Origin of the sequence: Pseudomonas sp. JBR1 (assembly GCF_028198185.1) — a bacterium.
Taxonomy (GTDB): domain Bacteria; phylum Pseudomonadota; class Gammaproteobacteria; order Pseudomonadales; family Pseudomonadaceae; genus Chryseomonas; species Chryseomonas oryzihabitans_E.
Window position 1 is genome coordinate 1,408,434 of record NZ_CP116340.1, and the last position, 57,671, is coordinate 1,466,104.

A 57,671-nucleotide genomic window follows, 5' to 3' on the forward strand; every position below is an offset into this window, starting at 1 on the left:
GGTCGACCGGTGGAGCCCGAGGTGTAGATCAGATAGGCCAGTTGCTCGGGATGGACCTGGAGTTCGGGCGCGGTGGCCGGTTCGGCAGACAGGTCCAGCCGCTCCAGGTCCAGCACATCCAGCCCGATATCACTGGGCAGCACGGCCAAGGCCGGGCCATGGCTCAGTAACAGACTGGCCCCGCAATCCTCCAGCATGAAGGCCAGGCGTTCGGCCGGATAATCCGGGTCCAGCGGCACATAGGCCGCGCCGGCCTTGAGCGCTCCGTAGAGGGCGATCACCATCTCCACCGAGCGCTGCATGGCGACCCCGACCCGGCTTTCGCGCCCGATACCACGGCGGCGCAGGTGATGGGCCAGGCGATTGGCGGCCTGCTCCAGCTCCAGGTAGCTCAGTCGGCGCTCGTCCAGGCACAGGGCCTCGCGCGCGGGATGCCTGGCGACCTGTTCGAGGAAGCCACCCAGCACCCCGGCGGGCGGCAGCGGTGCATAGGTTTCCGCAGTGGCATTCCAGCCGGCCAGCCGCGCGGGTTCGTCGGGCAACAGTAGCGGCGCCTCGGCCAGCGGCTGTTGCGGGGCATCGAGCAGGCTCTGCAGCAGCACCAGGAAGCGTGCATGCAACCGCTCGATGCGCGCCGGTTCGAAGAGGTCGAGGGCGAAGGTCCAGCTACCGCCGAGCTGGCCGTCCGGGTCTTCCCAAGTGGCCAGGGCCAGGTCGAACTGGGCCTGGGTGGTCGGCGTTTCAAGGATGACCGCCTGCAGGCCCGGCAAGCCGGCCAGGGCGCGGTGATCGCGCACCTGATGGTCATAGCTGACCTGGAACAGCGGATGCTGGCTGAGGCTCCGCTCCGGGTGCAGGTGCTCAACCAGGTGCTCGAAGGGCAGGTCCTGGTGGGCCTGGGCTTCGAGCAGGGTTTCTCGGACCTGCTGCACCAGGTGCGCGAAATCCACTGGGGTAGCGAGGTCCAGGCGCAGTACCTGGGTGTTGACGAAGCAGCCGATGAGGTCATGCACCTCGGCACGCGTCCGCCCCGCCACCGGTACACCTATGCGCAGGTCACGCTGACCGCTGAGACGACCCAGGAGCGCTCCATAGACCGACAGCAGCAGCATGAAGGGCGTGACACCCTGGGCACGAGCGGCCTGGCGCAGCGCCTCGGCCTGTTGAGCGCAAAGCCGGAAATCCAGGCGTTGCCCGGCACCGCTGCGCCGCGCAGGACGTGGCCGGTCAGCCGGCAGGTCCAGGGTAGGCGCCTCGCTGCCCAGCTGCGCGCGCCAATACGCCAGTTGCCGTTCTCCTTTTCCCGCGCTCAGTTGTTCGCGCTGCCAGCGCGCATAGTCGGGGTACTGCACCGGTAGCCCCGGCAGGTCAGGTACCGCGCCGCTGAGCGCGGCCCGATAGAGTTCGGCAAAGTCACGCAGCAGCACGCCAACCGACCAGCCGTCCGAGATGGCATGGTGCAGGCACAGCAGCAGACGGTGCCGCCGTTCCTCCAGGCTTACCAGGGCCAGCCGCCAGGGCGGACTGCTGGCGAGCGCGAAGGGACGAGCGATAAAGGCCTGCAACAGGCGAGTGAAGGCCGCTTCCTGATTGGTACCTGTGTCGAGTACCAAGCGCTCCACTGCCACGGGTGCCGGTGGCAAGATGCGCTGGCGGGGTGGATCACCCGGCAGCAACAGGCTGCGCAGACTGGCATGCCGCGCCGCCAGGGCGGTAAAGGCCGCCCCCAGGGCCTGCTCATCCAGGGCGCCCTGTAACTCCACGACACCCGGCAGGTGATAGGCCGCACTCTCGGGCTCGAACTGCGCCAGGAACCACAGCCGTTGCTGGGCATAGGATTGCGGCGCCTCGTCCCGCGCCAGGGCCTGGAGTTCCGGCTCCGGGTGTTCGGGCGCCAGGGCGGCGATCCGCTCGGCCTGTTCGGCCAGCTGCGGCGCTTCGAACACCAGGCGCAGCGGCACCTCCCGGCCTTCCTCCTGGCGTAGACGGGAGATGAGCTGCGTCGCCAGCAGGGAATGGCCCCCTAGGGCGAAGAAGTTGTCCTGGCGACCGACCCGCTCGATTTGAAGCAGGGCTTGCCACAACTCGGCCAGGCGCTGCTCCAGGGCCGTGGCCGGTGCTTCATAGTTGTTGTCCGCCGTGACTTCCGGCGCGGGCAGCGCCCGGCGATCCAGCTTGCCGTTGGGCAACTGCGGCAGGCGTTCCAGCAACACCAGGTGCTGGGGCACCAAGTGGCCGGGCAGTTGCTGACGCAGCAGCTCCAGCAACGCCATCTCCTGCAAGGCGCCGCCACCGACATAGCCCACCAGCCGGTCGCCGGCCGGGGTCTCGCGCACCATGACCAGCGCCTCGCGCACGCCTGGGCACGCCTTCAGTGCTGCCTCGATCTCGCCAGTCTCGATACGGAAGCCGCGCAGCTTGATCTGCTGGTCGGCGCGGCCGAGGTATTCCAGCAATCCCTCGGCATTGAGCCGCACCCGATCACCCGTGCGATAGAGCCGTTCGCCAGCGCGGAAGGGATTGGGCACGAAGCGTTGCGCCGTCTCGGCGGGACGCTCCAGGTAGCCACGAGCCAGGGCACCGCCCAGGTACAGCTCGCCTTCCACTCCGACCGGCAGCAGGTTGAGGTCCTGGTCCAGCACATAGCCCTGGCGCTCGCCTACCAGGTCGCCGATGGGGGCGTAGGCGCTGGTGAAATCCGCGGTGGCTGCAGGGGCGCGCCACAGGGTCGGGGTGATGACGGTTTCGGTCGGCCCGTAGCCGTTGATGACCCAGTCGGGCTGGAGATGCTCCACCACCTCGCGCAGCAGGCCGCGGTCATAGGCCTCGCCTGCGAAGCAGTAGGTCTTCACCCCCGGGCCGCGGCCCCGCACCCGCCCCCAGTCGGCCAGCTGGCGCAGATAGCTCGGTGGGAAGGCGACGACGGTAATGCCCTGCTCTTCCAGCGCCTGCCAGGTCTCCTGCACGCTCCACAGCGCCTGGTCGCGGATCACGACACGGGCGCCCTGGCTCAGCGGCGTCAGCCAGCGCTCCTGGGCACCATCGAAGCTGATGGACAGGAAGTGCAGCTCACGGTCCCTGGCGGTGAGTTCGTAGCGTTGCGCGATGCCTTGGCAGTGAAGCGCCAAGGGCCCATGGGCCACGGCCACGCCCTTGGGCCGACCGGTCGACCCGGAGGTATAGATAACATAGGCCAGTTGCTCGGGATGCAGGACCACGTCTGGCGCGCTGTCGGGCAAATCCGTGAGATCCAGGCGGTCCAGAACAACTCGTTCGACGTCAGCGACCGGGGGCAACCGGTCGAGCAGTTCGTGCTGAGTCAGCACCAGCCTGGCGCCGCTGTCTTCCAGCATCAGCGCCAGGCGCTCGGCGGGATAGTCCGGATCCAGTGGCAGATAGGCACCACCAGCCTTGAGTACCGCCAACAGAGCGACGAACAGTTCGATGCCCCGTTCGCAGGCCACGCCCACGCGGGTTTCAGCGGAAACGCCCTGCCCGTGCAGCCAATGCGCCAGGCGATTGGAGCGTGCTTCCAGGGTGGCGAAGTCCAGCCGCAGCTGGCCGTGCACCAGGGCGATGGCCCGGGGCTGGCGGCGGGCCTGTTCGGCGATCAAGGCGGGCAGCAGCGGCCTATCCGCGCTGGCCTGCGCTGGCGGATTCCAGCGTTGCCAAGTGGCCAGGCCCTCGGCATCGAGCAGCGGCAGATCACCCAGGGGAGTGTCCGGCTGGCGAACCAAGCCATCGAGCAATTGCCCCAGGTGCGCGGCCATCCGCTGCACCTGAGCGGGCGTGAAACAGGCACGTAGATAATGCAGGTGCAGTTCCAGTCGGTCCCCAGCCATGACGGCGATACTCAGCGGATAGTGAGTTCGTTCGCTGACCGTGACCGCACCGATGGTCGGCGCCGCCGACGTGGCACCGCGCAGGGCTGCGTCCACCGGATAGTTTTCGAAGACCAATAGCGTATCGAACAGCGCCTGGCCCGGATGCCCCGCCAGGCGCTGCACCTCGAAGAGCGGTGTGTGTTCGTGTTCGCGCAAGGCCAGGTTGTGAGCCTGCAAGGCGGGCAGCCATTGGGCCGCGGTAAGCTCCGGTCCGGGCGCCTGGACCACCGGCAGGGTATTGATGAACAACCCCAGCAGGCGATCGCTACCGGCGACGTCGGCCGGTCGACCGGCGACGGTGGCGCCAAAGGCTATCCGGCGCTGGCCGGTATAGCGCTGCAGCAGCAGGGTCCAGGCTGCCTGCACCAAGGTATTGAGGGTGACCCGCAGCCGCCGCGCGGCGGCGTCGAGGGCGAGACGATCGAGCACCAGATGCTGCTCGCCACTGCGCGTGTCGTCGTTCGTCGCCGGACGTCCAAGGCTATCGACCAGTCGGGTCGGCGAGGCGAAATCAGCCAGTTGCGCCTGCCAGAAGACGCTGCTATGCGCAGCATCGCGGCTGGACAGCCAGTCTAGGTAGTCGCGGTACCGCCCAGGCGCTGGCAGTGCCGCGCCGCGGGTCACCTGGAGGATTTCCGCGAGCAGCGCGGCGCTGCTCCAGCCATCGAGCAGGATATGGTGCAACGTCCAGGTCAGCTGCCAGCGCTTATCGGTGAGCCGGATGAGCAGCAGGCGCATCAGCGGCGGCTTGGTCAGGTCGAAGGGACGCTCACGCTCCTCCCGCTGTGATTCGGCGAGGGCAGCGGGGGCAACCGACTGATCGCGCCAGTCCTGCTCACGGACGGCGAGCTCAACCTGACGCCAGATGGCCTGTACCGCCCGTCCCTCTCCGGCCAGGCGCAGGAAGGCTGCCCGCAGCCCGGCGTGCCGGCGAAGGGACTGTTGCCAGGCGTCGAGGAACGCCGCTCGCGGAAGGTCGTCGAGCTCGACGCTGACCTGGTTGACATAGAGGTCTCCAACGCCGCCCAGTTCGGTATGGAACAACAGGCCTTGCTGCATGGGCGTGAGAGGTTGCAGGTCCTCTATTTCGGCCAGCGGCAGCGCATCGAGTTGCGCCTGGGTCAACGTCAGGCGCGGAAAGTCAGCAGGCGTCGCACCACTGGCTTGGCGGCACAGCGTCAGGACATCATCGAGCGCCGTGGCGAAGGCGTCCAACAGCGCCTGGATACGCGCCGGAGCGTGGCGTTGGCCACTGTAGGTGCAGGTGAAATGCAGCTCGCCACCTTGTACAGCGCCTTCCAGCGCCAGCTCGGCCTCAAGGGGCGTACGAGGATCACGCGCGCGCCCGGTGGCCTCGTCCGCGAGGCGGAAGCCGCCCAGCTCGGTGTCGAGTTGACCCAGGTAGTTGAACAGCAGGGAGCCGGTGGTTTCCGGTAATGCCTGCTCCCCGCGAGCCAGTAGCAGGCCGTAACCGAGCCCGCCGCGCGGAATACGGCGCAGGCTTTCCTTGACCGTCTTGAGGCTGCTGGCCAGGTCCGCCTGATCGCTCAGCCGGACCGGATAGAGGCTGGTGAACCAGCCCAGGGTGCGGCTCAGGTCGAGACCGGGAAACAGGTCTTCGCGGCCATGGCCTTCCAGGAGCAGCCGCGCCTCGGCCTCCCCGCCCCAGGCATGGAGCGCTCGGACCAGGGCGGTGAGCAGCAGGTCGTTGACCTGGGTGCGAAAGGCCGCCGGCGCCTGGGTCAGCAGTTCGCGGGTGCGCGCGGCATCCAGCCGCAGGCTCAGGTGCTGGGCATCGGCTTCGCAGGCGCGGCCGGCTGGATGGTCGCACGGCAAGGCGGGCGCCTGCGGCAACTGTTGCCAGTAGGCACGCTCGCTGTCCAGTTCCAGGCCTTGCAGCGCCTGGACCCAGCTGGCGTAGGGAAGCACGGGGGGTAGCCCGAGGTCGGGGTCGGCATAGAGCCGGTCCAGATCGTCCAGCAGGATGCGCCAGGACACCCCATCCACCGCCAGGTGATGGATCACCAGCAGCAGACGCTGACCACCCTCGGCGAGGTCGGCGAGCACGGCGCGCAGCAGGGGGCCCGCGTCCAGGCTCAGACTGGCCTGGGCCTCGTCGGCCAGGGCTGGCAGCTCGGCGCGGGTCACGGACGAATGCCAAAGCAGGTCGGCGTTTTCGCGGGCGCGATAGCGCTGCTGCCAACGGCCTTCGGATCGGGTGAAGCTCAGGCGCAGGGCGCCGTGGGTGGCCACCAGTCGCCCCAGGGCTCGGCGCAGCTGTTCAGGCTCCAATCGCGTCTGCGGCTCCAGTAGCAGGGACTGGTTCCAGTGTTCAGGACGCGGCAGTTCCCGAGCGAAAAAGGCATGTTGAATGGGCGCCAGGGCAAAGGGTTCGGTCGGCTCCGCGGCGATCTCGGCGGGCGCCTCCAGGCGTTGCACCACAGGGGCCAGCTCGGCGAGGGTCTGACGTTCGAACAGATGCCGCGGACTGAAGACCAAGCCTAGGCGACGAGCCCGGGCGATGATCTGCAGGCTGAGGATGGAATCGCCTCCCAGGGCGAAAAAATTGTCGTCGCGACCGACCCGCTCCACCTGCAACAACTCGGCCCAGAGCGTGGCCAGCTCGGTTTCGATCCCCGGCTCCGGCGCACGGTAGGCCTGCTGAATGACGTCCGGTTCCGGCAGCGCCTGACGATCCAGTTTGCCGTTGGGCGTCAGCGGTAGCCGGTCGAGCGCCACCAGATGGCTGGGCACCATGAAGTCCGGCAGCCGGGCCAGCAGGGCCTGGCGCACCACCGCCTCGTCCAGATTCGGCGTCACCAGGTAGCCCACGAGTCGTGGACCGATGGCGCTCTGACGTAGCAGCACCACGGCCTCGCTGACGCCGGCCAGCTCGCGCAGTGCGGCTTCGATCTCGCCAAGTTCCAAGCGCAGGCCGCGCAGCTTGACCTGGTGGTCCAGCCGGCCCAGGTAGTCCAGCGCGCCGTCGTCGCGCCAACGTGCCAGATCGCCGCTGCGGTACAGCCGGCCACCCGGGGTGAAGGGATCGGGGACGAAGCGTTCAGCGGTCAGGCCCGGGCGGCCAAGGTAGCCGCGGGCCAGGCCGACGCCGCCGATGTACAGCTCGCCGGCCACGCCGATGGGTTGCGGATTGAGGCGCTCGTCGAGGATGTGGATCTGCAGGTTGGCGATGGGGCGCCCGATGGGTACCGCCAGGCTATCTGACTCTTGGCAGGTCCAATGGGTAACGTCGATGGCCGCCTCGGTGGGGCCATAGAGGTTGTAGAGCGCGACCTGGGGCAGGCGCTGGCGAACGGCCTGGGCCAGCTCCGCCGGCAGGGCCTCGCCGCTGCAGACGATGCGGGTCAGGCTCGCGCAGCCGAAGAGATCGTTCTGGGCCAGGAAGGCGGCCAGCATGGAGGGCACGAAGTGCAGCGTGGTGATGCCCTCGCGGGCGATCAGGGCGCTCAGCGCCGCCGGATCGCGATGCTCGCCCGGGCGGGCCAGCACCAGCCGGGCACCGGCCTGCAGCGGCCAGAAGAATTCCCAGACCGAGACATCGAAGCTGAAGGGCGTCTTCTGCAGGACATGGTCGCGCGCATCCAACCCATAGGCGGCCTGCATCCACTGCAGGCGGTTGTACAACGCCGCCTGGGTGTTGCCAGCACCCTTGGGTCGGCCGGTGGAACCCGAGGTGTAGATCAGATAGGCCAGTTGCTCGGGATGGACCTGGAGTTCGGGCGCGGTGGCCGGTTCGGCGGACAGGTCCAGCCGCTCCAGGTCCAGCACATCCAACGCAAGATCACTGGGCAGCAGGGCCAAGGCCGGGCCATGGCTCAGTAACAGACTGGCCCCGCAATCCTCCAGCATGAAGGCCAGGCGTTCGGCCGGATAATCCGGGTCCAGCGGCACATAGGCCGCGCCGGCCTTGAGCACTCCGTAGAGGGCGATCACCATCTCCACCGAGCGCAGCATGGCGACCCCGACCCGGCTTTCGCGCCCGATACCACGGCGGCGCAGGTGATGGGCCAGGCGATTGGCGGCCTGGTCCAGCTCCAGGTAGCTCAGGCGGCGCTCGTCCAGGCACAGGGCCTCGCGCGCGGGATGCCTGGCGACCTGTTCGAGGAAGCCACCCAGCACCCCGGCGGGCGGCAGCGGTGCATAGGTTTCCGCAGTGGCATTCCAGCCGGCCAGCCGCGCGGGTTCGTCGGGCAACAGTAGCGGCGCCTCGGCCAGCGGCTGGTGCGGGGCATCGAGCAAGCCCTGCAAGAGCACCAGGAAGCGTGCGTGCAACTGCTCGATGCGCGCCGGTTCGAAGAGGTCGCTGGAGTAATTCCAGTTGCCACCGAGGCTGCCGTCAGCCAGTTCCCAGGTATGCAGCGCCAGGTCGAACTGGGCGCTGCCGCTGTCCAGCGGCAGCAGCTCGGCGCGCAGATCAGGCCCCAATTGCAGGGCGTCGAGCTGACGCGGCTGGTGGTTGTAGAGCACCTGGAACAGGGGGTGATGGCTGAGGGTACGCGCTGGGGCCAGGGCATCGACCAGTTGCTCGAACGGCAGGTCTTGATGGGCCTGGGCCTCGCGCACCCGCTCCCGCGTCTGGGTCAACAGCGTCAGGAAATCCGCCTCGGCTCCCAACTCCAGACGCAGAACCTGGGTATTGACGAAACAGCCGATGACACCCTCGACCTCACTGCGCTGGCGGCCGGCAATGGGCACGCCAATGCGCAGGTCGCGCTGGCCGGACAATCGGCTCAGCAGGGTTGCATAGGCCGTCAGCAGCACCGTGAACAGCGTGGTGCGCTGGGCGCGCGCCAAGGCCCCGAGCCGGTGGGCCTGGGGCGCCGGAAGTTGGAAGGCCAACCGCCCTCCCCGGTGGCTGGGCGCCACCGGCCGCGGCCGATCACCGGGCAGTTCCAGCACGGGGTGCTCGGTACCCAGGCGCTCACGCCAGAACGCCAGCTGGCGTTCGCCCTCTCCGGCCTCGAGGCAGGCACGCTGCCAGCGCGCGTGGTCAGCGTAGCTGACATCCAGTACCGGAAGCGCTGCCTGGCGTCCTTCCAGGGCAGCGCGATAGAGGATGGCGAAATCATCCAACAGCACCTGGATCGACCAGCCATCGGCGATGGCATGGTGCAGGCAAAGCAGCAGATGGGCCGGCCCCCCGTCCACGCCCTGCGCCAGGGCGAGGCGCCACAGCGGGCCCCGCTCCAGATCGAAGGGGCGATTGGCGAAGGTGCGGGCCACGGCGGGCAAGGCCTCCGCAGCGATCTCGCCCAGGGCTTCCAACGGTACCTTGGAGGCCTCGCTCACCCGTTGCAAGGGCGTACGGGCTGGCCCGTCCTCCAGTGTGGTGCGCAGGCTGGGATGACGCGCCATCAGGGACGCGAATGCCTCACGCAGGGTAGTCTCGTCCAGCCGACCCTGCAGGCGCAGCGCCCCGGGCAGATGGTAAGCCGCATTGCCCGGCTGCAAACGCTCGAGAAACCAGAGCCGTTGCTGGGCATAGGAGGTCTCGGCGCATTCGCCAGCCGCGCCGCCGGGAATCGGCAGCGCGCCGGCATCCAGGCCCTGGTCGCGCAGTTTGGCGAGAAAGGTTCGGCGCTGGGTCGGTGGCAGCGCAAGGAAACGGTTGGCCAGGGCCAGGGCTTTGTCATGCAACATCAGGGGGTTTCCTCCAACTCGTCCAGTAGCGCGTTCAGCGCCTCGAGGCGATCATCGTCCAGCGTCTGCTCACGCAAGGTGTCTATGAGTTCGGCCTGGGCCGTTAGCGTCGTGGCGGTAAAGGCGGCAGCCAGTGGCACGCGCACGCCGAGCCGTTCGTGAACACGCGAGAGCAAGCGCGTGGCGAGCAGGGAGTGGCCACCCAAGGCGAAGAAGTCGGCTTCCCGGCCCACCTCCGGGACCTGCAGCAACTCCTGCCACAACTCGGCCAACTGTCGTTCGGTAGCGCCTTGGGGCGGTTGCTGGGACTCGGCGGGCAGCTCGGGTACGGGCAGAGCTCGGCGGTCGAGCTTGCCATTGGCATTGCGCGGCAGGCGCTCCAGCCACAGCGCCTGGGTCGGCACCATGAACAGCGGCAGCCGCTGCGTCAGGCACGCACGCAGTGCATCAAGATCAGGGCGTTCACTACCCTGGGGCTCCAGATAGGCCACCAGCTGAATGCCCTGGGGGGTGGGCTGAGCGGCAACCGCGGCGTCGCGGATACCGGGCTGGGTACGCAACAGGGTCTCGATTTCGCCCGGCTCCAGCCGCTGACCGCGCACCTTGATCTGGAAGTCGGTCCGGCCGACGTACTCCAGTTCACCTCGCGCACTCCAGCGCACCAGATCGCCGCTGCGGTAGAGCCGCTCACCGGCGGTGAAGGGACTGGGCACGAAGCGCTCGGCAGTCAGCCCCGGGCGGCCCAGGTAGCCGCGGCCGACCCCCGTGCCGCCGATGTACAGCTCGCCTGTCCCACCCTGGGGTACCAGGCGCAGGCGCTCGTCGAGCACGAACAAGCGGGTATTGTCGGTCGGCGTGCCGATGGGGATGTCACGCTGAGGCACCCGAAGTCGCTGCAAGGCGACGTCGTCGGCGCATTCGGCCGGGCCATAGGCGTTGACCAAGGGAATCTGGGGATAGCGTTGCAGCCAGCGCCCCGCCAGATCAGGCGCCAGCGCCTCGCCGGTGGGCAGCAGCCAGCGCAATGCCGGTAACGGTTGGTGCGGCAGGTCCAGCAACGCGGCGATCACTGCCGGCACGCACTCCAGCACGCTCACCCCGCCCCGCGTCACCCGCGCCAGCAGCTGTGCAGGATCCTGTACCTCCGCCTCGGCCACGATCTCCACCTGGCCGCCGAACAGCGGCGCGGTGAGGAATTGCCAGACCGAGACATCGAAGCCGGTCGCGGCGGTTTGGGCGATGACGTCCTCCTCTCCCAGCTGGAGATAGGGCAGCTTGCTCAGCTGATTGTTGAGCATGCCCTGCTGGGTGACCATGACGCCCTTGGGTTCGCCGGTGGAACCCGAGGTGAAGATGACATAGGCCAGCTGGTCGGGACGGGCGCGCACGCCAGGGCCACCCACGGGGTGCCGCGCCAGCAGTTCTTCGAGAATCAGCAGTCTGGGCCGGCGTTCGCACAGCGCCAGGACGGCCTCGGCGGTTGCCCGCTCCGCTCGGGGTACCACGAGCACCGGTGTGGCGCTGCTGTCCAGCAGCTGGGCACTGCGCGCCTGGGGATGACGCTCGTCCAGCGCGAGGTAGGCGGCGCCTGCCTTGAAGACACCCACCATGAGGGTCAGAAGCGCCACTCCTCGCGGCGCACAGAGCGCCACGATCTGGTCCGGCCCTATCCCCTCGGCCGCCAGGGCCCTGCCCAGGCGGCCGGCCCGCTCGTCCAGCTCGCCATAGGACAGGGTCTCCTCCCCACAGCGCGCCACGAGGCGTTGCAGATGATGGGCGGCGCGCGCTTCGAATCGTTCGATCCACGACAGCTGATACCAGTGCGGCTGCACCGCGCCCCGCCCCCAGGCCAGTAGCTGTTCGTACTCACTGGCGGCCAGGGGATCCAGTTCGTCCAGCGGACGTTCCGGCGCCTCGATCAAGGCACCCAGCAGCCGCTCGAACTGGCCCAGCAGAGTGCGCATGTCCGCGGCGGCGAACAGCCCGGTGTCGAAGGTGAGCTGCAGGCGTAATTCGCGGCCTGGCAACAGCACGACCGTCAGGGGGTAGTTGGTATGGGTGCGATTGGCGAGCGGGGTGATGCCGAACTCGGCAACGGCCTCCTCCACCGCGCCCCCCAGTGGCACGTTTTCGAACACGAACAGGGACTCGAACAGCGGTTCGCCGGGCGGTATCGCGGCCAGACGCTGCAGCTCGGCCAGCGGGAGATGCTCATGCTGGCGCAGTTCGACATTGCGCGTCTGCAGGCGGCGCAGCAGCTCCAGTGCGGTCACCTCGGCGGTCGGCCGGGCCACGCGCAGTGGCAGGGTATTGATGAACAGGCCGAGGGCTTCTTCGATCCCATCCAGCTCCGGCGGACGGCCGGCGACGGTCACGCCGAAGACCACCTCGTCGCAGCCGGCGTGGCGCATCAACACCAGCGCCCAGGCCGCCTGGACAAAGGTGTTGGCGGTCAACTGGTGACGTCGCGCCTGGGTGGCCAGGGCGTGAGTCGCCTCGGCAGACAGCGCCACCGCCTCGTCGCGCATCTCACCCGACGCGGTACCGGGCCGTCGATAGGGAAGCGGCGTGGCGGCCGTCACCCCAGCCAGCTCGGCCTGCCACCAGGCGCGACCCGCGGCGGCATCCTGGGCCTGGAGCCAGGCGAGAAAGTCGGCATAGGGTCGGGCGGGTGGCAGGGTCAGTGCGGTTCCAGCCAACGCAGCGCGATAGCGGGCGAAGAATTCCCCCAGCATCAGGCCGCGACACCAGGCGTCGATCAGCACATGGTGATGCGTCTGCACCAGCTGATGGTCATTCGGCCCAAAGGTCACCAGGCGCAAACGCAGCAGTGGCGGCCGCGCGAAGTCGAAGCCTTCGCGGCGCTCTTCGGCAAGCAGCGCCTCCAGCGCGGCCAGGCCCTCCTCCCGTGGCCGATCGCTGAAGTCCAGGAAACTGACCGGCGACGGCACCTGTCGGTGCACCACCTGCCGCCATTCACCATCCTGCTCTTGAAAGCCGGTGCGCAGCGCCGGATGGCGTGCCACCACCGCGTCCCAGGCCAGACGGAAGGCCTCGGCCGCCAGGGGTTGGCGCAGCGCGTAGCGATCCTGCATCAGGTAGATGCCGCTGCCCGGCTCCAGCAGGCTGTGCATCAGGATGCCTTCCTGCATGGGCGCCAGGGGTAGCACGGCTTCCAGAGCGGGCTCCGGGACGTTGCCGGTTTCGGTGGCGAGCAGCGCCTCCAGAGCCGTCGTGAAACCCTCATGCAGACGCGCGATGGCGCTGGCCTCGAAGCGCGCCGTGCTGTAGCGCCAGTCCAGCCGCAGCTGGCCGTCGTATACCCGGGCATCCAGTACCAGGGCGCTGGTCAGGGGGCCATCGGGGTCGCGACTGCTGCGTAGCTCCAGCTGGCGCAGCGGAAAACCGGCAACCGTCGGCCGCTCGAAGCGCCCAAGGTAGTTGAAGGTCAGGCCTTCCCGGATATCCGCCAGGCAGGTATCGGCCAGGTAGCGCAACAGTCCGTAACCCAGGCCACGCTCAGGCACCTCGGCGAGGGTCCGGCGCACCCGCGCCAGCGTGCCGGTCGGGGTCGCCTCCGCCCCCAGCACCAAGGGATAGAGACAGGTGAACCAGCCCAGGGTACGACTCAGGTCCAGTTGCCCATGGAGATCCTCGCGGCCGTGCCCTTCCAGGGCGATACGGGTCGCCGCGCGCCCCGTCCAGTGCCGCAGGGCGTCGGCCAAGGCTGCCAGCAACACGGCTTCGGTGCCGGATACCGCGAGGAGCCGGTCGGTGAGGTCCACCGAGAGTCGCTGCGCCAGGGTGCCGCTATCCCGTACCCGGCAGGTGCCCTGCGGATGGCTGCAGGGCAAGGTCTCGGGTACCGCCGTGACCGCTTCCCAGTAAGCGCGCTGGCGTTGCAGTCCAGCATCGGCGGCGCGCTGCGCCATCTGGTGAGCCCAGGCGCTCCAGTCGCTGCTCGCCTCGCCCAAGCCGGGGGGCGTACCGCCTGCCAATTGCTGATAGGCCAACGCCAACTCGTCCAGCAGGATGCGCCAGGAGACGCCGTCCACGGCCAGATGGTGGATGACCAGCAGCAGCCGGGGATGCCGCTCCGGCCCCTCGGCCAGCACCGCGCGCAGCAGCGGTCCACGGGCGAGGTCCAGGCTACGTTCCGCCTCCTCGAACAGAGGTGCCAACTCGGTTTCAGTGGCTACCTGGCAGGTCCAGAGCAGCCGCTGCGCGTCTTCCACGGGTCGCACCCGCTGACGCCAGCCGCCCTGCTCGGTTGGTTCGAAGGCCAGGCGCAGACTGCTGTGGCGAGCGACCAGCGCCGCCAACGCCTGGCGCAACACCTCGGCTTCGAGTGGGGCGGCCAGTTCCATGACCACGGACTGGTTCCAGTGCGCACGCTGGCGGACCGGCTCGCTGAAGAACCGCGCCTGGATGGGGGTCAAGGGCAGATCGCCCATCGGATCTTTTATCGCGGGGGGTGTTACCGGGGCGCCTGCGGGCGCCGCCACCTCGGCCAGGGCCGCGATGGTCTGATGCTCGAACAGCTGCTTGGGCGTGAGCTTGAGCCCCTGGCGACGGGCCCGGGCGATGATCTGCAGACTGAGGATGGAGTCGCCGCCCAGGGCGAAGAAGTTGTCATGCCGCCCGACGCGGTCCACCTTGAGTGCGTCGCTCCAGAGCGTCGCCAGCGCGGCCTCGACCTCTCCCTGGGGTTCGGCAAAGGCGGCCTGACGTGCTTCGGGCTGCGGCAACCGCGCGCGGTCGAGCTTGCCATTGGCGGTGAGTGGGAAGGCCGCGAGCACCAGGACCTGGGCAGGCACCAGCGCCTCGGGCAGCTGCCGGGCGAGGATTTCCCGCAGGCGTTCGCCCTTGGTATCGCCCGTCACATAGGCCACCAGTTGCCCTCGGCCATCCAGCTGGACGTGGGCCGCGGTGATGCCCGGTTGTGCCAGCAGGGCCGCGACGATCTCGCCAGGCGCCACACGATAGCCCCGCACCTTGAGCTGGTCATCGCTACGGCCCAGGAATTCCAGGCGGCCATCCGCCGCCAGGCGTACCCGGTCACCGGTGCGGTAGAGCCGTTCACCGGGCGCCCAGGGATCTGGCAGGAAAACCGCCGCGGTATCGCCGGGCCGCCCCTGATAGCCCCGCGCCAACCCCGGCCCGCCCAGGTACAGCTCGCCGGCCGCGCCGGCGGGTAGCGCGTTGAGATCGGCGTCCAGCACCCGAGCGCGCAGATTGGGCAGCGGCGTGCCCAGAGCGATGCCGGTAGCCGGATCATCAAGGGCTGCGGTCAGGGCGCCCACGGTGCTTTCCGTGGGCCCATAGTGATTGAACAGCCGGCAGCCCGGCTTGAGTTGACGGACCTGAGCAGCAAGCTGTGCCGGCAAGGCCTCTCCGCCCAGCACCAGGGCGGCGTGCGGCAGGAGCCGCGCCGGCTCGGCGGCTTGCAGCAAGGCGGCCAGCTGGGTAGGGACGATCTTGAGCACCGCCACCGGGTGGTTGGCGAAATACCCGGCGCAGCGATCGGCATCCCGCACCACCTCGTCATCCACCAGGTGCAGGGTGCCGCCTGTGGCCAGGGCGCCGAACAACACCGTGTGACCGAGATCGGCGGCCACCGTCGAGACCAGGGCGAAGCTGGCCTGCGGTGGCAGTGCCAGGCGCTGCAGCACGCCCTGCACGTAGTTGGCGATGGCGCCATGGGAGACCACTACCCCCTTCGGTCGGCCCGTGGTCCCGGAGGTGTAGATCAGGTAGGCCGCCTGGGCAGGCTGGACGACGACGTCCAGCGCATCCGCCGGCAGCCGTCGCCAGTCCGCGGCGGCATCCAGGGCGAGCGAGGGAGGGCCTTCGGGCTGGGGCGCGCCGAGCAGCAGCCGAGCACCACTGTCGGCCACGACCTGGGCCTGGCGCGCCTCGGGCCATTTGGGATCAAGAAAGACACAGGCCCCGCCAGCCTTGAGAATGCCCAGCAGACCCACGACGAAACTGGCCTGCCGCGGCTGACAGAGGGCGACCCGCACCTCGGCGCCCACCCCCTGGGCACGCAACGCCCGGGCCAGGCGATTGCTGTCGGCATCCAGTTGCGCATGACTCAGGCTGGCATCGGCCGCCATCACCGCGGCCCCTGGTCCGGCCTGGCGCAGGCCCGCACGCCATAGCGCCAGCAGATCCGCCGCTGGAAAGGCCTGGCGCTCACCTTCAAGCCCCACGGCCTCGGCGGCCAGGCGATAGCGCGCCAGCGGTTGCTCGGCATCGGCTACCACCTGTTGGGCCAGTTGGGCGAAGTCGGCTGCCAGCGCGGCGATGCGCGAGGCGTCGAAGAGATCGCAGGCGTAGGTAAAGACCGCTTCGATACCGGAGGGGACGTCGGTGATGTCCAGCCCCAGGTCGAAGTGCGCCGCGCCATCGTCGAGCTGCCGCGCCGACAGGGTCACACCACCCAGATCCAGGCCCTGGGGCAGCGGAAACTGCTGCGTGAACTTGACCTGGCACAGTGGATTCCAACCCAGGTGGCGTTCCGGCGCCAGGGCCTCCACCAGCAGATCGAAGGGCAGGTCCTGGTGCGCCTGGGCTTCCAGGGCGCGCGTCCTGACCTGGGCCAGCAGTGCCTTGAACGACTGGGTACCGTCGAGTTGGCAGCGCAGCACCTGGGTGTTGACAAAGAAGCCGATCAACCGCTCGGTTTCTCGCCGCGTGCGCCCGGCCACGGGTACGCCCACGCATAGGTCATGGCTGCCGCTATGACGCTGCAACAGCAGCTGAAACAGCGCCAGGCCGACCATGAACAGGGTTGCCCCCTGGCGCTGGGCCAGCTCGCGCAGGCCTTGGCTGGCCGTCTCGCTCAGGCTGAAGGCAAAGCGCGCACCGCGCCCGCTTTGCCGAGGTGGGCGGGGTCGGTCACAGGCCAAATCCAGCCGTGCCGGGGCATCGGCCAGTTGCGCACGCCAATACGCCAGTTGCCGCTCGCGCGCGGCACCGGTCAGTTGGTGGCGCTGCCAGCGGGCGAAGTCGGCATAGGTGATGGAGAGGGGCGCAAGCGCAGGTGCCTGGCCCTCCTCCGTCTGGTACAGGACGGCAAAGTCTTCCAACAGGACTTGGATCGACCAGCCGTCGGCAATGATGTGGTGCAGCACCAGCACCAGTCGATGATCGTCGGCCCCATGCCGGACCAGCGCCATGCGCCACAAGGGGCCTTCCCGCAGATCCAGCGGGCGACGCACCAGGCTACGGACCAGTTCGGCCTGGGTTGCGTCGCGATCCAGCGCCCGGCTCAGGTCATGATGCTCGACCGCGCCCTGGGCCAGCGCCTCGATGCGTTGCTCGGGAACCTCACCGTCGCCCGCGTCGAAGCGGGTACGCAGCGCGGCGTGACGCTGCACCAGCGTCTCCAGCGCCCGCTCCAGCCGCGCCACGTCCAGGGTGCCGGCAAGGTGGATTTCCCCGGCCAGATGATAGGTAGCCTTGCCTGGTTCCAACTGATCGAGAAACCACAGCCGTTGTTGGGCAAAGGACTGGGGCGCTCGCTCATCGCCTTGGGCGAGCGGTCCTTCCGGCTGGGCCTCGCGCGGCAGCGCGGCCACCTGCGCCGAAAAGGCCGCCAGCGTCGGATGCGCGAACAGCAGTGCGGGATCGACCGCCACACCCAGCGTGTCACGCAAACGGGCCTGCACCTGGACCACGGCCACCGAATCGCCACCCTGGGCGAAGAAGTGGACGTCCGCGGCCAGCTCGGCGCGGTTGAGTACCTCAGCCCAGGCCGTCCTCACCGCCGGCAGCACGGTTTGGGCCGCAGGCTCGGGTTGCTGCCGGGCCAGGCGGCCATCACGCCACTCGGCGAAGCTATCCAGGGTGCCGGCCAGCCAGCCCGCCCGGCAGGCTGAGCGTTGCAGCTTGCCGCTGGTGGTCCTGGGCAGTGTGCCCGGTTCGAGCAGGGCGATGGCGCTGGGAGCGACCTGGAAGGCCTGGGTCAGGGCTTCCACCAGGGCTGTGCAAATGCGTTCGGTCGGTACCAGCCGGCGCACGTTGCGACTGATCTCCAGCGCCAGCCCTATCCCCTCGCGCCCCGCCTCGCCCTCCAGCGCGAAAGCCGCCACCCGGCCCCGCCGCAGGTAATCGGCCACCTGCTCTTCCAGCAGCAGCTCCACGTCCTGCGGATAGAGATTCTGGCCGTTGAGGATGATGAGATCCTTCAGCCGCCCGGCGATATAGAGCCCTTGCTCGGCCGCGATGCCCAGGTCCCCGGTACGCAGCCAACGCCTGCCGTCGCGCTCCACGAACGCCGCGGCCGTGGCGGACGGATTGTTCCAGTAACCCTGGGCCAGGCTGGGCCCGGCGACCCAAACTTCCCCGGCACGGTTCTCGCCCAGCGGTTCCAGCGTCTGCGGGTCGACGATGCTCAGCGCGTGCTCCGCATCGCACCAGCCACAACCGGCCAGGCGACCCTGCTGCAGCGCGGCCTCCGCACCTGCGGCGCCAAGGGCCTCACCCGCGAAGCGACGGATGCGGAAATCATCCACGGGCTCATGGGCGCAGACATAGAGGGTCGCCTCGGCCAGGCCATAGGCTGGGGTCAGCGCCTGACGGCGGAAGCCCGCGGCGGCGAAGCGCTCGCAGAAGGCATCCAGGGTATCCACGCGGATGGGCTCGGAGCCGGAAAAGGCCATGCTCCAGCGACTCAGGTCGAGTTCCGCCAGGGCGCTATCGCTGACCCGCTCCACGCACAGGCGGTAGGCGAAGTCCGGCCCGCCGCTGATGGTGCCGCCGTATTGGCTGATGGCCTGCAGCCAGCGCGCCGGCCGGGTAAGAAAGTGGTTGGGCGACATCAGCGTCAGGGTGCCGCCGTGAAAGATCGGTAGCAGCAGCCCAAGCATCAGGCCCATGTCATGGTAGAGCGGCAGCCAGCTCACCCAGCCTTCGTCACGCCCGGTGAGAAACCCCCGCTGCATGGCCTTTTCGTTGGCGATCAGATTGGCGTGACTGACCATCACCCCCTTGGGCGCGGACGTCGAACCCGAGGTGTACTGCAGAAAGGCAAGCGCCGCGGGATCCACGATCTGGGGGCGATAAGCCAGCGCCCAGGTGGCATCGATGTCTTCGACCGCCAGGCACAGGGCACCTTCGGGCAGCGCCTGGCGCAGCGTCTCGGCGTGGGCGGCGAGGCAGGCTCGTTCGCCGAGCACTACCCGTGGCTTGGCATCGTCGAGCATGCCGCGCAGTCGCTCGATGTGCATCTGGCGATTGTTTTCCGGCGGGAAGGCCGGCACGGCGATGACGCCGGCATAGAGGCAGGCGAAGAACGCCGCCGCGTAGTCCGGTCCACTGGGCAGCAGCAGCACACAGCGCTCGCCGCGCGCCTCCCCCAGGCGTTCCTGCAGGCAGCCGGCGAGGCTCAGCGCCCGGTTGCGCAGCTGGGCATAGGACAGCAGCTGGGGCGTCTCGTCATTGGTCAGGTGGCGCAGCAATAGCTGGTCCGGCTGGCGCTCGGCGTAGAAATCAAGGACGTCGACGAAATGCTCGGCTTGATCCGCTCTGGAGGTCATGGCTTCACCTGCGAAAAAGAAAGTGCCGGACGCCGCCAGGCAGCGCCCCGAGAAGAGAGAGGTGGCTGGTGGTTCAGGCGGAACGCATGGCCATCGGTGTCGCGCTGGACAGGGCCATGGCCTTGACGAGCTCTTCGGAGCGAATCGCCAATACCGACAGCAAGGTGTCGGAGAGACCGTGGCTCACCTCGCAGCCACCTTGCAGGAACACCTGCACGGCGCCGCCCGCGGCCAGCGGCAGCCGGTAGTGACGGTCAGGATCGCCGTCCTCGAGGTGCTCGCGAAGGCCGGCCAGCAGATGCTGGTGATAGTCACGGCGATATCCCGTGGCCAGGATCACCACATCGAAGCTCAGGGTATGGCGCACGCCATCCACTCGCCCTTCCAGTTCCACCTCCACCCCCTGGTCGAGGGGCCGGCAGGCTTCCACGGAGCGCTCGCAAAGCAGACGGTGACGCTCATGGCCACGCAGCTTCTGCAGGTAGAACAACTGGTAGAGGTTCTCGATCAGTTCCAGGTCCACTACCGAATAGTTGGTATTGCGGTACTCGGCGGACAGCCGCTCACGCCGCTCCGGTGACTGCGCATAGATCCGGTCGGTAAAGGACGGGTTGAAGATCTCGTTGACGAAGGGACTGTCGTCGGATGGCTTGAGTGCCCCGCCCCGCAGGATCAACGATGCCTCGACCTGCGGAAACCGTTGCGTCAGGTCTTGAAAGATTTCGGCGGCGCTCTGGCCACCACCGATCACCGCCACTCGGCGTGGCTGCAGCGGATCGGCCAGCAGCGTCTCGATGCGACCGCGATAGGCCGAGGAATGCAGGACCCGCGGATCGTTCAGCGTGGTGAACGCCGCCGGTAGCTGCGGTGTGCCTCCGATGCCGAGGATCAGGTTGCGGCCCAGGCGGCGTTGCAGCCTGCCCTGCTGGTCACGGGACACCACCTGAACGGCGGCCAGGATACCTTCGCGATACCAGGGCTCCACCGCCACCACCTCCTCGCCATAGTGCACCTGCTCGGCAAAGGCCGCGGCTGCCCAGCCCAGGTAGTCGTTGTATTCCTCGCGGCTGGGAAAGAAGGTCTTGAGGTTGATGAAATCCTCCAGCCGGCCGCGCTCCTTCAGGTAGTTGACAAAGGTGAAGCGGCTGGCGGGATTGCGCAGGGTCGCCAGGTCTTTGAGAAAGGAAATCTGCATCGTGGCGCCGTCGAGGAGCATGCCTTCGTGCCAGCTGAACGCCGGCTTGCGCTCGATGAAGCACCCCTGGGGTTGGCGTCCGCACGCCTGCTCGTCCGCGGCGATGGCCAGTGCCAGGTTGGAGGGCCCGAAGCCGATGCCGATATAGTCGTGGACCTGTTCCATGCGAACCTCTCGTCGATAACCGGGTGGGATCGCCAACCGCCCAAAGCACGATTGACAATCATTCTCACCTCATCGACGAATGGCCTGCTCGCTTGTTCAGGCCTTTTTTGCCAATCGATCCCCGGATCGGTACCCGTTCACAACCGCTAGCCAGGGCGGCCGGCGATCTCGCGCAAGGCATCGCGACTGGCCCGCTCGCGCTGTACGCCCACCAGCTCCACCAGGCGACCGCTCTCCATCTTCAATAGGCGATCAGCCTGATCGAAATAGGCGTCGTCATGGGTGATGGCGAATACCGTCAGCCCCGCGGCCTTCATCTGCGGCAACAACTCTCGGTAGAACAGCTGGCGAAACAGCGGATCCTGGTCAGCGGCCCATTCATCCAGCAGGACGATGCTGCGCCCCTCCAGCATCGCCAGCAGCAGGGCCAGCCGCTTGCGCTGTCCCTGGGACAGGCGGGTATCCACCAGCCGCCCTTCCGCCACCCGGACCTTCCGCCCCAGGTGCAGGCGCCGGAGCCATGCCTCTACCTCGGTCCCAGCCGCCGTCGCCCCCGCAGGGCCCAGCAGGCGGTCGAACAGGTGAAAATCGGTGAAGACGGAGGCGAACATCTGCCGGTAGGCGGTCCAATCAGCGGCTTCCACGCTCTTGCCATCGACTGCCAGCGAACCCTGTTGCGGGCGGTACAGACCGGTCAGCAGGCGCGCCAGGGTCGACTTGCCACTGCCGTTGCCGCCCATGAGGAACACCGTTTCCCCCCGTCTGAGTGTGAGATCCAGCGGGCCCACGTCGAAGCCTTGTTCATCATCCTGGGGCGGATAGCGATACTCGACGCCCCGCAACTCCAGGTGCTCCCAGTCCGTGGCGAAGGGCTGCGTCGGCTCGACGGAGCCGGTCGCGACCGGGGCCAGGGTCAGGGCCTCCACCCGCTCCAGCGCCACCCGTCCGGCCATCAGCGGCGGTAGCGCGGCCACGGCCATCACCAGTGGCGTACGCAGAAAGAGGATGGTCAGAGCATAGGTGGCCGCTACCTCACTGCTGGCCCAGCCCAGCCCGTTGGCCAGGTAGAACGCCAGACCGATGGTACCCAGGACCATGGTGTTGGCCCAGTTGCTGGCCATGGCGTTGTACCGATCCGCCAGGGTGACGTGATCGCGGTAGGCACCGGCGTTGGCCTGGAAATCCTCTTCGAAGAAGCGCTGCGCGCGCGCGCGGTTCAACGCCAGTTCCTTGCGCCCCTCGATCAGCGCCTGGTAGTCCTCATAGAGGCGATTCTCGGCATCGCGCAGTAGGTGCAGGTGACGGTTGAGCCGGGACACGAGCAGCCAGCCCAGGCCCAGGGTCACCGTCATCCAGGCGAGCGTCACGAGAAACAGCGACCAGGACAGCCACGCCAGATAGAGGAAAGCCGCCAGGCTCAACACCGCGCCGTAGAGCAGCCCCGGCAGTTGCACGAAGGCCAGGGTCAGGTTGCGCAGGTCACTGGACAGACTGGCCAGGATGGCGGGCCCGCCGACCGTTTCAAGCCGCTCTATGTCGGTATCCAGCACCCGCTTCACCACCTGCCGCCGCAGATCGTAGACAAAGCTGTGGCCCAAGGCGGTAAGCGCCACCTGGGCACCGGCCGCCAGGATCAGCAACAGCAGGAGCAGCCCGAGAAACTGCAGCAGCGCCTCGGTCAAGGCGGCCTGGGGCGTGACCAGTCGCCAGTTGATGAAGGCGATCACCCCGACGCTGAGCAAGGCACCTCCCAGGCTGAGTAATAGCACCAAGATCGTCGCCAGGGGCCGATAGCGCAGGATGAGGCGAATGAGCGTCATGCACGACCTCGCGTGGGACAGTTGCGGGCAGCACAGCTGCCGGTCAGGGAATTGCGACAGTGCAGGGTGGCGTCCTGCAGAAGAAAATTGACCAGCGCGGGTGAGGCACCGATACGCCGGGCGACGTCCCTTTGGGTCAGGCCCTCGACCCGGCAGAGCGTGATCACGTCCTGGGTGCGCGCCGGCAGCTGGCGCAAGGCGCGCACCACCAGCCCGATTTCTTCCCGGGCCTGAACGACTCGCTCGGCGGAGTGATCGCTGGCCACGCCTTCATCCTGCTCGTCGGGGCTGACGAACCAGCGCTCCTCGAGCTTCTTGCGGCGGAGCTGGTCCACGGCCAGATTCTGGACAACCCGATACAGATAGCGTGACGGCTCCACGACAGCTTGGGAGTCTCGGCGCTCCCAGACCTTGAGAAAGGCCTCCTGCACCACGTCCTCGGCCCGCTTTCGACACCCGAGTAATCGCGTTGCCGTATTGAGGAGTCCGTAATGATGATGATCGAATAGCCGTCCCAGAGCTGAAGCACGATCAGCCGCCCTCTCCTCCGCCGGCTTCACCGGGGAGGCCAAGGCGGCCGACTGCGTGAGCGCGTCGAGAGAGGGCCGGGGCTGGCAGGAGGGCTGAGACGGCGCGAGAGGCGATAGCATTTCTGCATCCGGTAGCAAAGGAATGCCGACTCTAATTGATAAGCATTCTCACAACAACGGACAAACTTAACGTTTCTGGAAAGCGCGCAGCCTGGAGAATCGTGCGATGCGAGAATCCCCCAGCAGGTCCGTGCCAGGCAGGTTCAGGAGGCATCCGAGCAGCCCGCCTATGGCTAGGGCTGGTCGCCCAGGCGGCAATACCCGCTCGTCACGGGCCACGGCCAGGGAGCGAGTCACGTCATGATCCACCCGACCACAGCGCCCCCTCCCCGCTCCGCACTAGCCAAAATTGGCACCTTTGCCGCTAAACCCTGCCTTGAGGTACGAAACTTGTAGTCCCTCGCCTACCGGCCCTTTGCTACCCAAAAGGTTTCCTAAATGCACCAAGACGGCTCCGTTGCGTTACCGCCGCACGTCCGGCATCGGTATACCGGTGACATCGACGAGCATGCGCTCTGCGTCGAGGGCTGGCACATGCAATACGATCAGCTGTCGTCGGGTCGTTTTCAAGGCGAGCTCAGCGACCTCTGGCTGGACGACCTCAGCCTGCTGCGGGATCGCTCCAACCAGGCCATGCTCAAGAGCGGCGAGGCCCAGGGGGACACCCTGACCTTCAGCCTGCCCATGCGTGACGCGGGCGCCCTGCACTGCGGCGGCCATACCCTGCACGAGGCCCAGCTGCTGGTGGCGCGTGGCGACAATCTGCCGGAGCTGCGTACTCCGGCCAATCTCGATCTGCTCTGCATCAATCTGCAGGAAGCCGAGATGGCGCGCCTGCTGGCCTGCCAGCACAGCGCGCTCGACGTGCGCGACCTGTCCGGCTGCTATCGCCTCTCTACCGGCTGTGCCCATGGGGAGCTGGCCGCCCTGGCTCATGAACTCTTCGCCCCGGAAGCGGAGATCCAGACCTGGCTGGCCCACCCGCGTGCCCGCGCCGCCCTGCGCGACACCGTGCTGATGCACCTGCTCGATCTGCTCGACACCAGCGAACCCCACGAGCTGGCGCCCAGCGCGCGATTGCGCATGGTGCGGCGGGCGCGGGAATACGCCCTGGCCCATCCTGACCAGCCGCCCAGCATCCTGGAGCTGTGCAATCGCGTTGGTGCCAGCCGCCGCAAGCTGCAGTACTGCTTCCAGGAGACCCTGGGCATCAACCCGGTCGCCTACCTGCGCACCCTGCGCCTCAATGCGGCGCACCGCGCCCTGCGCCGGGGCGAAGGCGAATCGGTGCAGGACGTCGCCGCCCAGTGGGGCTTCTGCCACCTCAGCCGCTTCGCCCGCGACTACCAGGCGCTGTTCGGGCAACTGCCCTCCGCCACCCTCAAGGAAGCAGCCCAGCGCCTGCCGCGCAGAAATGCTGAATCTGGCTAACGGCGGGTAACGGCTTTCCCTCAGGCTCGACTGGCCAATAAGAAGAGGGAACTCCATGAACGTTACCCGTCCGTTTCACGTCCTCGCCGTCGGCCTCGCCGCCCTGGGGATGACCGCAGCAAGCCTTGCCACCGAGAACGGCTCCCCCACCACCGCCTTCGGTGTCTACAACTTCGGCGCCGGCTTCACCCCGCCGCCCACGCCCCACGGCACCCTTGGCCTGCGTGCCAACTACTACCGGGCTACGTCCATCCGCGACAGTCATGGCCGCGACAACGGCAACGACTTTTCCATCGATGTCCTGTCCCTGGGCCTGGCCTACCTGAAAATGACCGATACCCGGGTGCTCGGCGCCCGCTACGGCTTCGGCGGGGTGGCACCCTTCTTCAAGATGGACGCGGACCTCACCATCAAGGCCAACGGCGTCCCGGTGTTTTCCGACAGCGCCGACCTCTTCCGTCAGGCCGATTTCCAGGTGATTCCGCTGATCCTGCAGTGGGAGCCCTCGCGCAACCTGGGGGTGAACTTCTGGTTCCAGGTGCAGGCGCCCACCGGTGACTATGACAAGAATCGGCTGGTCAATCCGGGCACCAACCACTGGACCGTCTCGCCGATGCTCAACCTGAGCTACATCACCGATTCGGGCTTCGAGGTGTCGTCCAGCTTCCAGGCCGATTTCAACAGCCGCAACCACGCCACCGACTACCGCAGCGGCACGGAATACCGCCACGAATTCGCCGTGGGTCAGCACTTCGGCCCCTGGACCGCGGGCCTGGGCGGCTACTACTACCGCCAGCTCACCGACGACGACGCCCCTGGCCTCAGCCGCGGCAATCGTGCCCGGGTACTGGCGCTGGGCCCGGCGCTGAGCTTCTTCAAGCCTGGCCTGCCGCCGGTCTGGGTGCACCTCTACAAGGACATCGACGCCCGCAACCGCGCCGAGGGCTACACCCTCGCCGTGCGGCTCTCCCACAGCTTCTGAGGAATCGCGCATGACACTCACAGCCTCCTCCAGCCCCACGGCCGGCCGGCGCCAGGGCGCCGTGCTCCTGCTCGGCAGTAGCCTGACCATCATGGGTTCGGTGATGGTCGCCCCGATCATTCCCAAGCTGGGCGCCGAATTCGGCCCCATCGAACCCCGCGCCGATCTGCTGATCCCCCTGGCGATGACCGGTCCCGCCCTGGCCATCGCGCTTTTCGCACCCCTGGCCGGCTGGCTGGCCGACCGCCTGGGTCGCAAGCGCCTGCTGATCCTGGCGACGTTCTGCTACGCCCTGCTCGGCATGCTGCCGGCGCTGCTGCAGTCGCTACCGGCCATTACCCTCACCCGCCTGGTCTTCGGCCTGGCCGAGGCGGCGGTGATGACCTGTTGCGTGACCCTGATCGCCGACTACTGGCAGGGCAGCAAGCGCCTGGCCTACGTCAACGGCCAGGTCATTGCCATCAGCCTGGTGGGCTCGCTGTTCTATGTGGTCGGCGGCGCCCTGGGCGAGCACTCCTGGCGCACGCCCTTCTACCTCTATCTGCTGCCGCTGCTGCTGGTGCCCTTCATGCTGAGGCTGCTGTGGGAACCGGTCCGCGCCAAGGTCACCATCGGCGCCGACGAAGGCCCCCAGCACAGTGCGCCGCTGCCCCTGATCGTCAATTACCTGCTGGTCTTCGCCGGCATGGTGCTCAGCGTGGTGGTGCCTATCCAGAGTCCGCTGCTGCTGGTGCAGCTGGGCATCACCTCCAGCACCCTGATCGGCGCCTCGGCGGGCCTGGGGCTGCTGGCGACCCTGGGCGGGCCGTTGCTGTGGCCGCTGCTGCGTCGCTGGTGGGGCTTGGCCGGCTGCAACGCCGTGCTGCTGGCCAGCATGGGCATTGGCCTCTGGCTGCTGGTGAACGCCCGCAGCTATGAAGCCGTGCTGGTTGCGGTGACGGTGCATGGTCTCGGCGTCGGCATGCTGGTGCCCAACACCATGGCACCGGTGATGGGCGCCCTGAGCGCCCGGGCACGGGGTCGCGGCATGGGTGGCTACACCGGCTGCCTCTACCTGGGCCAGTTCGCCAGCCCCCTGGTGGTCGCCGTGATCCTGCCCTTTGCCGGCGATCTGCATCTGGCCATCCGCGCCCTGGCCAGCGCCGCCCTGGTCGCCGCACTCGCCTGGGCCGCCGTCGGCCTGCTGCGGCGCAAGGCCGCCCTGCCGACCCCGTCGCGCTCTTCCTGAATTCTGCTCGAGGATCTTCCATGCATAGCCTGCAACCCCTGCTGGACACCCAAGATGGCCACGGCCTGGCAACGCTGCTGCGACAAAAAGAAATCACTGCCAGCGAATTGCTCGAAGCCGTCATCGACCGCCTGGACACCGTGGAGCCCGGCCTCAATGCCGTGAGCGAACGGCTATACGACCAGGCCCGTGCGGCCGCCAAGGCACCGCTCGACCTGTCGGCACCCTTCGCCGGGGTACCGACCCTGGTCAAGGATCTTTTCACCCCGCTGGCCGGTGCCCGCATGACCAATGGCTCCCTGGCCCTGGGCGAGGCCCGACCGGATTTCGACTGCGAACTGGTGACCCGCCTGCGCCAGGCCGGTTGCCTGTTCGTCGGCACCACCACCTCACCGGAATTCGGCACCTCCTACAGCACCGAGTCCCGCCGCTTCGGCGCCACCGCCAATCCCTGGAATCGCGCCCACAGTGCCGGGGGATCGAGTGGCGGCACGGCAGCCCTGGTCGCCGCGCGGGTGGTGCCCTTCGCCCATGGCAACGACGGCGGTGGCTCGCTGCGGGTGCCGGCGTCCTGCTGCGGCATCTTCGGCCTCAAGCCCAGCCGTGGCCGGATGCCTTCCGGGCCCATGGTCGGTGAGGGCTGGGCCGGTATGGGCACACCCCATGCCATGAGCCTGTCGGTACGCGACAACGCCCTGCTGCTGGATGCCACCGCCGGTGCCGATCTCGGCGCGCCCTATGCCGCACCGGCCCACGACGTCCCCTTCGCCAACCTGCTGGAGCGCGATCCGCGCCCCCTGCGCATCGCCCTGGTCGAGCACCTGGCGCCCTGGCCAAGCGGACCCGACGCCCTGGCCGCGGTGCGCCACACCGCCCGGCTGTGCGAAAGCCTCGGCCACCACGTCGAGCCGGCGACCCTGCCGGTGGATCTGCCAGGCTTTCTCGACCAGGTCTTCGACATCATCGGCCCCAGCACCCGCCACTACCTGCAGGTCCTTGGCGCCCTGCGCGGCGCGCCGGTCAGCGACGAGGAGCTGGATGCCCGCACGCGGGTGATCCTGCGCGAGCGGGGCGACATTCCGGCCCATCGCTATGCCGCCGCGGTGGAGGGCCTGCATGCCCTGGGTCGGACCCTGGCGCGCTTTCTCACCGACTATGATCTGATTCTCACCCCTACCCTGACCCGCGAGCCGCCACGCCTGGGCGAGCTGGACGGCGGGCACGAGGAACGCCCGCTGGCCGAGGCCATCGCCGCCTTCCACAGCTATTCCCCCTTCACCGCCCTGTTCAACGCCAGCGGCCAGCCGGCCATGTCGGTGCCCCTGTGGTGGACCGCCAATGGCCTGCCCCTGGGCAGCCATTTCGCCGCGCGCTTTGGCGAGGAAGGTACCCTGCTGGCCCTGGCCGCCCAGCTGGAGCGCGCCCAGCCCTGGGCCGGACGGCGGCCGCCGCTGTGCGGGATCCTGCGACCGGCTTGAAGTCTGGGAGCGGCAGGACAGACGTACAGCGGAGTGCATAAGAAGCGGGCGATGGGCATCACATTGCAGTGATAATCCTATCGCCCGCTTCGCTTCGCGGGTCGTTATACTGGCCGGGCACGGCGCGCGACGGACGCTTCCAGTGCTCGGCCTGAAGGCGCCCGCCTGTCGCTCGCCATTTTCCCTGCTGTCTGGGCGGGGCAACGTACGAGTGGCCCGATGAGCTCCCTGACCTCGACCCCGATTCCTTCGTACGTCCTCGCCGACGACCTCGATCTCGTCGCCGAGATCGCCGCTGTACCCAGGATTCTGGCAGTGATATGCCAGCTGACCGGCATGGGCTTCTCGGCCGTCGCCCGGGTGACCGATGACCGCTGGATCGCCTGCAGCACCCTCGACCACATCAATTTCGGTCTCGCGCCTGGCGGGGAGCTGGTGGTCAAGTCGACGATCTGCGATGAGATCCGCGACCGCCGCCAGCCCGTGGTGATCGATGACGTACAGCAGGATGCGCTTTACCGCGACCACCACACGCCCCGGCAGTATGGTTTCCGCAGCTACATTTCCGTCCCCATCGTGCTGGACGACGGATCCTTCTTCGGCACCCTGTGCGCCATAGACCCCGAACCCGCCCGACCGAGTCGCCCCGAAGTCCTCACGAGCTTCGAGCTGTTCGCCAGCATGATCGCGCTGGAGATCGCGGCGCAGCGGCGCTTCGTCGCGGCGCGCAACGTGCTGCACAGCGAGGCCTTCTCCCGCAGTCTGCTCAAGGCCAGCCTGGACTGCGTGAAGGTGCTGTCCACCGATGGCCACATCGAATTCGTCAACGCCCAGGGCCTGGAACTCATCCAGCTCCACACCGAGGATCAGGTCCTGGGGCAGGAATATGCCGCGCTATGGCCAGAAGACGAACGTTGGAAGATCCGCCAGGCCGTCGAACAGGCCGGCCAGGGGCAGGCGACCCGGGTCGAGGGCTTCTGCCCGACCTCCCAGGGGGAGCCGCGTTGGTGGGAGGTGTCCTGCTCGCCTTTCGAGGTGGCGGGCACCCGGCACCCCAAGATCGTCTGCATCTCGCGCGACATCAGCAGGCGTGTCCTCGCGGATCAGGCGCTTCAGGCCCGGGCCGAGGCCATCTCCGCCCTCAATGACGACCTGGAACGCCAGGTTTCGGCGCGCACCGCCGAGCGTGACCAGATCTGGAGGTGCTCCAACGATCCCCTCTGCGTGGCGAGCCTCGACGGCTTCTTCCTCAGCCTCAACCCGGCCTGGGTGGTGACCCTGGACTGGACGATCAGCGAACTCAAGGCCCAGCCGCTGATGGCCCTCGTCCACACCGACGACCTGACGGGCACCCGCCAGGCGTTCTGGAAGCTGCAGCAGGGGACGCCGCTGGTCAGCTTCGAGAACCGCTATCGCCGTCGCGACGGCTCCTATCGCTGGCTGTCCTGGAATGCCGTGCGCAGCGATGACCTCATCTATGCCACGGTGCGCGACGTATCCCACCAACGGCAGCAGGCGCTGGACCTGGCAACGGCCGAGGATGCCCTGCGGCAATCGCAGAAGATGGAGGCCATCGGTCAGCTCACCGGCGGGGTGGCCCATGACTTCAACAACCTGCTGACCGTCATCAAGTCGTCCTGCGACCTGCTCAAGCGACCCAACCTGAGCGAGGAGCGACGCGACCGCTACATCGGTGCGATTTCCACCACCATCGACCGCGCGGCGAAGTTGACAGGTCAGCTGCTGGCGTTCGCCCGGCGCCAGGCGCTCACCCCCGAGGTATTTTCGGCAAGCTCGAACGTCCAGGCCCTGAACGACATGCTGGGGACGTTGCTGGGCTCGCGAATCAGCGTCGCGCTCGATCTGCCCGATCATCCCTGCCTGGTCTACGCCGACCCCGGCCAGTTCGATACCGCCCTGGTGAACATGGCGGTCAATGCCCGCGACGCCATGGACGGCGCGGGCCAGCTGACCATAGCCGTCACGACGGTCGAGGCGATTCCGGAGAGCCCCTCACACGCCGCCCTGGCGATTCCGGCGATAGTCATCTCGATCACCGACACCGGCAGCGGCATCGCCCGAGAGCACCTCGCACAGATCTTCGAACCCTTCTTCACCACCAAGCGGGTCGGTCAGGGCACGGGGCTGGGCCTGAGTCAGGTGTTCGGCTTCATCAAGCAATCCGGCGGCGAAATCCGGGTAGCGAGCGAAGTCGGCCGCGGCACCACCTTTCAGCTCTACCTGCCGCGGGCGACCAGTGCCATGCAGCCCCTGGCGACGAACGAAACCCTGGCCGTGGCCGATGGACGAGGCACCTCGGTCCTGGTGGTGGAAGACAATCCCGACGTCGGCACCTTCGCGGCAGACTCGTTGCGGGATCTGGGCTATCACCCCGTCCTGGCCCCCAACGCCGAGGCGGCCCTGATCCTGCTCGCGGAAAGGCCAGAGCACTACGACGTGGTCTTTTCGGATGTGGTCATGCCTGGCATGGGCGGCCTCGCCCTCGCCATCGAAATCAGACGGCTGTATCGCAGCCTGCCCATCCTGCTGACCTCCGGCTACAGCCATGTCCTGGCAACCAACGGCGCCCAGGGGTTCGAGCTGATCCACAAGCCCTATTCGGTGGAAGAGCTGTCGCGCCGCCTGCAGAAGATTCTCGAGGACGCCGCGGCTCACCGTTGACCCGCGCAAGGCAGACCTCGCCGCCGCACCCGGTGTCGTCTGCGGCGGATGCGGCATGGCGGGGTTCCTTGCCTTTCCTGTCCGGTCAGCTCCGGCGACCAGGTAGCGACCGGTGGCGCGACGGCGGCCATCCACCCGGCTCGACCGATCGGGTAACATGCGCCGCCGCGGGCCAATGACCCGCTGTCAATAGGCGAGGAGTTCAGCGTGTTCGATACCCAGGTCATCATCATCGGTGCCGGCGCCGCAGGTTTGATGTGCGCCCTGAGCGCCGCCGCGCGCGGCCGCCGGGTGCTGGTAATCGACCATGCCAACAAGGCCGGCAAGAAGATCCTCATGTCCGGCGGTGGCCGCTGCAACTTCACCAATCTCTATTGCGAGCCCGCCAACTTCCTCTCGCAGAATGCGCACTTCTGCAAATCGGCGCTGGCCCGCTACACCCAGTGGGACTTCATCGCCCTGGTGGCCAAGCATGGCGTGCCGTACCACGAGAAGAAGCTGGGCCAGCTGTTCTGCGACAACAAGGCCAGCGACATCCTCGCCCTGCTGCTGGACGAGTGCGAACAGGGCGGCGTCGACATCCGCCTCGATACCTCAGTGCAGGAGATCGCCCGCCTCGACCCGGGTGGCTACCAGCTGCAGACCAGCCTGGGGACGGTGCGTGGCGAGTCCCTGGTGATCGCCACCGGTGGCCTGTCGATCCCGACCCTGGGCGCCACCGGCTTCGGCTATCAGGTCGCGCGCCAGTTCGGCCATCAGCTCCTGCCCACCCGGGCCGGCCTGGTGCCCTTCACCGTCACCGATCCGCAGCTGAAGGAATTCTGCAGCGCCCTGTCCGGCACGGCGGTGGAAGACTGCCGGATAAGCTGCAACGGCCAGAGCTTCGTCGAGAATCTGCTGTTCACCCATCGCGGCCTCAGCGGTCCGGCGATCCTGCAGATCTCCTCCTACTGGCAACCGGGCGATACGCTCAGCATCGACCTGCTGCCTCATCTCGACCTGGCGCAGTGGCTCGCCGAGCAGCGCCAGGCGCGCCCCAACAGCGAACTCAAGACGCTGCTGGGCGAGCTGTTCACCAAGAAGATGGCCACCCTGCTCGCCGACAGCTGGTTCCAGTCCAGGCCGCTCAAGCAGTACACCCCCGAAGAACTCAAGGCCATCGCCGCGCGGTTGCACGACTGGCGACTGGTCCCGGCGGGCACCGAGGGCTATCGCACCGCCGAGGTCACCCTGGGCGGCGTCGACACCCGCGAGGTCTCGTCCAAGACCCTGGAGTCGCTCAAGTCACCTGGCCTGTACTTCATCGGCGAGGTGCTGGATGTCACCGGCCACCTGGGCGGCTTCAACTTCCAGTGGGCCTGGGCCTCGGGCTACGCCGCGGCGCAATACGTCTAACCCAGGGATCACCACGAAGGTGCTTTGCCTGCGCTGGGCACACCGCCGCGCCGAACGTTCCGCCGTCTACGCAAGGACTCAGGCAGCCGAAGACGGCCAGGTATGACTTGCGATGCGCAGGAAATTACCGCCCAGGATGGCATCGATATCGACGTCGCTGTAACCCCTGCCGGCCAGCTGCTGCCTGAGCTCGGGTAGCGCCTCCGGTTGCAGCTGGGTATGACCGTGAGGCTGTCCATAGTGACGTGCTGGCCACCAGTCTTCAGCGTCGACTCCCGCAGGAAGGTCATGGTCGTCAGGACACAACTCGGTATCGAGCCCGATGCCGATATGACGGGTCCCGACCCGTTCCGCCAGGTAGTCGATCTGGCGGATATAGCTGGTCACTGATGCCTCGGGATCACCCAGAAAGATGCCCAGTCCCGTCAGGCCGATCACGCCATCCTGTTCGGCACAGGCCTGGATCTGCCGGTCGCTCACCGTCCGGGGATGATCGTGGAGCGCCTTGATGTTGGTATGGGAGAAGACCACCGGTTGCGTCGAGACCGCCATGATTTCGAGGCTGGCACGCTCGCTCGCGTGGGCACAGTCGAGGGTGATGCCAGCTGCATTCCCGGCTGCCACCATCGCTCGGCCCAGCGCCGTCAGGCCGCCACCCTCGCCATGGCAACCGCCAGCGCAGGCGTTGTCGCGGTTGTAGGCGAGCAGCATCTGGCGTACCCCAAGAGAGGCGTATAGACCCACCATCGCCGGGTCGTCGAGCAGCATGGTCGAGCCTTCCAGATCGAAGGAAATGGCCAGCTTGCCTTGCTCGCGTGCACGGTGGAGGTCGGCCACCTCGCCGGCGAGGCAGAAGTGCGCGTCATGCCGAGCGAGCCAGGCGCGGAAGCCGGCGAGGGTTTGCAGCACCGTCGTGAACGGCGTCATGTCCATGCCGACGTTGATCGACACGTGATGGAAGCCGGCGTCGCGATAGCGACCCAAGGCAGACATGTCCTGCCCCGGTACGAGGGGCAGGCAGGCATGGGCCTCCCAACGTAGCGGCAGAGGTCGCTCGCGCCTGGGCGCCATCGTCTCCAAGGTCTTCTCCCCTCTCCACGTCTCCGGAGGGGCTCACCATAGCACGCAGACTCAAAGGACGGCCTGGCGACGGAGACCCCGTCGCCAGGTAGGCCCGACTTCGCGTCGGCGGCGGCCTAGCCGAGGCTGACGCCCCGCAGCAGCGCCGGATCCACGCTTCGGGCCCGGTAGCGGACCGAGGCCTGACCATAGGCCTTGGGATCGAGCACCCGGTCCCAGCGGCCGTTGGCTACCTGCTGGACCGGTGCGACTTCGGTTTGCGCGACCTTGGGCTGCGGCACGGCCTGGCTGCGTCTTTCGTTGATCTCGGCGGCCATGGCGGTATAGCTGGCGGTGCTGAGCAGGGCGAGTGCGGCCATCTTGTTGAAGACGTTCATGGGGGATTCTCCTGTCTTGAACATGGGGGCTGGCGTCACCGCGGCAAGCGGTCCGGCGTCAGTCACGGTGCTACCTTGCGCCCTGGCGTCTTAACGCTGTCTTAACCCCTCTGAACCCGACCTGAACGGCTGCGACAACCTGCCCCAGGCGATGGCCACTGGCCAATTGATCTGGATCAGTTTTGCCCAGGGCCAGCAGGCGCATCCTGCATGCAGCCGCCACTCCGCCCTGGAGGGGCGCCACGGCTCGCGAGGTCGCCATGAACGGACGCCTGGTCAAAGAACTCTTGGTCATCCTGCTGATCAAGCTGGCGCTGCTGATGGTGATCAAGAGCCTCTGGTTCAGCGCCCCCACGGTTCCGCCCGACGCCACCCAGGCGGTCAGCGCCCACCTGCTGGACTAGTACCCCTTCCTTTAGCTTGAGGAGATTGCCGGGATGATCTCGGAATCCGTCGTGGACCTGTCACGCCTGCAATTCGGCATGACCGCGCTGTATCACTTCATCTTCGTGCCCCTGACCCTGGGGCTGGTGGTGATCCTGGGAATCATGGAATCGGTCTATGTGATGACCGGCCGCCAGGTCTACAAGGACATGACCAAGTTCTGGGGCAAGCTGTTCGGCATCAACTTCGCCCTGGGCGTCACCACCGGCCTGACCATGGAGTTCCAGTTTGGCACCAACTGGGCCTACTACTCACACTATGTCGGCGACATCTTCGGCGCGCCCCTGGCCATCGAGGGCCTGATGGCCTTCTTCCTCGAATCCACCCTGATCGGGCTGTTCTTCTTTGGCTGGGATCGCCTGTCCAAGGGCCAGCACCTGCTGGTGACCTGGCTGGTGGCGCTGGGCTCGAACCTCTCCGCGCTGTGGATCCTAGTGGCCAACGGCTGGATGCAGAACCCGGTCGGCGCCGAGTTCAACTACGTGACCATGCGCATGGAGCTGGCCGACTTCGGTGCCCTGCTGCTCAACCCCGTGGCCCAGGTGAAGTTCGTCCACACCGTGGCCTCGGGCTACGTCACCGGCGCCATCTTCGTGCTGGCCATCTCCAGCTACTACCTGCTCAAGGGCCGCGACATCGGCTTCGCCCGGCGCTCCTTCGCCGTGGCCGCCGCCTTCGGTACCGCCGCGGTCATCTCGGTGATCGTGCTGGGTGACGAATCCGGCTATCGCGTGGGCGAGGTCCAGAAGGTCAAGCTGGCCGCCATCGAAGCCGAGTGGAACACCGAGGAAGCCCCGGCCTCCTTCACCCTGTTCGGCATCCCCAATCAACAGGAGATGCGCACCGACTACGCGGTGAAGATCCCCTATCTGATGGGCCTGATCGCCACCCGCTCCACCACCGAACAGGTCACCGGCATCAAGGATCTGGTCAGCCAATACGAGGCCCGCGTCCGCAACGGCGCCCAGGCTTACGCCCTGCTGGAGCGACTGCGCGCCGGCGACGACTCCGCCGCCACCCGCGCCGCCTTCGACGCCCACAAGCAGGACCTGGGCTATGGCCTGCTGTTGAAGAAATACGTTAACGATCCCGCCACGGCCACCCCCGAGCAGGTCCGCCAGGCCGCGCGGGACACCATCCCTGGCGTCGCCAGCCTGTTCTGGACCTTCCGCATCATGGTCGCCAGTGGCGTGCTGATGCTGGCGCTGTTCATCTGCGCCTTCTGGGCCTCGACCCGGCGCAACGAGCTCAAGAAGCCCTGGCTGCTGAAGTGGGCCCTGTTCAGCCTGCCGCTGCCCTGGATCGCCACCCAGACCGGTTGGTGGGTGGCCGAGCACGGTCGCCAGCCCTGGACCATCAGCGAGGTCCTGCCCACCCACCTGTCGGCCTCGACCCTGGCTCCGGCCGATCTGTGGGGCTCCATCGGCGCCTTGGTGACCTTCTACACCCTGCTCCTGATCGTGGAGATGTACCTGATGATCCGCTTCGCCCGCCTCGGCCCGAGCAGCCTGCACACCGGCCGCTACTTCCACGAACGGGCTGCCCAGGTCGGCGACGCCCTGCGCCAGGCCGCCACCGCCAAGCCCGTTGCACCGGCCAACGCCTGAGGAGACTGCCATGTTCGACTACGAAGTGCTCAAGCTCACCTGGTGGGTGCTGATCGGCGTCCTGCTGATCGGCTTCGCCCTAACCGACGGCTTCGACATGGGCGCCATGATCCTGATGCCCCTGATCGGCAAGACCGACAAGGAACGCCGCGCCGCCATCAACAGTATCGCGCCGCACTGGGACGGCAACCAGGTCTGGTTCATCACCGCCGGTGGCGCCCTCTTCGCCGCCTGGCCGATGGTCTATGCCACCGCCTTCTCCGGGCTCTATTGGGCCCTGCTGCTGGTGCTCTTCGCCTTGTTCCTGCGTCCGGTGGGTTTCGACTACCGCAGCAAGCTCGACAACACCCGCTGGCGCAACGCCTGGGACTGGGGCCTGTTCACCGGCAGCCTGGTGCCGGCCCTGGTGTTCGGCGTGGCTTTCGGCAATCTTTTCCAGGGCGTGCCCTTCCAACTCGACGACACCCTGAGATCCACCTACAGCGGCAGCTTTTTCGCTCTGCTCAACCCCTTCGCCCTGCTCAGCGGCGCGGTCAGCCTGGCTATGCTCTGCGCCCATGGCGGCAGCTGGCTGATGCTGCGTACCCACCACGCCCTGGGCGAGCGCGCCCGGCGTGCCACCGGCCTGTGCGCCCTGCTCCACCTCGTCACCTTCGGTCTGGCCGGTGTCTGGCTGGCCTACGGCTTCGACGGCTACGTGCTGGTCAGCCAGGGCGATCCGGGCAGCGCCCTGAATCCGCTGCACAAGGTGGTGACCGCCGGCAATCCGGGCTGGCTGGCCAACTACCATACCCAGCCGCTGACCCTGCTCGCCCCGGTGCTGGCCGCACTCGGCAGCGTCCTGGCCCTGCTCGGCAGCAGTTGGCGGCAGGCCGGCCTGGCCTTCACCGGTACGTCCCTGGCCATCGTCGGCACCCTCGCCACCGCCGGCTGCGCGCTGTTTCCCTTCGTGCTGCCGTCGAGCCTGGACCCGGCTTCCAGCCTGACCATCTGGGACGCCGTCTCCAGCCACAAGACGCTGGGCATCATGTTCGTCGCCGCGGCCATTTTCGTGCCGCTCATCCTGGCCTACACCCTGTGGAGCTACGTGCGCATGTGGGGCAAGGTCGACGATCGCTTCATCGACGCCAACCCCCACGGCCTCTACTGATCACCGATCTCAAGGAGACTCCTTCATGTGGTACTTCACTTGGATCCTTGGTGTCCTGCTCGCCGCGAGCTTCGGCATCATCAACGCCCTCTGGCTGGAAAGCACCCGGGAGCTGGACGTCCATGACGATGCCGAGTGCTGAGGCCCTGCCCCGCGTCCACCCACTAGGACGGACGCTGTCCCTGCTGCTGGCGGCGCCCCTGGCGCTGCTGCTGATGATTCACCCGGGCTTGATGCTCGATGCCAGCGGGCATTACAGCCATCCGCTGCTGATGGGAGTGATGCTTGGCGTCTCCGCCGGCCTGGTCCACGGCGTCGGTTTCGTGCCGCGGCTCTGGCTGTGGCGCCTGGTGTTCGGGCCGCTGGTGGGCTGGCCGTTGCTGGGGCTGGGTTACGCCCTGCTCATCAGAGCGCAGCTCGGCTGACGAAGCCTGACAAAAGCGCCCGGACTTCCCGGGCGCTTTTCTGGCTACCCGCGCCCTGCCGGGATCCACTCCTCCCCGCCCGTCGTTCAAGCCTTTAATAAGCTGACTATAAATCTTCACCTCTAGCTGCCGACATAACCGGAATCGACCCCGCCTTCGCTGGCTCATTGCCTTGCCGCTGGCGCGCCAGCTGACCGCATCAGAGAATTCACCCATGCTCAGGAATGCCCCCCTCAGTACCAAACTCCTGCTGATCCTGCTCCTGCCCCTGGCCGGCTTCCTGGTGATCTCGGGTCTCTACACCGCCGATCGCTACGAAACGCTCAAGAACATGGAGCACACCGTGACCGCCAGTGCCACGGCCGAGCGCGTCAGTGCCTTGGTCACCAGCCTGCAGCGCGAGCGCGGTGCCAGCGGCGTGTTCCTCGGCAGTGGCGGCAAGTCGATGCAGGACAAGCTCAAGACCTTCCGCGAAGACAGCGATAAGGCCCAGAAGGACCTAAGTGCGTTGGCCACTGGTAACGACGCCGCCATCCAGACCGCCATGCGCGCCCTGGACAGCCTGCGTGACCTGCGCAGCAAGGTCGATGGCCTGGCGCTCAACAGCACCCAATCCGGCACGGCCTACACCGACCTGATCAAGGCGCTGATCGGCTACACCCATGCCCTCGAAGCGGGTGTCGATGATCCTGAGATCCTGCGCGCCCTGGGCGCCCTCAATCTCTTCGTCGAGATGAAGGAACGCGCCGGCCGCGAGCGCGTACTGCTGGGCCTGGCCTTCAACCAGAATCGCTTCGATGCCGGCCTGCTGTCGCGCTTCGCCCGCAACCTGGGCGAATTCTCCGCCTACGCCGACGCCTTCCAGCGCAAGGCCACGCCTGAATTCATCCGTCAGCTCGACGACACCTTCAAGCAGCCCAGCGCCATGGAAGTCAGCCGCCTGCAACAGCTGGCCTTCACCGTCCCCCTCGGCGATGCCCTGGGCGTCAAGCCGGAGGACTGGTTCAACCTGGCCACCCAGCGTATCGACCTGATGGGCAAGGTGGAGGCGGACCTGGGCGCCAGTGTCGGCGCCCAGGCCGAACAGGCCCGTGCCAAGGCCAGCCGGGATCTCTGGATCACCCTCGGCCTGGTACTGCTGGTTCTGGTAGCCGTCTCGGCGCTGGCCTGGGTAATCATTCGCAACATCAAGCAGGCGGTCGAGCAGGTCAACGGCACCCTCACCCGCCTGGCCACCCGCGACCTCACCGCCCGCTGCGCCTACCAGGGCAAGGACGAGTTCGGCACCATCACCGGCAATCTCAACCTGATGAGCCAGGAGCTGGGTCAGGTGATCCAGGAGATCGGCGCCGCCACCGTGCAGGTCGCCACTGCCGCCGAAGAAGCCTCGGCGGTCGCCATCCAGACCAGCCAGAACGTCGCCCAGCAGCGCCTGGGCACCGATCAGGTCGCCACCGCCATCGCCGAGATGAGCGCCACGGTCAAGGACGTCGCCCGCAGCACCACCGAAGCCGCCGAAGGCTCGCGGCAGGTCGAGGCCAACACCAGCCAGGGTCGTCGTGAATTGCAAGCCACCATCGGTCTGGTGCAGGGACTGTCGGTACAGGCCGAGCGGACCTCGGAGATCATCGCCGAGCTCAAGCAGGAAAGCGACGCCATCTCCTCGGTGCTGGACGTGATCCGCGGCATCGCCGAGCAGACCAACCTGCTGGCCCTCAACGCCGCCATCGAGGCCGCCCGCGCCGGTGAAGCCGGGCGTGGCTTCGCCGTGGTGGCCGATGAAGTACGCTCCCTGGCGCAGAAGACCCAGCAATCCACCGGCAGCATCCAGCAGATGATCAGCCATCTGCAGAGCGGCTCCGACCGTGCCACCCAGGCCATGCAGGAGACCCTCAGCCAGGTGCAGACCGGCGCCAGCAACGTGGTCCGCGCCGGCGAGCTGCTCGGCGAGATCGCCGAGGGCGTCACCCTCATCAACGACCGCAACATCCAGGTCGCTTCGGCCGCCGAACAGCAGAGCCAGGTCGCCGAAGAGATCAGCCGCAACGTCAACGACATCAACGATCTGGTGATCCAGGTCAGCGCTGGCGCCGAGCAGACCGCCGTCACCAGTCGAGAACTGGCGCGCCTGGCCGAGCAGCAGCAAGGCCTGGTGGGGCGCTTCCGGGTGGCGTGATCCACGGGCCGGAAACAGTCGCATGCGGCTTGCCATCCGCCTCTGTACGGTTGGAAAGCCGTCACTCTGGATGGCAACGCCGGCGATCGCTCCACTAGACTAGGGAGGGTTGTCACGTCTCAGGACCTGGCAGCGGGAACCGGCCAACCGAGGACCGGCCGCCAGACTATCTGGGAATGCCATGGACGCCTTCGCCCTCTATCTGCTGCTGAGCAGTCTCACCATCGCCAGTCCCGGTCCGGGCGTCCTGCTGACCATCAACAACGCCTTGCTCCTGCAGCTGCGGGGCGCCCTGCCGGGCATCCTCGGCGTGGTACTGGGCATGCTGGTGCTGGCCAGCCTGGCCAGCACCGCGCTCGGCGCCCTGGTCAGCGCCTCGCCCCGGGCGCTGTTGGGCCTGCAGCTGATCGGTGCGCTCTACCTGGCCTGGCTGGGCGTGAGTCGGCTGCGCGCCCCTTCGCCCCAGGGCCAGGTGCCCGATCATGCTCAGCGAACAGCCAGCGCGGGAAGACGACTCCTGCAAGGGCTGCTGGTGTCCATCACCAATCCCAAGCTGATCGTCTTCTTCATGGCGCTCTTTCCACCGTTCATCCAGACCAGTCGGCCCGTGCTGCCGCAGATGTTGCTGCTGGTGACGACCTTCTGCGTCCTGAGCCTCGTCATTCATTGCAGCTATGCGGGCATCGCGACGGCGCTGAGTACCCGCCTGAGCACAGGCACCAGGCTTGCGCGCCTGAACCAGATCGCTGGCGCGATCTTTCTGTTGTTCGCGATACTGCTGCTGGGCGCGAGCCTGGGCTCACTCCTCAGCGAATACGGCGCGCGGGCCTGAGGGTGACTCGTCCGTCCCTTGCAACTGCCCTCTCCTGAGCGCCGCGAAACGCGCCTGGGACAGCGGCCGCTGCAGGTGAAAGCCCTGGGCCTGATCGCACTTGAGATCGGCGATGCGCGCCAGTTGGCCCGCGGTCTCGATGCCCTCGGCCACCACCGTGAGCGAGAGCGCCCGTCCCATGCTGACGATGGCCTCGACGATGGCCGCGTTGCTTTCACTTACCTCGATGTTGGAGACGAAGCTGCGGTCGATCTTCAGGCAATCGAAGGGATAGGTGCGCAGATAGCTCAGCGAGGAATAGCCGGTGCCGAAGTCGTCCATCGACAGCCGCACGCCCAGATCCTTGAGTTTCTTCATCAACTCCAGCGCGCCGTCGGCATCGTCCAGCAGCACGTTCTCGGTCAGCTCCAGCTCGACCCGCTCGGGTGCTATGCCGGTGCATTCGAGGACCGTGCGGATCCGCGCCACCAGGTCGTCGCGTTGGAACTCCAGCGGCGACAGGTTGATGGACACGATCAAGTCCGGCGCCCAGGCCACCGCCTGGCTGCAAGCTTCCCGCAGGACCCAGTCGCTAAGGCCCAGGATCAGACCGGTCTCCTCCGCCACCCCGATGAACTGCGCCGGTGCCAACCGCCCCCGGGTCGGATGATTCCAGCGCACCAGCGCCTCGGCGCCCAGCAGTCGCTGGCTGCTGGCATCGAAGCGCGGCTGGAAATCCAGCTCGAACTCCAGCCGCTGCAACCCCTGGCGTAATTCGGTTTCCAGCTGGCGCCGTTCCAGGATCCGCTGGTTCATGCTGGGCTCATAGAACCTCATAGTATTGCGCCCCGCCGCCTTGGCTTCGTACAGGGCGATGTCCGCGTAGCGCAGCAGATCCTCGGCGCTGTGGCCGTCCTGGGGTGCCGTGGCGATGCCGATGCTCGCGCCGATGTTGATGTCATGTTCGTCGATGCGGATGGTACGGCCGATGCCGTCCAGGATCCGGCTACAGAGCACGCTGACCTGCTCGGCACTCTGGCAGCCATTCACGGCAACCACGAATTCGTCGCCCCCGATGCGGGCGACCAGATCATCCTCCCGCACACTGGCGCGCAATTCCCGGGAGACCTGGCACAGCACCTTGTCACCGGCCCCGTGGCCGAGGGAATCGTTGACCGGCTTGAAGCGGTCCAGGTCGAGGGTCAGCAGATGCAGCGGCTGGCTGGCGTTGACGCCCTCGGCGAAGCGCTGTGCCAGGTAGCGGTGCAGCTGGTGTCGGTTGGCCAGCCCGGTGAGGGCGTCGTGCTGGCTGATGTGTTCGATGCGCGCCTTGGCCTCGATCTCCTCGGTGACGTCGCACACGGTGCCGCGAAAGCCCGCCAGCAGACCACCGGTGACGATGGCCTGAGCCGAGAGCTGGCAGAATCTCAGCTTGCCCTGGGCGTCATGCATCTCGCACCGCAGGGGCCGACGCACGCGACCGGCCGCCAAGGGGGTCCTGGCTACCTCGTCGACCTGGCTTGGCGAATAGTCGAGCAATTCGTGCAGGGGGCGTCCCAGCCAGTCCTCGCGGCTGAAGCCGGTGACGGCGACGAAACGCTCGGAGAGATAGACCAGCTGCTGCTCGGCGTCGGCCTCCCAGATCCAGTCGGACGAGGCCTCTGAGACCGTCCGAAAGCGTTGCTCGCTGTGCCTCAGGGCATCCTCGGCCAGGTCGGTCTGGCGGGCGGCCAGGGCGATCCGGCGGCGCAGGTACCAGACCAGCAGCAAGGCCAGGCCGCACATCAGCGCCAGCAGCGGCAGGAACTGCGCCAGCAGCCGATGGCCCATGCCATGGACGGTCCAGTTGAAGGTCACCGCGATCCCGGGATCGGACCTCACCACCAGCGTTGGCCGCTGTTCGATGGTGGGCACCTCACCCGGCTGTGCGGTCAGCCCGTGCAATTCGAAGGCCTGCCCGAGTTGCGCGAGCTTGTCCGGCGTCAGGATGTCGACGAACACCATGTAGGATAGCCGCTTGAAGTCCTGGTAGGTGGCATCCGGGCGGATGACCGCGACCATGACACTGGCTGGCTTGCCGTCGACCAGGAAATAGCCCTGGGCATAGCCATCCTTGGACGAGCGCTCGCGGGCCAGTGCCAGCAGCCTGGCCTGATCATCACCCAGCCAGGTCTCCAGCTGCATCTTGCTCCGTCCGCCGCCGACCACCGCATAGCGTGTGATGCCGTTGGGCGCCAGGATGAAGGCGCCATTCACACCATAGTCGCTGTAGAGCGAGGGCCCGACGTTGTCTTCTTCATAGGCCCAGTTCACGTCGACCTTGCTGCTGGTCCGTGCATAGGCCTCCATCCAGAACGAATAGTCAGTCAAGACCCGACCGAGTTTGTCCTGGCGCGTTTCCAGCGCCCGCTGGGCGTCCGCCTCGCTGTGCTCGCGCTGCTGCGCGTCGATGCGCGCGCACAGGTCGAACAGCATCCACCCCGCCAGGGCAAAGATGAGCGTGACCAGCGCGAAGAAACCAAGGGAAGCCTGACGGGCGACACGGTTGAGTTGGGTAGGCAAGGCAGTGACCTGTCGGAGCGGGTTGGTCGAGGGTACCGACGGCTGACGGCCTGGCCGTAATCGTCTGCCTATATATCGGCAACGGCGCCAATGGCTTGAAGCCGTCGCCTAAAGATTCTGCAAAGGGCCGGCTCAGACGGGCTCGTTTTGCACCGTCACTGGGCAGCCGCCTCCCCCGTGCGCCGGGACGGCGCAGCCATACCCTTACCGCTTGCTCAAAAACGACAGGGGTGGTCTGCTTGCCCGGACGATTGTTGACCTAATGGTCAGCTTTACCCACCATCGAATTATCCGAACCCAGGTGGAGAGCGGCCGTGATCAGGTTTCTGCTGGACCAGGAGCTGCGCGTCGAAGAGCAGCTCGACCCCAACCTCACCGTGCTCCAATACCTGCGCGAGCGTTGCGGCAAGACCGGCACCAAGGAAGGCTGCGCCTCGGGCGACTGTGGTGCCTGCACCGTGGTGCTGGCCGAGCCCGACGGCGAGCGGTTGCGCTATCGCACGGTCAACAGTTGCCTGACCTTTGTCGCGGCGCTGGACGGCCGGCAACTGATCAGTGTGGAGGACCTGAAGCATCAGGGTCGCCTGCATCAGGTGCAACAGGCCATGGTCGACTGCCATGGCTCCCAGTGCGGCTACTGCACCCCGGGCTTCGTCATGTCGCTGTTTGCCTTGCAGAAAAACGTGGAATCAGCGGACAGCGCCGCCACCCACGAAGCCCTGGCCGGCAATCTCTGCCGCTGCACCGGCTACCGGCCGATCCTGGCCGCCGCCGAACAGGCCTGCACCCAGCGCCAGCCGGACCAGTTCGATGCCCGGGAGCAGCAGACCCTGGCGCGCCTCAAGGCCCTCGCCCCGGTAGCCGAGACCCGGCTCGACGGTGCCGGGCGGCGCTGCCACAGCCCCACGACCCTGAGCGAACTGGCGCGCCTCTACCAGGCCCATCCCGAGGCACGACTGCTGGCCGGCGGCACCGATCTCGCGCTCGAAGTGACCCAGCAGCATCGCCGCCTGGAGACCCTGATCTACCTGGGCAACATCCCCGAACTGCGCGGCGTGACCGTTCGCGCGGACGGCATCGAGATCGGCGCGGCCACCCCGCTCGCCGATTGCGCCGCCGCCCTGGCCGCCGACTACCCGGACTTCGGCATCCTGCTGCAGCGCTTCGCCTCCTTGCAGATCCGCAACCAGGGCACCCTGGGCGGCAACATCGGCAATGCCTCGCCCATTGGCGACAGCCCGCCGCTGCTGCTGGCACTAGGGGCACGCCTGCTGCTGCGCCAGGGCGAACGGCTGCGCGAATTGCCCCTGGACGATTTCTTTCTGGACTACCGCAAGACCGCCCTGGAGCCGGGCGAATTCATCCAGGCGGTGCGGGTGCCGCGCGCCCATGAGGGGCTGGTCTTCCGCGCCTTCAAGGTGTCCAAGCGCCTGGACGACGACATCTCCGCGGTCTGCGCCGCCTTCGTGCTGGAACTGGAGCAGGATCGCATCGCCGCCGTGCGCATCGCCTATGGCGGCATGGCGGCCACGCCTAAGCGAGCCAGTCACTGTGAGCAGGCCCTGCTGGGCCAGCCGTGGACCCGCGACGGCGTCGAGCGCGCCGTCCAGGCCCTGGCGGAGGACTTCGCGCCGCTGTCTGATTTCCGTGCCAGCCGCGAATACCGCCTGCTGACGGCGCAGAATCTGCTGCGCAAATGTCATCTGGAGACCACCCAGCCTGCGCTCGCTACGAGGGTTACCGCCCATGTCTAGCACCCTCCCCGTCCGTACCCCCGAGGAAATGGCCGCCGCCTTCGCTGCCGGCCTGGCCACCGGCGTCGGCAAGCCGCTCATGCACGAGAGTGCCGACAAGCATGTCAGCGGCGAAGCCGTCTACATCGACGATCGCCTGGAATTCCCCAACCAGCTGCACGTCTATGCGCGGATGAGCGAGCACGCCCACGCGCGCATCCTGCGTATCGATCTCGCGCCCTGTTACCAGATCCCCGGGGTGGCCCTGGCCATCACCGCCGCCGACGTGCCCGGCCAACTGGACATTGGCGCCGTGCTGCCGGGTGATCCGCTGCTGGCCGATGGTGAGGTGCAGTACCTGGGCCAGCCGGTACTGGCGGTGGCCGCTACCAGCCTGGACGCCGCCCGCCGCGCTGCCCAGGCCGCCCTCATCGAATACGAGCCGCTGGAAGCCATCCTCGACGTCAGGGAGGCGCTGAGGCGCGAGCACTTCATCTCGCCCAGCCACAGTCATAAGCTCGGCGATGCCGCAGCCGCGCTCGCCGCCGCGCCCCATCGTCTGCAGGGCGAGCTGGCCATCGGCGGCCAGGAGCACTTCTACCTGGAAACCCAGGTGGCCTCGGTGCTACCCACCGAAGACGGCGGCATGCTGGTCTATTCCTCCACCCAGAATCCCACCGAGGTACAGAAGCAGGTGGCCGAGGTGCTGGGCGTCTCCATGAACAGGATCACCGTCGACATGAGACGCATGGGCGGCGGCTTTGGCGGCAAGGAGAGCCAGGCCGGGATGCCTGCGGCGCTCTGCGCGGTATTTGCCCGTCTTACCGGGCGCCCGGTGAAGATGCGCCTGCCGCGCTTTGAAGACATGCATATGACCGGCAAGCGCCACCCCTTCCATGTCGAATACGACGTTGGCTTCGATGATGACGGGCGCCTGCTGGGCATCCGCTTCGAGCTGGCGGGCAACTGCGGCTACTCGCCGGATCTGTCCAACGCCATCATCGACCGCGCCATGTTCCATGCCGACAATGCCTATTTCCTCGGCAACGCCCAGATCACCGGCCACCGCTGCAAGACCCACCTGGCGTCCAACACCGCCTACCGCGGCTTCGGCGGCCCCCAGGGCATGCTGGCCATCGAGAACGTCATGGACGCCATCGCCCGCCACCGTGGCCTGGATCCGCTGGAGGTGCGGCGGCGCAACTACTACGGCAAGGAGACGCGCCATGTCACCCACTACCACCAGGTGGTGGAAGACAATCTGCTCGAAGAGATGACCGCGGACCTGGCGGCCAGTAGCGACTACCAGGCTCGACGCGAAGCCATCCAGGCCTTCAACCGGGCCAACCCGGTGCTGAAGAAGGGCCTGGCGCTGACCCCGGTCAAGTTCGGCATCTCCTTCACCTCCTCCTTCCTCAACCAGGGCGGTGCCCTGGTCAACGTCTACACCGATGGCAGCATCCACCTGAACCACGGTGGCACCGAGATGGGCCAGGGCCTGAACACCAAGGTCGCCCAGGTGGTGGCCGAGGTCTTCCAGGTCGACATTGGTCGCATCCAGATCACCGCCACCAATACCGACAAGGTACCCAACACCTCGCCCACGGCGGCTTCCAGCGGTACCGACCTCAACGGCAAGGCCGCCCAGAACGCGGCCCAGACCATCAAGGACCGGCTGATCGATTTCGCCAGCCGGCACTTCCACGTCGACTCTGAAGAGGTGGAATTCCGCAACGGCCACGTCAGGGTCCGCGAGCGGCTACTGAGCTTCGAGGAGCTGATCCAACTGGCCTACGTCGGCCAGGTATCGCTTTCCAGTACTGGCTACTACCGCACGCCCAAGATCCACTACGACCGCGACCAGGCCCGTGGCCGGCCCTTCTACTACTATGCGTTCGGCGCCGCCTGCTCCGAGGTGCTGATCGACACCCTCACCGGTGAATACCGGCTGCTGCGCACCGATATCCTCCACGACGTCGGCGCGTCCCTGAATCCGGCCATCGACATTGGCCAGGTGGAAGGCGGTTTCGTCCAGGGCCTGGGCTGGCTGACCATGGAAGAACTGGTGTGGAACGACGCCGGCAAGCTGCTCACTGCCGGCCCCTCCACCTACAAGATCCCGGCGGTGAGTGACGTACCGCCCGACCTGCGGGTGCGGCTGGTGGAGAATCGACAGAATCCCGAGGCCACGGTGTTCCACTCCAAGGCCGTGGGCGAGCCGCCCTTCATGCTCGGCATCTCGGTGTGGTGTGCCCTGCAGGACGCCGTGGCCAGCGTGGCCGACTATCGCTTCCACCCGGCACTGGACGCCCCGGCCACCCCCGAACGGGTACTCTGGGGCGTGGAGCGGATGCGGCGCCTGGCCGCCGAAGCCCAGACAGCCTCGGCCATCACCACGGAGGAACCGGCATGAACACGAGACGTGGCTGGTTGGCCATCCTGGCCGACTTCGAGGCGCGAGGCGAACCCTGCGTACTGGTCACCGTGGCCGATGAGCAGGGCTCCACGCCGCGCGACGCCGGGACCAAGATGCTGGTGGGCCGGGAGGAACAGCACCTGACCATCGGCGGTGGCCACCTGGAATACCGAGCGGTGGAGATCGCCCGGGAGATGCTCGCCGCCGGTACCCGCCAGCCGCACCTGGAGCGGTTCTCCCTGGCCGCCAGCCTCGGCCAGTGCTGCGGTGGCGTCACCACCCTGCTGTTCGAACCCCAGCTGGCCCAGGATGTACCGGTGATCGTCTTTGGTGCCGGCCATGTCGCCCGCGCCCTGGTGCCCCTGCTGGCCGGCCTGCCCTGCGCCGTGCGCTGGGTCGATTCACGGGCCCAGGAATTTCCCGCCGTGCTCCCCGCCGGCGTGGAGAAGATCCTGACCGACGAGCCGCTCGACGAGATCGCGCGGATGCCGGCGGGTGCCTACTACATCGTCATGACCCATAATCACCCCCTGGACCTGGAGTTGACCGACGCCATCCTCGCTCGCGGCGACCATGGCTACTTCGGGCTGATCGGCTCCCGGACCAAGTGGGCCAAGTTCCGCCACCGCCTCGCGGCCCGCGGCCACGGCGCCGAACACCTCGCCACGGTGCGCTGCCCGCTGGGCCTGCCCGAGGTCAAGGGCAAGCTGCCGCTGGAGATCGCCATCGCCGTGGCCGGCGAGGTCATCGCCCACTACGGGCGCCCGACCCAACAGGCAGATCAGCCGCTGCGGCTGGTCACCGCCACCCCAAGCTAGTCGTCTACCTATCCGAGATCGCCATGACTGCCATCGCCCACCGCGCCGCCCTGCTCCACAGCCTCGCCGACCCGGCCGAGGTCGGGCTGGACGCCTCCTACGAATATCACGCCGACGGCCTGCTGCTGGTCGCAGACGGCCGTATCCAGGCCATGGGCCCGGCTGCCGAGCTGCTGCCCACCCTGCCCGCCGGTACCCCGGTGATCGAGCACCCCCACGCCCTCATCACCCCCGGCTTCATCGACACCCATATCCACTATCCGCAGACCGGGATGATCGCCAGCTACGCCGAGCAGCTGCTGGACTGGCTGGACACCTACACCTTCCCCACCGAGGGCGCCTTCGCCGATCCGGCCAAGGCCGCCGAGGTGGCCCAGGTCTTCGTCGGGGAGCTGCTGCGCAATGGCACCACCACCGCCCTGGTGTTCGGCAGCGTCCATCCGCAGTCGGTGGACGCCTTCTTCCAGGTCGCCGAGCGCCTCGATCTGCGCATGATCGCCGGCAAGGTGCTGATGGACCGTAACGCCCCGGACTACCTGCAGGACACGGCCGAGTCCGCCTACAGGGATAGCAAGGCGCTGATCGAGCGCTGGCACGGCAAGGGTCGGCTGCACTATGCGGTTACCCCGCGCTTCGCGCCGACCAGCACCCCGGAACAACTCGAAGCAGCCGGACGCCTGCTGGCCGAGCACCCGGACGTCTACCTGCATACCCATCTCTCCGAGAACCTCAAGGAGATTGAATGGGTGAAGGCGCTGTTTCCGGAGCGCAGCAACTACCTGGACGTTTATGACCACTTCCAGCTGCTCGGCCCGCGCTCGGTGTTCGCCCATGGCATCCACCTCTGCGATGCCGAATGCCAGCGCCTGCACGAGACCGGCTCGGCCGTGGCCCACTGCCCTACCTCCAACCTCTTCCTCGGCAGCGGCCTGTTCGATCTCGAGCGGATGGAAGCCTTCAAGGTCAATGTCGGCCTGGGTACCGACGTCGGCGCCGGCACCAGCTTCTCGCTGCTGCAGACCCTCGGCGAGGCCTACAAGGTGCAACAGCTGCGCGGCCATCGCCTGCACCCCTTCAAGTCGCTGTACCTGGCCACCCTCGGCGGCGCCCGCGCCCTGCGCCTGGACGACCGCATCGGCAGCCTGGCCCCCGGCCACGACGCCGACTTCGTGGTGCTCGATCTCAAGGCCACCCCGCTGCTGGACTACCGCCTGCAGCAGTCCAAGAGCCTGGAGGAAACCCTGTTCGTCCTCACCACCCTTGGCGACGACCGCGTGGTACGGGAAACCCATGCCGCGGGTCGCCGGGTACACAGTCGCGACGCCTGATACCGTCACCCCGTAGCGTGGAAAACCGCGCAGCGTTTTCCACAGTTGGAGCAAAACGGCACTGTTGGGCTTCGGCGATAGAGCTGCCTCAACCCAACCTACCCATTACCGTAGGTTGGGCTGAGCACAGCGAAGCCCAACAAACTGCCCTCATCCGAGACGCACAAAAAAGCCGCCCCGAGGGGCGGCTTTCGCGTTCAGCCTGAGCCGACTCAGCTGGTGCGATAGCGCTCCAGCCAGTGGGCGTAGGGCGCCGGCAGCACCCAGGACGGCTTGTCGACGCCCAGGGCCTTGGCCGCATAGTAGGGCCAGTGCGGATCGGCCAGGTGGGCGCGGCCCACCATGACCAGATCCAGCTGCCCGTCGGCCACTACCTGGTTGGCCAGCACCGGGGTGTCAATGTTCCAGGCCGAGGCCACTTTCAGGCCGGTGGCCTTGCGTACCTGCTCGGTGATGGGCGCCAGCAGACCCGAGCCCCAGGGAATGTTGGCGGTCGGGGTGGAGAAACCGATGCTGACGCTCAGCAGGTCGAGACCTTCGCGCTTGAAGCCCTGGGCCAGCTCGATGGATTCAGCCAGGGTTTCTTCATCGCGGCCGTCGTATTCGATCACGCCGAAACGAGCGGTCAACGGCAGGTGCTCCGGCCAGACCTTGCGCACCTCGGCCAGGGTTTCCAGCAGGAAGCGGCTACGGCCGGCCAGATCGCCACCGTACTGGTCGTCGCGCTGGTTGGAGTGCACCGAGAAGAAGCTCTGCGCCAGGTAGCCGTGGGCGAAGTGCAGCTCCAGCCACTCGAAGCCGGCTTCATAGGCACGCTTGGCGGCGTCGACGAAGTCCTGGCGAACCCGGGCGATGTCCTCGAGGGTCATGGCCTTGGGTACCTTGGGCAGGTTGGCGCCAAAGGCCACCGCCGACGGGGCGATGGTGTCCCAGCCACGGGCATCGTCGGCGGCGATGTGATCGTCACCTTCCCAGGGGCGGTTGGCACTGGCCTTGCGACCGGCATGGGCGATCTGGATACCGGGCACCGAACCGGCGGCCTTGATCGCCTGCACCACCGGCACGAAGGCCTGGGCATGGGCGTCGGACCAGATACCGGCGCAGCCGGGGGTGATGCGGCCTTCCGGCGATACAGCGGTGGCCTCGACGATGACCACGCCGGCACCGCCGCGCGCCAGGCCGGCATAGTGCACCTGGTGCCAGTCGTTGATCACGCCGTCGACGGCGCTGTATTGGCACATGGGCGGGATGGCGATGCGATTACGCAGCGTCACGTCCTTGAGGGTAAAGGGTTGGAACAATGCGGACATCTGAGCGGTCTCCCATGAGGTAGCAGCTGGTTCGTTATTTCGATATTAATCGAACATAACATAATCGCCAACCCCCGGTGTATGATTAGCTCATGCGCCCTTTCAAACATCCCAGTCCTGACGAATTCTCCCTTGAGCGCCTGTTCCATGCGCTCAGCGATCCAGTACGCCTGGATATCGTCCGCTATCTCGCGCGGGTAGCCGAAGCCACCTGCGGCGAACTGGACGGTGGCCGCCCCAAGTCCAGCATGTCGCACCACTTCCGCGTCTTGCGCGACGCCGGGTTGGTGCATACCCGCAATGCCGGCACCACGCACATGAACCAGCTACGCCGTGAGGACCTGGATCAGCGCTTTCCCGGCCTGATGGCAGCCATCCTGGCGCAGTCTTCCGATCCGGTCGGCAAGGCCGACTGAAACGGCGCTATCCCTTGTCTTGAGTCTCTTCGCCTATCACGGGCGGATCATGCGCACCCTCCAGGTTGACCCGCGCAGACTGCGCGGTCGCTCGGTCAGCCACCGTGTCCCCTGATGCTGGTCATCGGCTGCTGACTCGCCCCGCCCGACGCCAGGGAACTCTCCCTCCCCTTCCCGGCTCTTCCGGGTATGAAGGTTGCACAAGACGTTGGCAGCACAGCCGCTGGATGCTGTCGGGAGGTAGGTAATGGGCAGGCATTGGGGATTGGCGACCGCGCTCGCAGGGGTCGCCGCACTGTTCGCACTCGTACCCAGCCCTGAGCCCGTGGCCGAAGCCCGGGGCATCCAGCGCGTCATCGCCTTTGGCGACAGCCTCATGGACTGCGGCACCTTCGGCCACATCTATGCCACCAACCCCGGCCGCACCTATCCCCAGGAAATCGCCGATGCCTATGGCATCGAGCTGAGCCCCAATCGCCAAGTGGAAGGTTACGGCCATGAAGGCCCAACCTATCCCGATGGGCTCTGCTACGCCGAAGGCGGTGCCGTGACCGGCAGCTTCACCGAACCAGGCTTCGACCATAATGAAGCGCCACTGGCCTTCTCCCAGCAGATCCGCAACTTCGAGCTGCAACACGGTCGCTTCGGCCAGCAGGATCTGGTCCTAGTGCAGATCGGCGGCAACGACATCATCGGCCCCTTCTATGACAAGAGACTCAAGGCCGCGCTGATGGCCGATGCCCCCTTACCCCAGGACGTGCGCGAGCAGATCGAGGGCCGGATCCGCCATACCGCGCTGAACGAGGTCAAGCTGCTGCGCTATCTGCTGGGCCTGGGTGCCCAACGCCTGGTGGTACTCAACAACACCGACTATGGCAAGGCGCCCTATCTCGAACCCTGGACACCTGCCCTGGCCGAGCGCAATCACGAGCTGGTGCGACTCTACAACGAGACCCTGCAGGCCAATCTGCCAGCCGGTGACCGGCTACTGCTGGTGGACGCCTATCGGGTGATGGAAGAAGTCTTCGCCCACTACGGCAACTATGGCTTCACCCATGCCGAAGGCGATGCCTGCCTGCCCGGCCGTGAATTCTGCGACCCGGACAGCTACGTCGAGCCCGGCGCCGACCAGGCCTATATCTTTGGCGCTCGCGGTCATTTCGCCAGCCGCACCCATAGCATGCTGGCCCAGGTGGTACTGGAACGCATCGCCCAGACCTGGCCCGACAGCGCCGTGCCGGACAAGCCACTGCTGGCCAACGCCCACCTGCCGAACGCTCCGACCGTCCACTAGCGCAGCGCCCTGTCCTGGTGCCGGCGCTCGCCGAATCGCACCGTGGCAGAGCAGGGAAAACTAGCTGCCGCGATAGGTCGAGTAACCGTAGGGCGAGACCAGCAGAGGCACATGGTAGTGCGAGGCCGCATCGGCGATGCCAAAACGCAGCACCACCGTATCGAGAAAGGCGGGCTCATCGAGCAGCACGCCCCGTTGCCGGTAGTAGTCGCCCACGTCGAATTCCAGCTCATAGCACCCGGCCGTGAAGGCCGCCCCCTGCAATAGCGGCCCGTCGCCACGGCCATCGGCGTTGGTGCACAGCTCGCCCAGGACCTCCCGCATACCGGCCTGCAACCGGTACAGGCGTATGGCGATACCGGCGCCAGGACAGCCGCCGGTAGTGTCCAGGACATGGGTCGTCAGGTATCCAGTAGCGGACGAAGCGGGCATCGGTGGACTCCTGCAAGAGGGATGTTCCAGCCTAGCAGTTTTCCGCCCATCGATTGTATACAGCGCTGGCACCAGAGCTTTGCCAGCGGTATCGCGCCTTTCCAGGGCGTCCGGAGTCTTCAGACCGGTCAGACCAGTTAGGCAGGATTCTTGCTGGGACTCGGCAAAGGCCTCCAAACATTGTATACAAAACATCTCGACTGCCAGGATGCCCCTTCCATGACCTATCCCCGTGATCTGATCGGCTATGGCGCTCAGCCGCCCCACCCCCGCTGGCCAGGTGATGCCCGCATCGCCCTGTCCTTCGTGCTGAACTACGAAGAAGGCGGCGAACGCAACATCCTGCACGGCGACAAGGAATCCGAAGCCTTCCTGTCCGAGATGGTCGCCGCCCAGCCCCTGCCAGGGGTGCGCAACATGTCGATGGAGTCCCTCTACGAATACGGCAGTCGCGCGGGCGTCTGGCGCATCCTGGAGCTGTTCGCCAAGCATCAGGTACCCCTGACCGTCTTTGCCGTGGCCATGGCCGCCGAGCGCCATCCCGAGGTCATCCGCGCCATGGTGCAGGCCGGCCACGAGATCTGCAGCCACGGCTACCGCTGGATCGACTACCAGTACATGGACGAAGCCGAGGAGCGCGCCCATCTGCAGCGCGCCATCGAGATCCTTACCAAGCTCACCGGCGAGCGTCCGCTGGGCTGGTACACCGGGCGCACCGGGCCCAACACCCGACGCCTGGTGATGGAGGAAGGCGGCTTTCTCTACGACAGCGACACCTACGACGACGACCTGCCCTACTGGGAACCCACGGCCCCGGCCGGCAAGCCACACCTGGTGATCCCCTACACCCTGGACACCAACGACATGAGATTCACCCAGGTCCAGGGCTTCCACACCGCCGAGCAATTCTTCCAGTACCTCAAGGACGCCTTCGACACCCTCTACGAAGAAGGCGCCACCGCGCCCAAGATGCTTTCCATCGGCCTGCACTGCCGGCTGATCGGCCGCCCCGGTCGCCTGGTGGGCCTGAAGCGCTTCCTGGAGTACGCCCAGAGCCACGAGCGGGTCTGGTTCGCCCGCCGCGTGGACATCGCCCGTCACTGGCACAAGGAGCATCCACCGGCATGAGCGCCTTCCAGACCGTCACGCCCACCCAGTTGGATCGTGCTGCCTTCGTGGCGGCCTTCGGCGGCGTCTACGAGCACTCCGCCTGGGTCGCCGAGCGTGCCTTCGATGAGGGCACGCCGCTGCCGGACACCATCGAGGCCCTGCACCAGCGCCTCGCCGCGCAGGTCGCCCAGGCCAGCCAGGCCGAGCAACTGGCGCTGATCCAGGCCCACCCTGACCTCGCCGGTCGTGCCGCCCTGGCCGGGGAGCTGACCGCGGCCAGCAGCGGCGAACAGGCCGGCGCTGGCCTGGACCAGTGCAGCCCCGACGAGCTCACGCGCTTCACCCGCTACAACGAGGCCTACCGCGCCAAGTTCAGCTTCCCCTTCATCATGGCGGTGAAGGGCAGCAACCGGCACCTGATCCTGGCGGCCTTCGAAGAACGCCTGCCCAACACCCCGGAGCAGGAATTCCAGCGCGCCCTGGCCGAGATCGACCGCATCGCCCTCTTCCGCTTGCAGACCCTCTGACCCCTTCCGCACAAGAGTCCGCCCATGAAACGCACCTACGCCGCGCCCTTCGAGAAGTACCTCAACCTCGCCGATGCTCGCCTCGGCACCCAGGTCATCAGCGTCACCGATGACTGGTTCGCTGCCGCCGATCGCATGCTCCAGCCCCACGAGCCGGAGTGGAAGGAAGGCGTCTACGACGACAACGGCAAGTGGATGGATGGCTGGGAATCACGGCGCAAGCGTTTCGAAGGCTACGACCACGCGGTGATCCGGTTGGGCGTGCCCGGTTCGATCAAGGGCGTCGACATCGATACCCGCTGGTTCACCGGCAACTATCCGCCCTCCGCCTCCCTGGAAGCCTGCTTCTGTGCCGAGGGCGACCCGGCCGCCGACGCCGCCTGGACCGAGGTGCTGCCGGCCGTGGAACTGCAGGGCAACAGCCATCACTATCACGTCATCGGTGACGACCGCCCCTGGACCCACCTGCGGCTGAACATCTATCCAGACGGTGGCGTCGCCCGCCTGCGGGTCTACGGCATTCCCCATCGCGACTGGTCGGCCCAGGCCGAAGACGAGGTGCTGGACCTGGCCGCCGCCCTCAATGGCGGTCGCGCCCTGGCCTGCAACGACGAACACTATGGCCGCATGAGCAACATCCTCAATCCGGGCCGCGCCGACAGCATGGCCGATGGCTGGGAAACCGCCCGCCGCCGCACCCCCGGCAACGACTGGGTGATCATCGCCCTGGGCCATGCCGGCATCGTCGAAGAGATCCTGGTGGATACCCTGCACTTCAAGGGCAACTACCCGGACAGCTGCCAGATCCAGGGCGCCTACGTACGCGGCGGCACCGATGGCCAGATCGAAACCCAGAGCCTCTACTGGAAGGAACTGCTGCCACCGCAGAAGCTGCAGATGCACCAGGAGCACAGCTTCCGTGAGCAGATCCGTGACCTTGGCCCCATCACCCACGTGCGGCTGAACATCTTCCCGGATGGCGGCGTCAGCCGACTGCGGCTGTTCGGCAAGGTGGCGCGGGGCCAGGCATGAACCGGCAACTGCGCATCGAGCCCTTGACCGCCGAGGGCTTCGCGCCCTTCGGCGAGGTCATCGAGACGGCAGGCCGGGACTGGTTTCCCATCAACAATGGCTCGACCCAGAGATACCACGCCCTGGCGCGGGTCGAGACAGGACCAGCGGACGGTGCGGCGATCATCAGCATCTTTCGCGCCCGGCGCCTGGACTATCCGCTGACCATCGCCATGCTCGAACGCCATCCCCACGGCAGCCAGGCCTTCGTCCCGCTACGCGGCGAACCCTTTCTGGTGGTGGTGGCGCCGCCGGCGGCAGCCCCGGATGCCGGCGCCATTCGCGTCTTTCGCACCGATGGCCGCCAGGGCATCAACTACCACGCCGGGGTCTGGCACCACCCGGTGCTGGCCCTGCGCGACGAGGACGAATTCCTTATCGTCGATCGCGCCGGCACCCTGCCCAACTGCGACGAGTTCTTCTTCGCCGCAGGTGAATGCCCGACCCTGGCGCTCTAGGGCGCAGCCGGTGCGCGCCTGAGTTGCTTGCGCAGCAGGCGCGCACTGTCCAGGCAGACCCAGGCCACCGCCAGCCAGATGGGACCATAGGTCCAGATGGCGCCCTCCGGCAGCTGCTCACCGAGCACATAGAGGGCGACGAAGACCAGCAGCGCCGGCTCCACGTAACTGAGGATACCGAACAGACTCAGCGGCAGCATGCGGCTGGAGGCGAGCATGGCGGCGAAGGCGATGGCGCTGAGCAGGCCCAGCCCCGGCAGCAGTGCCCACAGCCAGGGTGTCTGCTGCAGGATCAGGCTGGGCGAAAACCAGTGCAGCGCGAGCAGCGCGAAGGGCAGCAGGCAGCACATCTCCAGGACGAAGCCGGACAGCGCATCCACCGCCATCCAGCGGCGCAGGACGAAATACGGCGGATAGCCCACCACCGGCAGCAGGCTGACCCAGGACAGCGCGCCGGTCACCCAGACCTCGTTGATCACCCCCAGCAGCGCACAGCCCACCGCCAGGCGCTGCAGCGGTCTCAGGCGCTCGCCGTAGACCACCCGCCCGGTCAGCACGATGGCCAGGGGCAGCAGGAAATAGCCCAGCGACATGGCCATGGCTTCGCCGTTCATGGTCGCCCAGACGAACACCCACCACTGGATGCCCATCAGCAGCGCCGCCGCCGGGATGGCCAGGCACAGCCGGGGCTCGCGCACCAGCCGCTTGAGCGTGGCCAGCAAGGCCTTGCCCTCACGCAGGACCACCACCAGCAGGAGCACCATCGGCAGCGACCAGACCACCCGCAGGGCCACCACCTGCAGGCCGTCCAGCGGCGCCAGCCAGACGAAGTACACCGGCATCAGTGCGAACAGCACCGAAGACAGCACCGAGAGGCCCAGCCCCTTGCCCGACAGCACATTCATGACTGACGCCCCTGACGGTTGATGAACAGCGAGAGCAGGATGATGCCGCCGCCCAGCAACAGCCTAGGCAGATCGGCCGGATGCTGCCAGATCAGCAGGCTGACCAGCAGACCGGCCGGCACATGGGCCTCGTTCATGATCGCCAGGGTGCCGCCATTGACCCGGAGCGAGCCCAGCGTCCACCAGTAGAGGCCAAGTGCCGTGGCGAACACGCCCATCCAGACCAGCACGCCCCATTGCAGACCGGTGCTGGGCAGGCGCGCCGGATTACCGAACAGCAGAAAGGACAGCGCCGCGACCAGCAAGGCACCGAGAAAGAACAGGCCGAAGTAGCGATGCAAGGCGCCCTGCCCGGCATAGGCGTGCCCCAGGTGCTTGCACAGCACCTGGCCGGCGGCGAAGGTCAGGTTGGCCACCTGCAACAGCAGGAAGCCCAGCAGATAGTCGCCAGCCAACGGCTGGAAGCGAATCAGGGCAGCGCCCCCGACCGCTACCACGGCGGCCAGCAGCGACCAGGGGCGCAAGCGGCGTTGCCAGGCATCGTCCAGCAGGGTCACATAGATGGGCGTGAGCACCGTGAACAGCAGGACCTCCGGGACCGTCAGGACGGCGAAGCTGCGATACAGGCACAGATAGGTAATGCCGAACTGCAGGGCACCGGCAGCCATCAGCCCCAGGGCGAAGCGTCCAGGGACCCCGCGCCAGCGGGTGAAGGGCAGGAACAGCACGAAGGCGATGGCAACACGGGCCAGCACGGCGAAGTCGCTGTCGACCCGACCGGCGAGATACTCGCCGATCAGGCTGAAGGAAAACGCCCAGATGAGGGTGACGAGCAGGAGATAAGGCATGGCGACGACGCACGAAAAAGGTGCGCGACCTTAACGTGCCCGCCGCCGGAGGGAAACCCCTCGCTGGCAGCTGCTCAACGCGTGGCGTTCAGGCCCGAGGGATCGCCGCCGGAAAGGCCTGCGACCGACTGGTTGGCCTGCAGCACATTGTCGGCACCGGAGACCAGGGTCTTGGGCTCACCCACGCCCGCGGCCCGGGACCAGTACACCTGCTGGTTGGAACCACCCACGGCGATGTCGGCCTGGCTGAGCAGGGTTAGGCGCGCCTTGGCGCCGTAGCCATAGGCATCGACCTTGGCCAGGCCGTCGCTGCCGCGCAC

At 67.2% G+C, this 57,671-nt stretch carries 36 protein-coding genes (2 of these 36 cut by a window edge); 23 read left to right on the top strand and 13 right to left on the bottom strand.

Annotated features, from left to right (window positions below; genetic code table 11):
- From PJ259_RS06655 to PJ259_RS06675, 5 genes are all read right to left on the bottom strand, one after another.
- Window positions 1-9,545: the 5' portion of a non-ribosomal peptide synthase/polyketide synthase gene (locus PJ259_RS06655; protein ID WP_271655216.1), read on the bottom strand. It extends 6,454 nt beyond the left edge of the window; 9,545 of the gene's 15,999 nt are visible here — the first part of the coding sequence; its start codon is at window positions 9,543-9,545; its stop codon lies off the left edge, out of view.
- On the bottom strand, window positions 9,545-19,087 hold the full coding sequence (locus PJ259_RS06660) for a non-ribosomal peptide synthetase (protein ID WP_271655217.1): 9,543 nt from the start codon (window positions 19,085-19,087) through the stop codon (window positions 9,545-9,547). Before PJ259_RS06660 ends, PJ259_RS06655 begins: the two co-directional genes overlap by 1 nt.
- Window positions 19,088-19,160: 73 nt before the next feature.
- Window positions 19,161-20,447 carry a lysine N(6)-hydroxylase/L-ornithine N(5)-oxygenase family protein gene (locus tag PJ259_RS06665; RefSeq protein WP_271655218.1) on the bottom strand — a complete coding sequence of 429 codons (1,287 nt, stop codon included), beginning with the start codon at window positions 20,445-20,447 and terminating at the stop codon, window positions 19,161-19,163.
- A gap of 146 nt (window positions 20,448-20,593) precedes the next feature.
- On the bottom strand, window positions 20,594-22,267 hold the full coding sequence (locus tag PJ259_RS06670; RefSeq protein ID WP_271655219.1) for a multidrug ABC transporter permease/ATP-binding protein: 1,674 nt from the start codon (window positions 22,265-22,267) through the stop codon (window positions 20,594-20,596).
- The gene (locus PJ259_RS06675; RefSeq protein ID WP_082696353.1) at window positions 22,264-22,917 is read right to left on the bottom strand and encodes a sigma-70 family RNA polymerase sigma factor; all 654 of its coding nucleotides are present in this window, start codon (window positions 22,915-22,917) and stop codon (window positions 22,264-22,266) included. The genes PJ259_RS06670 and PJ259_RS06675 overlap by 4 nt, the downstream gene beginning before the upstream one ends.
- A 378-nt stretch (window positions 22,918-23,295) precedes the next feature.
- On the opposite strand from PJ259_RS06675, the gene PJ259_RS06680 reads away from it, so the two are divergent.
- The 6 genes from PJ259_RS06680 to PJ259_RS06705 all read left to right on the top strand — a co-directional run bounded on the left by PJ259_RS06680 (window position 23,296) and on the right by PJ259_RS06705 (window position 32,053).
- Window positions 23,296-24,288, top strand: a complete 993-nt coding sequence (locus PJ259_RS06680) for a helix-turn-helix domain-containing protein (RefSeq protein ID WP_271655220.1) — start codon at window positions 23,296-23,298, stop codon at window positions 24,286-24,288.
- A gap of 55 nt (window positions 24,289-24,343) precedes the next feature.
- On the top strand, window positions 24,344-25,270 hold the full coding sequence (locus tag PJ259_RS06685; RefSeq protein ID WP_271655221.1) for a SphA family protein: 927 nt from the start codon (window positions 24,344-24,346) through the stop codon (window positions 25,268-25,270).
- A gap of 10 nt (window positions 25,271-25,280) precedes the next feature.
- Window positions 25,281-26,498 carry an MFS transporter gene (locus PJ259_RS06690; protein ID WP_271655222.1) on the top strand — a complete coding sequence of 406 codons (1,218 nt, stop codon included), beginning with the start codon at window positions 25,281-25,283 and terminating at the stop codon, window positions 26,496-26,498.
- Window positions 26,499-26,518: 20 nt separating this feature from the next.
- A complete protein-coding gene (locus PJ259_RS06695; RefSeq protein WP_271655223.1) occupies window positions 26,519-27,976 on the top strand; it encodes an amidase in 1,458 nt (485 codons plus the stop codon).
- A gap of 219 nt (window positions 27,977-28,195) precedes the next feature.
- Window positions 28,196-30,658 (top strand): PAS domain S-box protein, encoded by a 2,463-nt coding sequence (locus PJ259_RS06700; RefSeq protein WP_271655224.1) that lies wholly within the window; start codon window positions 28,196-28,198, stop codon window positions 30,656-30,658.
- Window positions 30,659-30,865: 207 nt separating this feature from the next.
- Window positions 30,866-32,053 (top strand): NAD(P)/FAD-dependent oxidoreductase, encoded by a 1,188-nt coding sequence (locus PJ259_RS06705; RefSeq protein ID WP_271655225.1) that lies wholly within the window; start codon window positions 30,866-30,868, stop codon window positions 32,051-32,053.
- A 78-nt stretch (window positions 32,054-32,131) separates the two neighbouring features.
- On the opposite strand, the gene PJ259_RS06710 is transcribed toward PJ259_RS06705, so the two are convergent.
- Both PJ259_RS06710 and PJ259_RS06715 read right to left on the bottom strand, forming a co-directional pair.
- The gene (locus PJ259_RS06710; RefSeq protein WP_271655226.1) at window positions 32,132-33,046 is read right to left on the bottom strand and encodes a dipeptidase; all 915 of its coding nucleotides are present in this window, start codon (window positions 33,044-33,046) and stop codon (window positions 32,132-32,134) included.
- Between the two features lie 203 nt (window positions 33,047-33,249).
- Window positions 33,250-33,510: a hypothetical protein gene (locus PJ259_RS06715; RefSeq protein WP_271655227.1), complete on the bottom strand. Its 261-nt coding sequence runs from the start codon at window positions 33,508-33,510 to the stop codon at window positions 33,250-33,252.
- A gap of 260 nt (window positions 33,511-33,770) precedes the next feature.
- Between PJ259_RS06715 and cydP the strand changes: the two genes are divergently transcribed.
- The 7 genes from cydP to PJ259_RS06750 all read left to right on the top strand — a co-directional run bounded on the left by cydP (window position 33,771) and on the right by PJ259_RS06750 (window position 40,144).
- Entirely contained in the window at window positions 33,771-33,914 is a 144-nt protein-coding gene (gene cydP, locus PJ259_RS06720) for a cytochrome oxidase putative small subunit CydP (RefSeq protein WP_017641416.1), read from the top strand.
- Window positions 33,915-33,947: 33 nt separating this feature from the next.
- Entirely contained in the window at window positions 33,948-35,561 is a 1,614-nt protein-coding gene (locus PJ259_RS06725) for a cytochrome ubiquinol oxidase subunit I (RefSeq protein ID WP_059315292.1), read from the top strand.
- Between the two features lie 10 nt (window positions 35,562-35,571).
- Window positions 35,572-36,711: a cytochrome d ubiquinol oxidase subunit II gene (cydB, locus tag PJ259_RS06730; RefSeq protein ID WP_271655228.1), complete on the top strand. Its 1,140-nt coding sequence runs from the start codon at window positions 35,572-35,574 to the stop codon at window positions 36,709-36,711.
- Window positions 36,712-36,736: 25 nt separating this feature from the next.
- Complete coding sequence (gene cydX / locus PJ259_RS06735; RefSeq protein ID WP_007158843.1) at window positions 36,737-36,853, top strand: cytochrome bd-I oxidase subunit CydX; 117 nt, start codon at window positions 36,737-36,739, stop codon at window positions 36,851-36,853.
- The gene (locus PJ259_RS06740; RefSeq protein WP_059315294.1) at window positions 36,840-37,136 is read left to right on the top strand and encodes a cyd operon YbgE family protein; all 297 of its coding nucleotides are present in this window, start codon (window positions 36,840-36,842) and stop codon (window positions 37,134-37,136) included. The genes cydX and PJ259_RS06740 overlap by 14 nt, the downstream gene beginning before the upstream one ends.
- Window positions 37,137-37,350: 214 nt before the next feature.
- Window positions 37,351-39,312 (top strand): methyl-accepting chemotaxis protein, encoded by a 1,962-nt coding sequence (locus PJ259_RS06745; protein ID WP_059315295.1) that lies wholly within the window; start codon window positions 37,351-37,353, stop codon window positions 39,310-39,312.
- 181 nt (window positions 39,313-39,493) lie between these two features.
- Window positions 39,494-40,144: a LysE family translocator gene (locus PJ259_RS06750; protein ID WP_271655229.1), complete on the top strand. Its 651-nt coding sequence runs from the start codon at window positions 39,494-39,496 to the stop codon at window positions 40,142-40,144.
- Here the strand turns inward: PJ259_RS06750 and PJ259_RS06755 are convergent.
- Window positions 40,112-42,685 (bottom strand): bifunctional diguanylate cyclase/phosphodiesterase, encoded by a 2,574-nt coding sequence (locus PJ259_RS06755; protein WP_271655230.1) that lies wholly within the window; start codon window positions 42,683-42,685, stop codon window positions 40,112-40,114. The genes PJ259_RS06750 and PJ259_RS06755 overlap by 33 nt on opposite strands.
- A gap of 314 nt (window positions 42,686-42,999) precedes the next feature.
- Here PJ259_RS06755 and xdhA point away from each other — a divergent pair, with 314 nt between their 5' ends.
- From xdhA to guaD, 4 genes are read left to right on the top strand one after another with little or no spacing between them, the layout of a single operon-like run.
- On the top strand, window positions 43,000-44,439 hold the full coding sequence (gene xdhA, locus PJ259_RS06760; RefSeq protein WP_271655231.1) for a xanthine dehydrogenase small subunit: 1,440 nt from the start codon (window positions 43,000-43,002) through the stop codon (window positions 44,437-44,439).
- A complete protein-coding gene (gene xdhB / locus PJ259_RS06765) occupies window positions 44,432-46,831 on the top strand; it encodes a xanthine dehydrogenase molybdopterin binding subunit (protein WP_271655232.1) in 2,400 nt (799 codons plus the stop codon). The genes xdhA and xdhB overlap by 8 nt, the downstream gene beginning before the upstream one ends.
- The gene (gene xdhC, locus PJ259_RS06770) at window positions 46,828-47,652 is read left to right on the top strand and encodes a xanthine dehydrogenase accessory protein XdhC (RefSeq protein ID WP_271655233.1); all 825 of its coding nucleotides are present in this window, start codon (window positions 46,828-46,830) and stop codon (window positions 47,650-47,652) included. Before xdhB ends, xdhC begins: the two co-directional genes overlap by 4 nt.
- Before the next feature lie 23 nt (window positions 47,653-47,675).
- Complete coding sequence (gene guaD, locus PJ259_RS06775; protein WP_442964874.1) at window positions 47,676-48,980, top strand: guanine deaminase; 1,305 nt, start codon at window positions 47,676-47,678, stop codon at window positions 48,978-48,980.
- Between the two features lie 212 nt (window positions 48,981-49,192).
- On the opposite strand, the gene PJ259_RS06780 is transcribed toward guaD, so the two are convergent.
- A complete protein-coding gene (locus tag PJ259_RS06780; protein WP_271655234.1) occupies window positions 49,193-50,290 on the bottom strand; it encodes an NADH:flavin oxidoreductase/NADH oxidase in 1,098 nt (365 codons plus the stop codon).
- 92 nt (window positions 50,291-50,382) lie between these two features.
- Between PJ259_RS06780 and PJ259_RS06785 the strand changes: the two genes are divergently transcribed.
- Window positions 50,383-50,706, top strand: a complete 324-nt coding sequence (locus PJ259_RS06785; RefSeq protein ID WP_059315302.1) for an ArsR/SmtB family transcription factor — start codon at window positions 50,383-50,385, stop codon at window positions 50,704-50,706.
- A gap of 265 nt (window positions 50,707-50,971) precedes the next feature.
- Window positions 50,972-52,000, top strand: a complete 1,029-nt coding sequence (locus PJ259_RS06790) for an SGNH/GDSL hydrolase family protein (RefSeq protein ID WP_271655235.1) — start codon at window positions 50,972-50,974, stop codon at window positions 51,998-52,000.
- Between the two features lie 60 nt (window positions 52,001-52,060).
- Here PJ259_RS06790 and uraH read toward each other — a convergent pair whose 3' ends face one another.
- Window positions 52,061-52,432, bottom strand: a complete 372-nt coding sequence (uraH, locus tag PJ259_RS06795) for a hydroxyisourate hydrolase (protein WP_271655236.1) — start codon at window positions 52,430-52,432, stop codon at window positions 52,061-52,063.
- Window positions 52,433-52,651: 219 nt separating this feature from the next.
- On the opposite strand from uraH, the gene puuE reads away from it, so the two are divergent.
- Genes puuE through PJ259_RS06815 form a run of 4 tightly spaced genes read left to right on the top strand, consistent with a single transcriptional unit; the run spans window position 52,652 to window position 55,598 of the window.
- Window positions 52,652-53,560 (top strand): allantoinase PuuE, encoded by a 909-nt coding sequence (gene puuE / locus PJ259_RS06800; RefSeq protein ID WP_271655237.1) that lies wholly within the window; start codon window positions 52,652-52,654, stop codon window positions 53,558-53,560.
- Window positions 53,557-54,069, top strand: a complete 513-nt coding sequence (uraD, locus tag PJ259_RS06805; RefSeq protein WP_271655238.1) for a 2-oxo-4-hydroxy-4-carboxy-5-ureidoimidazoline decarboxylase — start codon at window positions 53,557-53,559, stop codon at window positions 54,067-54,069. The genes puuE and uraD overlap by 4 nt, the downstream gene beginning before the upstream one ends.
- 24 nt (window positions 54,070-54,093) lie before the next feature.
- Window positions 54,094-55,101, top strand: coding sequence for an allantoicase (gene alc, locus PJ259_RS06810; RefSeq protein WP_059315307.1), 1,008 nt, complete (start codon window positions 54,094-54,096; stop codon window positions 55,099-55,101).
- Window positions 55,098-55,598: an ureidoglycolate lyase gene (locus PJ259_RS06815; RefSeq protein WP_271655239.1), complete on the top strand. Its 501-nt coding sequence runs from the start codon at window positions 55,098-55,100 to the stop codon at window positions 55,596-55,598. The genes alc and PJ259_RS06815 overlap by 4 nt, the downstream gene beginning before the upstream one ends.
- Here PJ259_RS06815 and rarD read toward each other — a convergent pair.
- From rarD to PJ259_RS06830, 3 genes are all read right to left on the bottom strand, one after another.
- The gene (rarD, locus tag PJ259_RS06820; RefSeq protein WP_271655240.1) at window positions 55,595-56,503 is read right to left on the bottom strand and encodes an EamA family transporter RarD; all 909 of its coding nucleotides are present in this window, start codon (window positions 56,501-56,503) and stop codon (window positions 55,595-55,597) included. The genes PJ259_RS06815 and rarD overlap by 4 nt on opposite strands.
- Window positions 56,500-57,351: an EamA family transporter gene (locus PJ259_RS06825; RefSeq protein WP_271655241.1), complete on the bottom strand. Its 852-nt coding sequence runs from the start codon at window positions 57,349-57,351 to the stop codon at window positions 56,500-56,502. Before PJ259_RS06825 ends, rarD begins: the two co-directional genes overlap by 4 nt.
- A gap of 74 nt (window positions 57,352-57,425) precedes the next feature.
- On the bottom strand, window positions 57,426-57,671 hold the final stretch of the coding sequence (locus tag PJ259_RS06830) for a DUF3060 domain-containing protein (RefSeq protein WP_271655242.1). Its footprint extends 345 nt past the window's final position; only the last 246 of its 591 coding nucleotides appear in the window; the start codon falls outside the window, past its right edge; its stop codon occupies window positions 57,426-57,428.

Excerpts from the sequence above, each read along its gene's own strand:
- xdhC (WP_271655233.1), top strand. The coding sequence starts at position 46,828 with ATGAACACGAGACGTGGCTGGTTGGCCATCCTGGCCGACTTCGAGGCG.
- PJ259_RS06780 (WP_271655234.1), bottom strand. The coding sequence starts at position 50,290 with ATGTCCGCATTGTTCCAACCCTTTACCCTCAAGGACGTGACGCTGCGT.
- PJ259_RS06675 (WP_082696353.1), bottom strand. The coding sequence starts at position 22,917 with ATGCTATCGCCTCTCGCGCCGTCTCAGCCCTCCTGCCAGCCCCGGCCC.
- alc (WP_059315307.1), top strand. The coding sequence starts at position 54,094 with ATGAAACGCACCTACGCCGCGCCCTTCGAGAAGTACCTCAACCTCGCC.
- cydX (WP_007158843.1), top strand. The coding sequence starts at position 36,737 with ATGTGGTACTTCACTTGGATCCTTGGTGTCCTGCTCGCCGCGAGCTTC.
- PJ259_RS06690 (WP_271655222.1), top strand. The coding sequence starts at position 25,281 with ATGACACTCACAGCCTCCTCCAGCCCCACGGCCGGCCGGCGCCAGGGC.
- cydP (WP_017641416.1), top strand. The coding sequence starts at position 33,771 with ATGAACGGACGCCTGGTCAAAGAACTCTTGGTCATCCTGCTGATCAAG.
- PJ259_RS06670 (WP_271655219.1), bottom strand. The coding sequence starts at position 22,267 with ATGACGCTCATTCGCCTCATCCTGCGCTATCGGCCCCTGGCGACGATC.
- cydB (WP_271655228.1), top strand. The coding sequence starts at position 35,572 with ATGTTCGACTACGAAGTGCTCAAGCTCACCTGGTGGGTGCTGATCGGC.
- PJ259_RS06660 (WP_271655217.1), bottom strand. The coding sequence starts at position 19,087 with ATGACCTCCAGAGCGGATCAAGCCGAGCATTTCGTCGACGTCCTTGAT.
- PJ259_RS06680 (WP_271655220.1), top strand. The coding sequence starts at position 23,296 with ATGCACCAAGACGGCTCCGTTGCGTTACCGCCGCACGTCCGGCATCGG.
- PJ259_RS06745 (WP_059315295.1), top strand. The coding sequence starts at position 37,351 with ATGCTCAGGAATGCCCCCCTCAGTACCAAACTCCTGCTGATCCTGCTC.
- PJ259_RS06750 (WP_271655229.1), top strand. The coding sequence starts at position 39,494 with ATGGACGCCTTCGCCCTCTATCTGCTGCTGAGCAGTCTCACCATCGCC.
- puuE (WP_271655237.1), top strand. The coding sequence starts at position 52,652 with ATGACCTATCCCCGTGATCTGATCGGCTATGGCGCTCAGCCGCCCCAC.
- PJ259_RS06815 (WP_271655239.1), top strand. The coding sequence starts at position 55,098 with ATGAACCGGCAACTGCGCATCGAGCCCTTGACCGCCGAGGGCTTCGCG.
- PJ259_RS06715 (WP_271655227.1), bottom strand. The coding sequence starts at position 33,510 with ATGAACGTCTTCAACAAGATGGCCGCACTCGCCCTGCTCAGCACCGCC.
- xdhB (WP_271655232.1), top strand. The coding sequence starts at position 44,432 with ATGTCTAGCACCCTCCCCGTCCGTACCCCCGAGGAAATGGCCGCCGCC.
- guaD (WP_442964874.1), top strand. The coding sequence starts at position 47,676 with ATGACTGCCATCGCCCACCGCGCCGCCCTGCTCCACAGCCTCGCCGAC.
- PJ259_RS06725 (WP_059315292.1), top strand. The coding sequence starts at position 33,948 with ATGATCTCGGAATCCGTCGTGGACCTGTCACGCCTGCAATTCGGCATG.
- PJ259_RS06785 (WP_059315302.1), top strand. The coding sequence starts at position 50,383 with ATGCGCCCTTTCAAACATCCCAGTCCTGACGAATTCTCCCTTGAGCGC.
- uraD (WP_271655238.1), top strand. The coding sequence starts at position 53,557 with ATGAGCGCCTTCCAGACCGTCACGCCCACCCAGTTGGATCGTGCTGCC.
- PJ259_RS06700 (WP_271655224.1), top strand. The coding sequence starts at position 28,196 with ATGAGCTCCCTGACCTCGACCCCGATTCCTTCGTACGTCCTCGCCGAC.
- PJ259_RS06740 (WP_059315294.1), top strand. The coding sequence starts at position 36,840 with ATGCCGAGTGCTGAGGCCCTGCCCCGCGTCCACCCACTAGGACGGACG.
- PJ259_RS06695 (WP_271655223.1), top strand. The coding sequence starts at position 26,519 with ATGCATAGCCTGCAACCCCTGCTGGACACCCAAGATGGCCACGGCCTG.
- rarD (WP_271655240.1), bottom strand. The coding sequence starts at position 56,503 with ATGAATGTGCTGTCGGGCAAGGGGCTGGGCCTCTCGGTGCTGTCTTCG.
- PJ259_RS06665 (WP_271655218.1), bottom strand. The coding sequence starts at position 20,447 with ATGGAACAGGTCCACGACTATATCGGCATCGGCTTCGGGCCCTCCAAC.
- PJ259_RS06825 (WP_271655241.1), bottom strand. The coding sequence starts at position 57,351 with ATGCCTTATCTCCTGCTCGTCACCCTCATCTGGGCGTTTTCCTTCAGC.
- uraH (WP_271655236.1), bottom strand. The coding sequence starts at position 52,432 with ATGCCCGCTTCGTCCGCTACTGGATACCTGACGACCCATGTCCTGGAC.
- PJ259_RS06685 (WP_271655221.1), top strand. The coding sequence starts at position 24,344 with ATGAACGTTACCCGTCCGTTTCACGTCCTCGCCGTCGGCCTCGCCGCC.
- PJ259_RS06710 (WP_271655226.1), bottom strand. The coding sequence starts at position 33,046 with ATGTCTGCCTTGGGTCGCTATCGCGACGCCGGCTTCCATCACGTGTCG.